A 56112-nucleotide genomic window follows, 5' to 3' on the forward strand; every position below is an offset into this window, starting at 1 on the left:
TTGACGGCGGCGATCACCAAGGTTCTTGCGGAAGCGGGCGGCGCGACGTTCACGGCCTATGACCAGATCGACAAGGCGCCGGAGGAGAAGGCGCGCGGCATCACGATTTCGACGGCGCATGTTGAATATGAGACGCCGAAGCGCCACTACGCGCATGTCGACTGCCCCGGCCACGCGGACTATGTGAAGAACATGATCACCGGCGCGGCGCAGATGGACGGCGCGATCCTGGTGGTTTCGGCGGCCGATGGCCCGATGCCGCAGACGCGCGAACACATCCTTCTGGCGCGCCAGGTCGGCGTTCCGGCTCTGGTGGTGTTCCTGAACAAGGTCGACATGGTCGACGATGCCGAGCTTCTGGAACTCGTCGAACTGGAAGTGCGCGAGCTTCTGTCGAAATACGACTTCCCCGGCGACGACATTCCGATCACCAAGGGCTCGGCTCTGTGTGCGCTCGAAAACCGCAATCCGGAAATCGGCCATGACGCGGTTCTGGCGCTGATGCAGACGGTGGATGATTACATTCCGCAGCCGGAACGTCCGGTCGATCTGCCGTTCCTGATGCCGGTTGAAGACGTGTTCTCGATCTCCGGCCGCGGTACGGTGGTGACGGGCCGCGTCGAGCGCGGCATCATCAAGGTCGGCGAGGAAATCGAAATCGTTGGCCTGAAGCCGACGGTGAAGACGACGGTGACGGGCGTCGAAATGTTCCGCAAGCTGCTCGATCAGGGCCAGGCGGGCGACAATATCGGCGCGCTGCTGCGCGGTACCAAGCGCGAGGATGTTGAGCGTGGCCAGGTCCTGTGCAAGCCCGGCTCGGTGAAGCCGCATACGAAGTTCAAGGCGGAAGCCTATATTCTGACCAAGGATGAAGGTGGCCGTCATACGCCGTTCTTCACCAATTACCGTCCGCAATTCTACTTCCGCACGACCGATGTGACGGGTGTGGTGACGCTGCCGGAAGGCACGGAAATGGTGATGCCGGGCGATAATGTGACGATGGACGTGGAACTGATCGTTCCGATCGCTATGGAAGAAAAGCTGCGCTTCGCTATCCGCGAAGGTGGTCGTACCGTCGGCGCCGGCGTCGTCGCTTCCATCACGGAATAAATATCAAAAATGGACCGGCCGGGCAGGGGCCCGGCCGTACCTCAAGCCGTTGTCGGCGGGCGTTGACGACGGAAAGGTCTTCAGTTTTGCTCGACGGTCTTCTGGAGCATAGGCTGAAGGAAAGATTTGAAACCGGCTGGGCCATAGGTGGTGAGCCAGGGATCAAAACGGTCGACAAGGACATAGAATTACAATGAACGGCCAGAATATCCGCATCCGTCTCAAGGCGTTCGACCATCGAATCCTTGATACCTCGACGAAAGAGATCGTTTCGACGGCGAAACGGACGGGCGCGCAGGTGCGTGGACCGATCCCCTTGCCGACGAAGATCGAGAAATTCACCGTGAACCGGTCGCCTCATGTCGACAAGAAGTCGCGTGAGCAGTTCGAAATCAGGACCCATAAAAGGGTGCTCGATATCGTTGATCCGACGCCACAGACTGTTGATGCTTTGATGAAACTCGATCTCGCCGCCGGCGTGGATGTGGAAATCAAGCTCTAGTCTTTGCTGAATTCGAGGATGAATCGGGCGGACTGCGACCCTGGTATGCGCGCCCTGAAGGATGAAACTATGCGGTCAGGTGTCATCGCACAAAAGCTCGGCATGACCCGCGTCTTCACCGACGCAGGTGAGCATATACCCGTCACCGTGCTCAAGCTCGACAATTGTCAGGTCGTTGGTCATCGGACCAAGGAACAGAATGGCTATGTAGCCCTGCAATTGGGTGCCGGACGCGCCAAGGTGAAGAACGTTTCGAAAGCCGAACGGAGCCGCTTTGCCGTGGCCAAGGTCGAGCCGAAGATGAAACTTGCAGAGTTTCGTGTCGATGATACGACATTGCTGCCGATCGGGGCTGAAATTACAGCTGATCATTTCGTCGTCGGGCAATTCGTCGACGTCACCGGGACGAGCACCGGTAAAGGTTTCGCCGGTGCGATGAAACGGTGGAACTTCGGCGGTCTGCGCGCCACGCACGGTGTGTCAATCTCGCATCGTTCGCATGGTTCGACCGGTGGTCGTCAGGATCCTGGTAAAACCTTCAAAAACAAGAAGATGGCTGGACATCTTGGCACCGAACGAGTGACGACGCTCAACCTGCGGGTGGTTCAGACGGATGTCGAACGCGGATTGATTCTGGTTGAAGGTGCTGTCCCGGGGACGGCAGGCGGCTGGATTTTCGTTCGTGATGCCGTGAAGAAGAATCTGCCGAAAGAGGCTCCGCTACCGGGCAAGTTCCGTCTTGCCAATGATGGTGAAGCCGCGCCGGCGACAGAATCGGTAGAGGGCTGAGCCGTGAAAATCGATATTACTTCCGTTGACGGCGAAGCCGCGGGATCGATCGATCTCGATGATGCCATTTTCGGGCTGGAGCCGCGGGTTGATCTGATCGCGCGCATGATCCGGTATCAATTGGCGAAACGGCGTGCCGGCACGCATCAATCGCTTGGACGCGCGGACATTCACCGCACGGGCAAGAAAATGTACAAGCAGAAGGGTACAGGTTCTGCTCGCCACGGTTCGGCGCGCGCGCCGCAGTTTCGCGGTGGCGGCAAGGCCTTCGGTCCGGTTGCCCGTTCGCATGCGCATGACCTTCCCAAGAAGGTGCGGGCGCTGGCGTTGAAACATGCCCTTTCTGCTAAGGCGAAAGATGGCGGCATCATCATTTGGAACAATGCCAGCCTGGCAGAAGCCAAGACGAAGGCATTGAAGTCCAATTTCGAGAAGATCGGCCTCACCAATGCGCTGATTATCGATGGCGCAGCGCCGGAAGCGAATTTCGCTCTAGCAGCGCGTAACATTCCGCAAATCGATGTGCTGCCAGTGCAGGGCATCAATGTCTATGACATCGTGCGTCGGGAGAAGCTGGTGCTCACCACGGCCGCCCTTAATGCCCTGGAGGCTCGCTTCAAATGAGTGCTTCGAAAATCGCTCAAGACGCGCGTCATTATGATGTGATCGTTGCGCCAGTCATTACTGAAAAAGCGACCATCGCGTCCGAAGAAAACAAGGTCGTGTTCAAGGTCGCGAAGACAGCCACGAAGGTGGAAATCAAAGCAGCGGTGGAACGGCTCTTCGATGTGAAGGTCGAAGCTGTCAATACACTGCTTCGCAAGGGTAAGAAGAAAGTTTTCAAAGGAACCCGTGGGGTTCAATCGGATGTCAAACGGGCGGTTGTGACCCTTGCCGAGGGTCACAAGATCGACGTGACGACCGGGCTTTGACGCGGATCTGGGATTAGGCAATGGCACTCAAGACATTCAAGCCGATCACGCCGAGCCTGCGACAGCTCGTTATCGTCGATCGCAGCAACCTCTATAAGGGCAAGCCGGTCAAAACCTTGACCGAGGGCAAGTCGTCTTCCGGCGGGCGCAACAATAATGGTCGCGTCACGGTGCGTTTCCGTGGCGGCGGTCATAAGCAGAGCTATCGCATCGTTGATTTCAAACGGCGTAAGCTCGATATTCCGGCGAAGGTCGAGCGGATCGAATATGACCCCAACCGTACGTCCTTCATCGCGCTGATCCGTTATGCGGATGATGAATTGTCCTACATCATTGCGCCGCAGAAACTCGCGGTGGGGGATGAGGTTATTTCGGGGCAGCAGGTCGACGTTAAGCCTGGCAATGCCATGGCCCTCGCCAACATGCCAGTCGGCACGATCGTTCATAATGTCGAGATGAAGATCGGCAAGGGCGCGGCGATGGTCCGCGCTGCCGGTACCTATGCACAGGTTGTCGGCCGCGATCAGGGTTATGTGATCATCCGTCTGAATTCGGGTGAACAACGTTTGATCCACGGACAGTGTTTCGCGACGGTCGGAGCGGTGTCCAATCCGGACCATATGAACGCATCGATCGGCAAGGCAGGTCGTTCGCGTTGGCTTGGTCGGCGGCCACATAATCGTGGTGTCACCATGAACCCGGTCGACCATCCGCACGGTGGTGGTGAAGGTCGCACCTCTGGCGGTCGTCATCCGGTGACGCCTTGGGGCAAGCCGACGAAGGGTAAGAAGACCCGCACCAATAAATCCACGGACAAGTTCATTGTGACCTCGCGTCATAAAAGCAAGAAGAAGGGTTGATCCATGGCGCGCTCGATCTGGAAGGGTCCGTTCGTCGACGGTTATCTGCTCAAGAAGGCTGAAGCCGCGCGTGCGTCTACCCGCGCGGAGGTCATCAAGATTTGGAGCCGTCGCTCGACGATCCTGCCGCAATTCGTCGGTCTTACGTTCGGTGTCTATAACGGCCACAAGCATGTGCCCGTGAATGTCACTGAAGATATGATCGGCCATAAATTCGGTGAATTTTCTCCGACCCGCACGTTCCATGGACATGCGGCGGATAAAAAAGCCAGAAGGGGCTAAGAAAGCCGATGTCGAAAGAGAAAACACCACGACGGCTTCCTGATAACGAGGCCAAGGCGGTTGCGCGCATGCTGCGTGTCAGCCCGCAGAAGCTGAACCTCGTTGCCCAGCTCATTCGCGGCAAGAAGGTCGACAAGGCTCTTGCCGATCTCGAATTTTCTCGCAAGCGCATTGCCTTCGACGTGAAGAAGACGTTGGAAAGCGCGATCGCTAATGCGGAAAATAATCACAGCCTAGATGTGGACGATCTGATCGTTGCCGAAGCTTATGTCGGCAAGGCGATGATCATGAAGCGGTTCAGCCCCCGTGCGCGCGGTCGCTCTGGCCGTATCGAGAAGCCCTTTGCGCATTTGACGATCGTCGTGCGCGAGATCACCGGCGTGCCGGCTGGAGCCTGAGGAGTAAACGATGGGACAGAAAGTCAATCCGATCGGCCTGAGGCTCGGAATCAACAGGACGTGGGATTCCCGCTGGTTCGCCGATAAAGGCGAATATGCGAAGCTTCTGCATGAGGACATGCAGATCCGCGAGGTTCTCTTGAAGAATCTCAAGCAGGCGGCCGTGTCGAAGATCATCATCGAACGTCCGCACAAAAAATGCCGCGTCACGATTCATTCGGCCCGGCCCGGCGTCGTCATCGGCAAGAAGGGTGCGGATATCGACAAGATCCGCAAACTCGTTTCGAAGCTGACGGATTCAGAAGTTGTCATCAATATTGTCGAAGTCCGCAAGCCGGAAATCGACGCGACCTTGGTGGCGGATTCGATCGCTCAGCAGCTGGAAAGGCGTGTTGCCTTCCGCCGTGCAATGAAGCGCGCGGTGCAGTCAGCGATCCGACTGGGTGCTGAAGGCATTCGTATCAATTGTTCGGGCCGTCTTGGCGGCGCTGAGATCGCCCGTCTCGAATGGTATCGTGAAGGCCGGGTGCCGCTGCATACGTTGCGCGCGGATGTCGATTATGGCGTCGCGACGGCACATACGGCCTACGGGACCTGCGGTATCAAGGTCTGGATCTTCAAAGGCGAGATCATGGAACATGATCCGATGGCCCAAGACCGCAAGATGGCCGAGCTTGATCATGCTGGTGGTGGTGGCGGCGGTGAACGCCGGCGTCGTGAACGGGACGCGGCCTGAGGCCCTTATCTGAGTTATTGCGAAAGTTTCCATTATGCTGCAACCAAAACGCACCAAATTCCGGAAGGCTTTCAAAGGCCGCATTCATGGCGCCGCTAAGGGCGGGTTCGAGCTGAATTTCGGTGAGTTCGGCTTGAAAGCAATGGAGCCTGAGCGTATCACAGCCCGTCAGATCGAAGCGGCGCGCCGCGCGATGACTCGTCATATGAAGCGTGCCGGCCGCGTCTGGATTCGAATTTTCCCGGATGTGCCGGTATCTTCGAAGCCCACCGAAGTCCGTATGGGTAAAGGTAAGGGCGCTCCCGATTATTGGGCCTGCCGTGTTGCGCCTGGTCGTATCATGTTCGAGCTCGATGGCGTGCCGGCCGATCTCGCGCGTGAGGCCCTGCGTCTTGCCGCGGCTAAGCTGCCGATCAAGACGCGCTTCATTCAGCGCATTGCAGAGTAAAGGGATCACACCCATGCAGAACAAACAACGTTTGTCCGATCTTCGGGTGATGACTGGCGATCAGCTCGATCAGGAATTGCTCAATTTAAAGAAAGAGCAGTTCAACCTGCGCTTTCAGAAGGCCACCGGCCAGCTCGAAAATACGGCGCGTGTTCGTGTCATCCGGCGCGATATTGCTCGGATCAAGACGATGGCCGCTCAGCAGCGCGTCTCCAAATAATTCAAGCTGCCAGCGCCTGAGGGCGGCTCGGCCAATGTGATAATGGATGTAAGAAAATATGCCGAAGCGAATTCTCCAAGGCGTCGTGGTGAGCGACAAGCAGGATAAGACCATCGTTGTGAAAGTTGAACGCCGGTTCACTCATCCGCTCTTGAAGAAGACGGTGCGGCGTTCAAAGAATTATCATGCTCATGACGAGGCAGGAACCTACAAGGTGGGCGATACTGTTTCGATCGAGGAGACGAAGCCGATCTCCCGACTGAAACGTTGGATCGTTCTTGAGGTAGCCTCGAAGGCTTGAGAACAATCATAAAGGAGACGGAAGTCTCCTTCAGGCGCAGTCCGGCCTCCACAATGCGGGAGGCCGGAAACCGTTCTGAATAGAAAGGTCAAGCAAGATGATACAGATGCAGACAAATCTCGACGTCGCCGATAATTCCGGCGCGCGTCGTGTGATGTGCATCAAGGTGCTCGGCGGTTCCAAACGCAAATATGCCGGCGTTGGCGACATTATCGTTGTCTCGGTTAAAGAGGCGATTCCGCGCGGCCGCGTGAAGAAGGGCGACGTCATGAAGGCGGTCGTCGTTCGCACCGCTAAGGACATCAAGCGGGCAGATGGTTCGGTGATCCGTTTCGACACCAACGCTGCAGTATTGATCAACAATCAATCGGAGCCGATCGGTACCCGTATTTTCGGGCCGGTTCCGCGTGAATTGCGCGCGAAAAACCATATGAAGATCATCTCGCTTGCGCCGGAGGTGCTGTAATGGCCGCCAAAATCAAGAAAGGCGACAAGGTCGTCGTTCTGTCCGGGCGCGACAAAGGCCGGTCCGGCGAAGTGCTGCAGGTTCTGCCCAAGGATGAGCGGGCGATCGTGCGCGGCATCAACCTCGTCAAGCGCCACCAGCGTCAGACCCAGAAGCAGGAAGCCGGCATCTATACGAAGGAAGCGACGATTCATCTGTCGAATCTTGCAATTGCCGATCCCAAAGACGGCAAGCAGACCCGCGTCGGCTTCAAGATACTTGAAGATGGCCGCAAGGTTCGGTTCGCTAAGCATTCCGGAGACGTGATCGATGGCTGATAACAAGAAGGGCGGCAAGGCTCCGGCCAAAGGTGTCAAAGCAGCACCGAAAACCACCGCCAAGGCACCCAAGAAAGCGGCCGGTCCCATTTCCTCGAGAGATGTAGCGTCGATTGCGACAGCCAGTGCCGAAGCGCTCGTGGCGCCGAAGGATTATACGCCGCGTCTGAAGGCCTATTACGAAGAGACGGTCAAGCCGAAGCTTATTGAGCAGTTTGGTTATAAGAACCCCTTCGAGATCCCGACAATCGAGAAGATCGTGCTCAATATGGGTGTTGGCGACGCCGTCAATGACACGAAGCGGGTTACGCTTGCGGCAGCCGATCTTTCGCTCATTGCCGGTCAGAAGCCGGTGATCACGCGCGCCCGCAAGGCGATCGCGACCTTCAAGGTGCGCGAGAATATGCCGATTGGCGCGAAGGTGACCCTGCGCAAGACCCGCATGTACGAATTCCTCGACCGTCTCGTGACGATCGCGCTGCCCCGCGTGCGTGACTTCCGCGGCCTCAATCCGAAGAGCTTCGATGGCCGTGGCAATTATGCTATGGGCATCAAGGAACATATCGTGTTCCCGGAAATCGATTACGACAAGGCGGAAAGCATCCTTGGCATGGACATTATTGTCTGTACCACGGCAAAAACCGACGATGAAGCACGCGCGCTGTTGCGCGCATTCAACTTCCCATTCCGGCAGTGAGCAACAGACTCAGACGCGGAATCAAGAGGTAGGACATGGCGAAGAAAAGCTCGGTCGAAAAGAACAAGCATCGCGCGAAGATGGTCAAGCAATATGCCGGCCGCCGCGCCCGCTTGAAAGCGATCGCGAACGACGACAATCTGAGCATGGAGGAGCGTTTTGAAGCGCGCCTCAAACTTGCCGAACTGCCGCGCAATTCGGCTGCCGTACGGCTGCGCAACCGCTGTGAGATCAGCGGGCGTCCACGCGCCTTCATCAGCAAAATGAAGATGTCGCGTATTGCGGTTCGTGAATTGGGCTCGCAGGGCCTGATCCCCGGCCTTGTGAAGTCGAGCTGGTAAGGAGAGCGGATCATGGCAGTGAACGATCCGTTGGGCGATATGCTCACACGCATTCGCAACGCGCAGATGCGGCGTAAGGGCAAGGTGCAGACGCCTGGCTCCAAACTGCGGGCCCATGTGCTCGATGTTTTGCAGGCCGAAGGCTATATCCGGGGTTATTCGACGACTGAATATGGCAATGGCCGTACGGAGTTTGAAATTGAACTGAAATATTTCGATGGCCTGCCGGTCATTCGGGAAATTCAGCGCGTATCGAAGCCAGGCCGTCGCGTTTACGCAGCTGTCAACGCCATGCCGCGTGTGGCGAATGGGCTCGGTATTTCGATCATTTCAACCCCGAAGGGCGTCATGGCCGATCATGCGGCGCGGGAAGCCAATGTCGGTGGCGAAGTCTTGTGCAAGGTCTTCTGACCGACGGCTGAGGAGCCCAGATCAATGTCTCGTATCGGAAAAAAGCCGGTCGTCATTCCTGCTGGTGTGACGGCCAAGGTCGAGGGCCAGGCCATCTCGATCAAGGGCGGCAAGGGTGAATTGCATTTTACGGCGCCGGACGATGTCGCCGTGAAACTCGAACAGCAAGAGCTCTCCGTCAGCCCGCGTTCGCAAGATAAAAAGGCGCGAGCCGCTTGGGGTATGACGCGGTCGATCGTCAACAATCTGGTGATTGGTGTCTCGAAGGGTTTTGAGCGCAAGCTTGAGATCACGGGTGTCGGTTACAAAGCTGCGGTTGCCGGAAAGAACCTTCAGCTGTCGCTTGGTTACAGCCACGATATCAACTTTCCGATTCCGGAAGGAATTTCGATTGTTGCGCCCAAGCCGACCGAAGTTTCGATTACTGGAATCGACAAGCAGCGTGTCGGACAGATCGCTGCGGAAATTCGCTCCCTGCGGCCACCGGAGCCCTATAAGGGCAAAGGTGTGAAATATGCTGGGGAATTCATCTTCCGTAAGGAAGGCAAGAAGAAATAAGATTTAGATCGAAGGGCCGGTACGATGGCAAAGGACATTCAGGCGACGGAGCGCCGCAAGGCGCGGGTACGCCGTTCGCTGCGCGCACGCGCCTACGGCAAGCCTCGGCTTTCCGTCTTCCGTTCGTCGAAACAGATTTATTGCCAGATCATCGATGATGGCGAAGGAAAGACGTTGGTGTCAGCGTCTTCTTTAGAAAAAGCCAATCGCGAAAGTCTCAAGACGGGCGCGACGGTTGAAGCCGCGAAGACGATCGGCAAGTTGCTCGCTGAGCGCGCAGTTGAAGCCGGGATCAAGGACGTCGTGTTTGACCGTGGGTCTTATATGTTCCATGGACGTGTCAAGGCACTCGCAGAAGGCGCGCGCGAAGGCGGTCTGAACTTCTGACGGCGATTGGTCTTACAAAACGCCTTGGAAAGCGGCACCAGTCGATCCTGTCACATCGTGTAATGATCGAAATTCAAGCTCTTTTCGAGACCTATTCGTCAGTAATGCTCTTGCAATTGGCGTAAATCCGGAGGATGGCACCTATGTCACTCCTTCGGCGGGGACAATCAGTGCTTGGGAGAGTTTCCTGGGCACTTTTCCCCTTAATCCTAGCGAGCGGGTCTGACCCTGAGGTCCCCGCGTAAGTAATGGACAGAAAAATGGCGCGTGAAGGTGAAGGCGGTCGTCGTGACCGCGAGGAACGCGATAGCGAATTTGTGGACCGTCTGGTTCATATCAATCGCGTCGCGAAGGTGGTGAAAGGCGGCCGGCGCTTTGGTTTCGCCGCGCTAGTGGTTGTTGGTGATCAAAAGGGCCGCGTCGGCTACGGGCATGGCAAGGCGCGCGAGGTTCCGGAAGCCATTCGCAAGGCGACCGAATCCGCGAAACGTGCGCTGATCCGCGTGCCGCTGCGGGAAGGCCGGACCCTGCATCACGATGTGAACGGGCGCCACGGAGCAGGCCGCGTCGTTCTGCGTTCCGCACCAGCGGGCACGGGCATCATCGCTGGTGGTCCGATGCGCGCTGTGTTCGAAACGCTCGGCATGCATGATGTCGTTGCCAAGTCGCAGGGCTCTTCCAACCCCTATAACATGATCCGTGCAACCTTCGACGCTTTGCAGCGCGAAGATTCCCCGCGGTCAGTCGCCGCGCGTCGCAGCCTGAAGGTCTCTGTCATTCAGAGCCGACGTCAGGGTGGTGACACTGAAGTCTTGGCTGAAGGCTGAGGAGCATAAGCCATGACGACTTCTGAAAAAAACATCACGATCGAGCAGATCAAGAGCCCCATTGGCCGGCCAGCGGCGCAAAGGGCGACGCTTATCGGTCTTGGACTCAATAAAATCGGCCGCCGTTCCTCGCTGGAGGACAGCCCGGCTATTCGCGGAATGATCGCCAAAGTGGCGCATCTGATCCGTATCATTGACGGGCAGTGAGGGCTTGGCGATGAAGCTTAACGATATTTCCGATAATCCGGGATCGTCCAAGCCGCGTATGCGTGTCGGGCGCGGTATTGGTTCCGGCAAAGGCAAGACCGGTGGTCGCGGTGTGAAGGGTCAAAAGGCCCGCACCGGCGTGTCGATCAAAGGGTTTGAAGGCGGTCAGATGCCGATTCATCGGCGCCTTCCGAAACGCGGTTTCTGGAATCCTTTCTCGACTGATTATAACGAAGTCAATCTCGGACGCATTCAAACTGCGGTCGAAGCCGGTAAGATCAACGCGTCGGTTCCGGTGACGATCGACGTTCTGGTCGAAGCTGGTCTTTGTTCCAAGCCCCGTGATGGCGTCAAAATTCTTGGCAATGGCGAGCTCAAGACGAAGCTTGTCTTCGAGGTCGCTGCAGCGTCCAAGTCTGCGATTGCGGCGATTGAGCAGATAGGCGGCTCTGTGACTTTGCTGAATGCTGCGCCGGTGGCTGAGGCCTGAGGCGGTTAGACCTGCGGCAAATGCGGCAATTCTGTTGGGTGGACAAAACCCTTATGATCTTCTAGGGCCTGTGTGGTGAGACGAACACCACACAGGCTTTTCTTGTTTGTCACGCACGCATTGAAATAGGAAAATGCGGCATTTTATAAAAGCGTCGAGGAACCCGAGGCCCCATTCTGGAACATTTTCACTTAGGACAGAATCGCTGCGCGGTTTGAAATCTTTGAAAATATTCTAGTTTTTCGGCAGAGCGCGATGGGAAACCGTCGAAAGAGCTCGCGAGTTTGATGCGATGTTTCCTATTTGCTCCGTTACGAGCAAAAATGTTTCGCATTGGCTCAATTTGGTGAAAGATGTGGGGAGTTGGAGGAGGTGAATGCGAAGCGATTCACCCTGAAGGCTTCCAGATTTTGCCTCTGGTCTTTGACGTCTCTGGACAACAGTTCACGGTATGATCGCGAATCTGAAGGATCGCTTTCATGCAAAAGCGGAGCTATCGATGGTCTCGGCGGCCGAACAACTTGCATCCAACGTCAATTGGGGGGCCTTTTCAAAAGCCACCGAACTAAAACAACGAATCTGGTTCACGCTGGGAGCGTTGATCATCTACCGGCTGGGGACCTATATCCCGCTGCCGGGGATCGATCCTGCGGCTTTTGAAGCGAATTTCACGGGTAACCGGCAAGGCGTTCTGGAGCTCTTCAACATGTTCGCCGGCGGTGCCGTGCAGCGCATGGCGATCTTCGCTCTGAACATTATGCCTTATATTTCGGCCTCGATTATCATCCAATTGCTTACCTCGGTCATCCCCTCGCTCGAAACGCTCAAGAAAGAGGGTGAGGCGGGCCGAAAGGTGATGAACCAATATACGCGCTATTTGACGGTCGTTCTCGCCGCCTTTCAGGCTTATGGCATTGCGGTCGGGCTCGAAAGTCAGGCTGGCGTTGTGACTGATCCGGGATTCTTCTTCCGCATCACGACAGTTCTGACTTTGATGGGCGGCACATTGTTCCTGATGTGGCTTGGTGAGCAGATTACGTCCCGTGGAATTGGTAATGGTTCATCGCTGATCATTTTTGCGGGTATTGTCGCCGCTTTCCCCTCGGCCATCGTCAATACGCTGGAACTTGGCCGGCAGGGCGCGATTTCGACTGGGGTAATCATTGCCGTGCTGGTCATGTCGATCAGTGTCATTGCCTTCATTGTTTTCATGGAAAGAGCGCAACGACGGGTTCTGATCACCTATCCAAAGCGCCAGCAAGGCAATCGTATCTATGAAGGACAGACGTCCTTTCTGCCGCTGAAGTTGAACACCTCGGGTGTGATTCCGCCGATCTTCGCTTCGTCGCTCCTTCTTCTTCCGACGACGATCGCCAATTTTTCACAAAATCAGAACGGGACGGGCATTATAGCGACCATTTCGGCCTATCTGGGCCATGGGCGGCCGCTCTATATGGCGGCCTATGTGGCGCTCATTATTTTCTTCGCCTTTTTTTATACAGCGATCGTTTTCAATCCGGTTGAAACAGCGGATAATCTAAAAAAGCATGGCGGGTTCATTCCCGGCATTCGGCCTGGAGAACGAACAGCGCAATATATCGACACGATTCTCATGCGCATTACGGTGCTCGGAGCGGCTTATTTGGCAGTGATCTGTCTTCTGCCTGAAGTTTTGATCTCTTATGCTGCCTTGCCCTTCTATTTCGGAGGAACATCGCTTTTGATCGTCGTTAGTGTGACCATGGATACGGTGGCGCAAATCCACGGCCATCTTCAGGCTCACCAGTATGAGAGCTTGATCAAGAAATCGAAATTGCGGGGGAAACGTAGATGAGATTGATTCTTCTTGGGCCGCCCGGCGCCGGAAAAGGCACGCAATCCGCACGCCTTCGGGAAAAATACAATATCCCGCAATTGGCGACAGGCGACATGCTGCGCGCTGCCGTCAAGGCAGGAACGCCCGTCGGGCTGAAGGCCAAAGCGATCATGGATGCAGGCGGTCTCGTCTCTGACGATATCGTGGTCGGAATCGTTGCCGATCGCATCGAGGAGGCTGATGCACACAATGGTTTCATCCTCGACGGGTTTCCGCGAACCGTGAAACAGGCGGAAGCTTTGACCGAGATGCTACACCAGAAGCAAATGGATCTTGATGCGGTCATAGAGCTTGTGGTTGATGAAAACGCCTTGCTCTCGCGGATCGAGAAACGCGCGCAGGAAACCATTGCCGCGGGTGGGACGGTGCGTGCGGACGATAATCCAGAGACATTCAAGAACCGCCTAGAGACCTATCGCGCTCAGACCGCGCCGGTATCCTCCTATTATCGCGGTGTGGAAGTTCTCAAGACTGTTGATGGAATGGCCGAGATTGACGACGTCACGGCGGCGATTGAGAACATTCTGCAGGTCAAGGTTTAGGGCTGCGGTCAAATGCGGTCATCGCGGCTTGAAGGAGTCGCGATGGTCCAGAGTTATTGCCGCAGACCATCCCCTTCCAGAAGGCGCTCACATTATTGATGAATGTTTTTGGAGAGGCTCGGTTTCAATCGAGGCTCGTGCGGAACATCCTTCGGGTTGCTTTACCCTACCGCACGGTTCAGGTAGCGGCACGCCAGGACGAGGACTGCCAGGTTCGCGACCATACAGCATCCGGTGATCACCAGGTTCGAGAGCAGATTGTCCCCGCCCAGTAACGAGAGGGCTGGGATCGACCATGGCATCGATAATAGGGTGGCAAATAAAGCGGAAAGCGGGTCTGGATCCATCCCGAATGCGCCAACGGCATTCAGGGGAATGAGAGCAAGCGAGGCGATACAGACAAGAAAATAGACGATGACGATCAGCCTGCAGATGCTCAAGGGTTTATTTGCCTCGCAAATCAAACTGGCGCATTGCGGCCGTTCCGCCAGCGTGGAATTTTTCTGTATGCAGAAACTCACGCCGAAAATCACTTTTCCGGTAATTGTTTTACCTTGGATCCACTCGACGGCTTGTCGGGTGCGGAGAGCCAATTGGCGTTACCTCCGCTTCCACCGACAATCAGGGTGATTGTTTTTAAATATAATACATGAGATTCGCGTCATCCATCTCGCCAAGGGCGCGCATTTCGGCAAGGCTCCGGTTGTCGAGCACAGTTGCCAGGGCATTGCGCGCCTCCAGCATGAGGAGCCGCACTGTGCATCGCTTCTCGTCGATACAATCATCGCACCGGCGGTAGGAAGAGTGGCTCGCGCATTGGATCGGTGCAAGGGGGCCATCCAGGACGCGTATGATGTGACCGACCATGATCTCGTGCGCTGGACGGGCAAGCGTATAACCGCCTCCCTTGCCCTTGCGGGAATTCACGAAACCCGCATTGCGCAGCTCCCCGAGAATCGTATCGAGAAATTTCTTTGGAATATCGTTGGCGACGGCAATATCGGTGACGAGTGTCGCTTCCCCCGGTGTACGGCCAGCAAGATGCACCATGGCCTTGAGACCGTATTTTCCTTTTTTTGTGAGCATCCGAACTCCAATCGGCACGTCTCGCCATGATTTACCACGTGGCAAGGGCTTTCAATCCTTGTCCAGGATAAACCTTCGCGAAGGATCGCGCAGAGACGTATTGGTAATCAACCGATAGAGTTCGGAAATGAAATTGTCCATGATTTTCGTAGAGTGTTGCTCTCCATCGATTGGAAAGGCTGGTCTTTCAGCCCTCTTGTTCAGAGCCGTGCGCTCTTGTTCATGGACGTCTTGTGTTAAGGCTGCGTCCGAAACTCAGTGCAATGTTTGCCGCGGCGAGGGTGTTTCCACGGCCGCGGATTGAGCATTTCCGAGAGTAAGTCCGCAGGATTGCAGGCATCGTGCTGTCGATCGGCTTGCCCGAACGAGTTCGTCGACCCGATGCGTTCCAAGTAGTTCGGAAGCAGCAAGAGTTTCAATGAATTCCTCTCCGTGCTGAGAAGCACGAATCAGCGCAAGCATCAGACTTTCATCATGGCAGGGGCATCTGCAGGGTTGCGGATGCCACGCGAGTTCACGCGCGGCCTGGTCACGGACCAGCCGTGTAAAAACGTGAAGATCGGTGAAGAGGCTTTTGGCTTGCTCCGGGTTGAGTGCGCGACTCAGAATGTCCCAGGCGCGATCCCAATAGCAAACCTTGCGTGTGGCATGTCCTGTCATCCAGTAGCGATATTGGACAAGAAGGAGATTTTCCGCGGAGACGTTTGCAGAAACGCTTTTTTGCGATGCCATGGTCTTTCCTCTCATCTTCGAACCAGATGATTTTCCGCATGATGTGGAGTGTTTGACTAGGGGGTACTCGAAAGTTGATCTGTTTTATTTATTCTAATTATTATTGATTTTTGTGTCTAATTTTATGTATGTCTGTGGCTTATTATGAAAAAATAAGGTGCGCAAGATCTATGTTATATAACAATTCTAATTCTATACTATGTATGTCATATTGATAAGCTTGGGTTGCTATAGCGTGATTGCGATGGAGGCATGGATGGAAGGGTGCTGCAAAGGGGAGGATGGCGCTCACAAGGGCCTTTAGTGCCTTTTCGGCCAGCAATGAGCAGGATACCTCCACATGACAGGGAAAAGGCAATAAATATGCGGTAAAATAATACCGTATTACTTAAATTATTGATTTTTATTGTATTGTTTATGAATTGGCGGCTTGACCTGATCGCGGTGCTTTTATAGAAGCAGCATGAGGGAACGCTTGGGCTATCGAGCCAGCGAGCGGACCTATTTCCAGGTTTCCGGCAGGACGCATATTTTCATGTTTGGAAAAACTTATTCGGCCAAGGCGGCTGATATCGAGAAGAAATGGATCGTGATCGATGCCACGGGCCTTGTGGTCGGACGGCTCGCTTCGATCGTCGCCTTGAGGCTGCGCGGCAAGCATAAGCCGACTTTCACGCCGCATATGGATGATGGCGACAACATCATCGTCATCAATGCCGAGAAGGTGGTGCTGACGGGCCGCAAGCGCGACCAGAAAGTCTATCATTATCACACCGGTTATCCGGGTGGTATCAAGGAGCGGTCCGCGAAATTCATCCTCGACGGACGTTTTCCCGAGCGTGTCGTCGAAAAGGCGGTGGAGCGCATGCTTCCGCGCGGTCCGCTAGGCCGCAAGCAGCTCGGTAATCTGCGGGTCTATAAGGGCACGACCCATCCGCACGAGGCGCAGCAGCCAGAAGTCCTCGATATCGCCAAGCTCAATTCCAAGAATGCCAGGACCGTCTGACCATGGCCGAGACACTTTCTTCGCTTCAGGACCTGAAGGCCGCCACCGCCGTTCCGACGGAAGAAGCGCCTGTCTATTCGCAAAAGCTCGATGCTTTCGGCCGGGCCTATGCCACCGGTAAACGTAAGGATGCCGTCGCCAGAGTCTGGATCAAGCCCGGTTCCGGCAAAGTCACTGTCAATGGCCGCCCGCTCGAAGTTTATTTCGCGCGTCCGGTTCTGCGCATGATACTCCAGCAACCGCTCGGTGTCGCCAAGCGCGTCGACCAATATGACCTGATGATCACTGTGGCCGGCGGCGGTCTCTCCGGACAGGCCGGTGCCGTGCGTCATGGTCTTGCAAAGGCTTTGGTCAATTATGAGCCGGAACTCCGTTCCGCACTCAAGAAGGAAGGTTTTCTCACGCGCGATTCGCGTACAGTCGAGCGTAAGAAATACGGCAAGAAGAAAGCTCGCCGCAGCTTCCAGTTCTCGAAACGCTGATCAGCGTCTTCCGGAATCTCTCAAAGGCGGCTCACGGGCCGCCTTTTTCATTTCAGGATTGATCTCATGCCGGCACGAATCTTTATCGATGGGGAAGCGGGAACCACGGGCCTTGGCATCAAGGAGCGACTTGCCGGGCGTGCCGATGTGGAGCTCGTCAGCCTTCCTGCGGGGGACCGCAAAACCGCTGAGGCAAAACAGACCGTCTACAAGGGTGTGGATCTCGTCATTCTTTGCCTGCCGGATGATGCCGCGAAGGAAGCAGTCGTTCTGGCCGGCGCCCTGGGCGATGCTGCGCCGCGCCTTCTCGACGCCTCGACGGCGCATCGCACGGCGCCCGGCTGGACCTATGGTTTTCCCGAATTGACTAAGGGTCAGGCCGAGGCGATCGCAAAGGCTCCGCGCGTCGGCAATCCCGGCTGTTATGCGACAGGTGCGATTGCCCTTTTACGGCCGCTGACAGAGGCGGGGCTTTTGCCCTCTACCGCTTCGGTCTCCATCCACGCGGTTTCCGGATATTCAGGCGGGGGCAAGACGATGATCGCCGCCTATGAGGCCGGCACGGCGCCGGCATTCGAGGCCTATGCCCTTGGGCTCGGCCATAAACATGTGCCCGAAATCATGGCCTATGGGCAATTGCAGAATCGTCCGATCTTCACCCCTTCCGTCGGCAATTTTCGTCAGGGAATGTTGGTCTTCATTCCGTTGTTCCTCGATTCCCTGCCGCAAAAGCCGGGCAGGAAGGATCTGGCTGCTGTGCTGCAGGCCCATTATGCGGGAAGCCGGCATGTGCATACGCGGATGGAGGAAGCCCCGGAGAGGCTGGAACCCCAGGCGCTCAATGATACCAATGAACTCGAGCTTTTTGTCTGCGGGCCGGAAGAAGGCCGTCAGGTGGTGCTTGCCGCCCGCCTGGACAATCTCGGTAAGGGTGCGTCGGGAGCGGCCTTGCAGAATACCGAATTGATGCTCGGGCTCTGTTCCTGAAACGAACTGAGACTTTGCAATCACCTTTGTTGGATGCGGGAAACCGCATCCTGTTCTTGAAGCGAGTGGCCGCCATCGCCCACTTATCTTGGGGAAACGCGTGGAGGCTCGCGACGGGCGTTTCCCAAATATGGGAACCAACGGAACCCGTGTGCTGCCATGGAACCAAACCTTGGCGCACTTATCTCTACAGGCGCCAAGAACGTCAGATTTGCAGACCGCATTCCAGGAAAAGGCCGATGCTCAAGCAGGTCTCATGGTGCTTGACTGCGAATGATGACCGGCTCACCTGATTGCATTGGCACAATCGGCAGTGACGTCCTAACGCCGAGAGCCTTTTTCGATAACATTGAATCGCGAGGCGATTCAATGACCATGAAATGTGCTGAGTTTTTGTCAGTGGAGCGTTTCTGGATATATCTGGAACGCCCTAGATAAAGCCAATTATCAGTCACTTCTTCCTCGCCGGCAACAACCGTTTGTGTCTCCATAGGGAGTCCAGCGCCCACATCATGGCGCGTATTATGCCAAACGATGATGCCGTCTCTTAAGCCTCGCCGATAAACCCGTTCACCCGTTCGAAGTTCGGACTTGTATGGACGGATGGCCATCCGGAATCCGGACGGATGTATGCAGCTCCGCTTTTGTTGTATTTCTATAAATCAATAAAAAACAATATCTTGTGAAAAATGTGATGGTGTCCTGACGCCTGGCATACTCCCTGCGCTAGTGGATAAGGCGGGTGTTCGAAATTGGACGGACATACGCCATCGGTCAGAAATCCGGGCCGAACTATAAACGCATGACCAGGAGAGGAAACATGGTTGAATCGGCGGTGATGGAAAAACCAACGAAAGGTTCCAGCACAATCTTGAAACTTGATGCGGCTGTCATCGGCGCGGGAGTGGCGGGTCTCTATCAACTGTACCGTCTGCGTAAACAGGGGTTGACGGTCAAGGCGTTCGATACAGCCTCGAATGTTGGTGGAACCTGGTACTGGAACCGTTATCCTGGCGCACGCTTCGATTCCGAAGCCTATATCTATCAATATTTCTTCTCCGAGGAGATCTACAAGGGTTGGAGCTGGAGCGAGCGCTTTCCCGCCCAGCCGGAAATCGAGCGCTGGATGAATTACGTCGCCGACCGTTGCGACCTGCGGAAAGATATCGAATTCAGCACGACCATCAAAAGTGCGCATTACAATGACGACACGGGCCGCTGGACCCTTGAAACCGACACTGGCCTGACGATCGATACGCAATTTTTGATCGCCTGCTGTGGCATGCTTTCGGCACCGCTCACTTCTAGCTTTCAGGGGCAGGATTCCTTCAAGGGAAAGATCTTCCACACGGCGCGCTGGCCGAAGGACAATATCGATCTTTCCGGAAAGCGGGTCGGGGTCATCGGCAACGGCGCGACAGGTATTCAGGTCATCCAGACGATTGCCGACAAGGTCGGGCATCTGAAAGTGTTTGTCCGCACCCCGCAATATGTCATCGCGATGCAGAATCCGAAGTATAATGATAATGATGTTGCGGCCTACAAGGCGCGGTTTGATGAGCTCAAGAAGACCTTGCCGCATACGTTCAGCGGGTTCGAATATGATTTCGTTGAGGACTCCTGGAAAGATCTCACGCCGGAAAAACGCCAGGAGATCCTCGAGGCCCTTTGGAACGATGGCTCGCTGAAACTCTGGCTCGCATCCTTCTCCGAACTCTTCTTCGATCCTGCCGTCAACGAAGTCGTCTCGGAATTCGTGCGTGGAAAAATGCGCGAGCGGTTGAAGGATCCGGCCTTATGCGACTTGTTGATCCCGACCGATTACGGCTTCGGCACGCATCGCGTGCCCTTGGAAACCAATTATCTTGAGGCTTATTTGCGGCCGAATGTGGAACTCGTCAGCGTCAAAAACAATCCGATTGAATGCATCACACCCGAGGGGATCAAGACGGCCGATGGTACCGTCCACGAACTCGATGTTATCATTCTGGCGACTGGCTTTGACGCTGGAACGGGTGCTCTGACCCGCATCGACATACGTGGCCGCGATGGACGCTCTCTCAAGGAGGATTGGGGCAACGATATCCGCACCAATATGGGATTGCAGGTGCATGGTTATCCCAACCTGTTTACGACCGGAGCACCGCTCGCGCCATCGGCTGCTCTCTGCAATATGACGACCTGTCTGCAACAGCAGGTGGACTGGATCAGCGACTGCATCCAATATTTGCGCGATAATAACCTTAATGTCATAGAAACGACAAAAGAAGCGGAAGATGCCTGGGTGGAGCATCATGATGCCATCGCCAATCAGACGCTCGTAACAAAGACGAATTCGTGGTATATGGGTTCGAACGTCAGCGGCAAGCCACGCCGGCTGTTGTCCTACATCGGCGGCGTTGGGGCCTACCGGCAGAAATGCGATGAGGCGACTGCAGACGCTTACAGTGGTTTCGACAAACGCTGATGATAGTGTTGATGCGATCATCAGGTAGACCGTTATAAAATGCCGCGCGGCGAAGACCGCGCGGCTTTCAAAATATGAAAAGGGAGAAATGCTCATGGATTTCAAGGCATCGGCTGACGCTATTCTCGATCATGCCGTGACGGCGGAACCACGCGTCCCTGGCGTCGTCGCGATGGTGACCGATCGTCATCACACTATCTATGAAGGTGCGGCCGGCAAGCGCCGGCTTGATCAAACCGACGATATGACGACGGATAGCGTCTTCGCTATCTTCTCGACGACCAAGGCGATCACGGCGACCGCCGCCCTGCAGCTCGTCGAAGATGGCAAGCTCGATCTCGACGCGCCCGCAAAAACATATGCTCCCGATATCGGCAAATTACAGGTGATCGAAGGGTTCGACGATAAGGGCGAGCCGGTTCTGCGGGCTCCCAAGCGCGACATCACCACGCGCATGCTGCTGCTTCATACCGGCGGCTTCGGCTATGATTTCTTCAACGAGACCTATAAGCGTCTTGCCACGGAGAAGGATCAGCCGAGCGTCGTGAGTGCAACAAAGGCAGCCCTTATGACGCCTCTGCTCTTTGATCCTGGCGATCAGTGGGAATATGGCACCAATCTCGACTGGTGCGGGCAGGTCGTCGAGGGCATCACCGGCAAACGGCTGGGGGAAGTGTTCGATGAGCGCATTTTCAAGCCGCTCGGCATGGAGGATTCCGGTTTCGAACTCAATGATGCGATGCGTCAAAGGCTAGCCGGTATGCATATGCGTGGGAGCGACGGGAGCCTGACGCCGACGGATTTCGAACATCCGGCGCCGCCCGAAGTCCATATGGGCGGTCATGGTCTCTATAGTACTGTTGGGGATTACATGCGTTTCATCCGCATGTGGCTCAATGACGGTGCTGGTGAATTCGGCCGTGTATTGAAACCCGAAACCGTGCAGATGGCTGAAAAGAATCATCTGGGTGACAAGAAGATCAGCGGTTTCACCGGTGTCATTCCGGCCCTTTCCAATGATGCCGAATTCTTTCCCGGCATGTCGAAATCCTGGGCCTTCAGTTTCATGATCAATGACGAGGAAGCGCCGACGGGGCGGCCCGCGGGTGCCCTTGGGTGGGCGGGCCTTGCGAATCTGTTTTACTGGATCGATCGCAAGAACGGTTTTGGCGGTTTTTGGGCGACACAAATCCTGCCGTTTGGCGATCCGGCTTCATTTACCGCCTATCTCCAGTTTGAAAGCGCGTTTTATGCAGCTCTCAAGCAAAGCGTCGCCGCATGATGGGAATGGCTGGGAGCCTATATTAAGGGTGACAGGCATACTTGTATAAGATCACAATGAGTATCACGCATTGTGATTTGGTCCAGTGATTGTGCAGCAGTTGTTTCCTGCTGGATCTCACTGATCCCGACAGGTTGGGATCAGTGAGACTTCGCATGAGACCTTCAGACTCAAGAAACCATCAGGCTCCAGAAATCCGCATATCCTCTACGACCGTCTTGAGCTGGAAACGGTTCAGTTTCACGTAAAGTGTGCTTTTGGCAATTCCGAGTTCGCGCGCGACAGCGGCCAGATTGCCTTTATGTTCACGAAGCATACGGACAATCGCTTCGCGCTCCGCCGCCTCGATGGGTGTCAATCCCGAGGGAGAGACAAGGGCTGTGACTGTATCCGCCGGTTCAGCCATGAGCGGTGAGGACACAGACAAGGCGAAAAAATCAGGTGGCAGATCGGCTGTCGTCAGTGTCTCACCCGTGGTCGTGAGCAGCATTCCTTCGATGACATTGCGTAATTCCCGGACATTTCCCGGCCATTCATGACGAAGCAAAAGATCGACGACATCATTCGAGAGACGACGGGGCGTCAGGCCATAATGATGTGTGAATAGCGTCATGAAATGATCGACGAGAAGCGGAATATCCTCGGCGCGGTCACGCAAGGCCGGAATTGAGATGCTGACGACCGAGAGCCGGTAATAGAGATCCAGGCGGAAACGTCCGGCTTGTGCCTCCATCCGGAGGTCACGATTGGTCGCTGCGACCAGCCGGAAATTGACTTTTCTCGGCCGTGTTTCCCCGATGCGGCAGACTTCCCGCTCTTCGAGAACGCGCAGAAAAAGCGGTTGCAGGTCGAGTGGCAGTTCGCCGATCTCGTCGAGAAACAGCGTGCCGCCATTGGCGGCCTCGATCTTTCCCATCATGCCGCCGCGGCGGGCACCGGTGAAGGACCCTTCCGCGTAGCCAAACAATTCGCTGGTTAGCAAATCACGAGAAAGACCACCGCAATTGAGCGCCACGAAGGGTCCGTTTTTGACGGATGAAGCTTCGTGCAGCCCATGCGCGAAGACCTCTTTGCCAACACCTGTTTCTCCCAGCAGGAGCACAGGGACAGGGCTTGGCGCAATCTGCCGGGCGCGGCCAGCGGCTTGCAGCAGTGCCGGAGATGTGCCGATGAGCTTGGGTAAAATCGGGCTCTCGGCCTTACGCAGATGCGATGCCGTGGCTGGTTGTATCGCTGAAGACCGCGAGGCCGAGGGTTTATGCGGGCTGGGTATCGTTAAAATCGCACCGAGACGCTCGCCGTCGGCACTGAGCGGTGTGAGCCATTCCCGCTTGAGCCATGGCGGCAGCTGATCGGGGAGATCCTTGCCCCATTTCCAATCAAGCGTCAGCGAGAAGAGATCGTTACCGGCCGAGGCGTGAGAAAGGCTAAGGTCCGGTATCATCGCCGGAACACGGGCATTGGCTTTGATGGCGCGGCCATGGCGATCGAAGACGATGACGCCGTCCGCCGAACTCGATGACAGGCGGTCCATGCAATGTTCGAGGAGACGATAACGAATATCCATCTCCATCTGCGCGATACGAGCTTCGATACGGCCAGCCGTCGCCACGACGAGCGCAAGGCTATGGCGGCTATAGGATTGGCTGAGGCCGGAGACGTCGATCACGCCGAGAATGGTGCCGTTGCAGGGATTTCTGATGACGCTGGCGGAGCAGGACCAACGCTTGATCCCGGAGCAATAATGTTCATTGGAATGAATCTGGACTGGCTCGCCGATCTCGATCGCCGTGCCAATCGCGTTGGTGCCGCAAGTGAATTCGCTCCAATTGGCCCCCGGCATGAGGTGAACATTCTCCGTTGCCCCACGCAGCGACCTGTCGCCCTCCAGGCTAAGCACGGTGCCTTTCGCATTGGTCAGCACCATCACGGTTGAGGTTTCGCACAGAAAATCGCGCGCGGAGGCCATAACGGGGACGCTGGCCTCGACGAGTTCGGCGCATTCGTCGCGCAAGGCATGCAGGGCATCGTGCTGGATCGGCGGCGGGGCTTGCTCTCGCCGGTGGTCGATATCCGCGCTCTGGCAGCGCCGCCAGGATTGATCGACCAGATCCCGCAATGCCGGAGTTGCGGAGACGTCTCCGCTCATGAAGCGTTCCCAGGATGCCAAGATATCGGCATCCTTTTCAGGCGCGGAGAAACTCTGTCTCGCCGCAGTTCCTCTCATGCAATCCTCCCTTGCAGAGGGCCATGGCCCTCTCCCATCTGCCGCCCACGAGGCTCTTTGGCCTCTTCAATGTCCGGGCGACCAGATTGATAGCAAAATTTCCGCAAAAACAGCTAGTGGTATATCTCGCGGCAACAGCCTATCAACCACTATGCCCATGGCTCGGAGAATCGCCAGCCATGAGCCTCAGTGCCGTTGGCGGGCTCCCACTTCGGGAACCCCGCGGACAGAGATCTGCCTTAGGAGCGGACCTTGACATATTCCCCTGGTGCGTCCCCGAGCGCAGCCAGGCCTCCTTCGCCGGGAATGCGCGGCGCCACCATTTCGGAATTTTGCGAAAGCAGCCAATCGAGCCAGTCCGGCCACCAGCTTCCGGGATGTTCTTCCGCATTGGCGAACCATGCGTCGAAATTGCCTTCCGGACGCGGCCCGGTCCAATATTGATATTTCGGCTTGCCTGGCGGGTTGACCACGCCGGCGATATGACCAGAGCCCGCCACGACGAAACGGATATCGCCGCCGAAAAATTTGGCGCCGAGGAAAACCGAGCGGGCAGGGGCTATGTGATCTTCGCGTGTGGAAAGGTGATAGATCGGGATCTTAATGCGGGCGAGATTGAGTGGATGTCCGTCGAATACGATTTCGCCCTTGGTCAAACGATTGTTGAGATAGAGCTCCCGCAGATAGAACAGATAATTGGCGGCGCCCATTCGGGTCGGATCCGAATTCCAGGCGAGAAGGTCGAAAGGTTTCGGGGCCTGACCCTTCAGATAATTATTGATGACATAGGACCAGATGAGATCGGTCGGGCGCAGGCTGTTGAAGGCATGCGCCATCTTGTCGGCTTCGAGATAGCCGTTGAGCGCCAGTTTCTGTTCGAGCATCTGGATTTGCTCGGGATCGACCAAAAGCCGCAGATCGCCGGCTTCGCTGAAATCGGTCTGTGTCGTGAAAAAGGCGGCGCTATCGATACGATTGTCGTTTGTTGCCGCCATATAGGCGAGCGTCATGGAGAGCAGCGTCCCGCCGATACAATAGCCGATTGCCGCGACATGCTCCTCTCCGCAGGCCTGCTTGATGGCATCGAGGGCCGCGAAAATTCCACGGTGCATATAGGCTTCAAAGCCCAAATTGCGGTGCCGCTCGTCCGGATTGACCCAGGAGACCATAAAGACCGTGAGGCCCTGCGACACCGCCCAGCGGACGAAGCTTTTCTCCGAATTAAGATCGAGAATGTAGAATTTATTGATCCAGGGCGGGATGATCAGCAGCGGGCGCTTGTAGACTTCCTCCGTGGAGGGAGAATATTGGATCAGTTCGATAAGCTCGTTCCGGTAAACGACTTTGCCGGGTGTCGTCGCTATATTCACGCCGAGCGTGAATTTCGACATATCGGTCTGGCTGATCTTCAGCTTGCCTTTGCCGGCTTCGAGATCCTGCGTGAAGAAATTGATACCCCGCAGGAGATTCTCGCCGCTTGACGCCAGCGTCTCGCGCAAGAGTTCCGGATTGGTGGCGAGAAAGTTCGAAGGCGCGAGAGCGCTGTTGATCTGGCGTATGTAATATTTCGCCTTGTCCTTGGCGAATTGATCGACGCCCTCGGCGCGATCGATGAGATCGTCCAGCCATTCCGAGACGATTGCATGAAGCTGGCGCAGAAAGTCGAAGAAGGGGCTCTCGCGCCATTCCGGAGCCGAGAACCTCTTGTCCGCCGGATTGACCGGGATGATCGGATCTTTCGCTTCCCCGGCGAAACGGAACAGGGTCTGCGTCCAGAGCATGAGCAATGGGGTCAGAAGCTTCGTTTGCGCTTCGAGCCTGCGGGAGGGATCCTTCAGCCAATGTTCGGCGATCCGTCCGAGGCTGCGCACGGCATTGCCGATCTCATTGGAGATTTCGTTGCGAATCTCCTCCTGCTCCATCGGTTTGAAATAGGTGGAGAGAACCTTACTCCCCTGTTCGGCGAGTTTGGCGAGATTCCGCGATAGCCGGTCGAAATCCGGGGCAGGGGCTTTCTCTCCATTGGCCTTATCGGAGGATGCGGCTCTTTGCTGGACGAATGTTTTCAGCGCGGCATTTTGAGCCCAAGTCCGGGCCATGGCTTCGAGGCCTGGCAGCGCAACCGAAACGTTCGGCGGGAATTTGGTCGGAATCGCCAGGGGAAGCGAGAGAGGCAGGGAAAGCGAGCCGGGATAAGGGCTGGCGGCAGGCCCCGTCGGCCCATTCGGCGCCGGAGCCTTTGTGCTTTGTGCCGGCGTTTCGCTGCCGTCGGTTCGCGGTGGCAAGCTCTGAGATAGAAGGGCCGGCGCCGGGTTGGAAGAGGAGGCGCCGCCATCGTGTCCGGCCTGCCCCGTAAGGTCCCCATAAGGCGTCGCGGCGGCCGAGAGGGACCGGGCACCGATCAATGTCGTGCGTGGAAATTCCAGATTCTTCCTGCGTTGCCGGGCGGTAACGCTGGAACGACGGCGAGTTTTCCTGCCCATAAATGTTGTCCTGATTTCTTGGCTGTCCTGACGATGCCCCACGCCTTATATTGCCAGGGGTTGTTGCGGCCTTTCCGATTGGATCCATTGGACCTATATCGGTGGCGAAGGTCAATTCTCATCGGCGGTTATCAAGCTAATGACAGAGGTGGGATTTTTGCGTGTCGGTTTCCAGCGTAAGCTGTGGAAACAGGGTGTTTCCAGGTTCGCTTTGCTAGGGGCTGTGCTGTTGGTGGCGGTCGCGGGCATGGGCGCGAAAGCGGAACCGGCGAATCCTGTCGGCGATTCGCCTCTCGACACGCTGATGAAGACCAAGCTGCACCCTGACGTTCCGGAGGCCAAGGACTTCGTCCGAAACCATCGGCCCGATCCCGAAAGCCTCGAATACATTCCCCTCGATGCAAAATCGCCGAAGCGTCCGCGAATCAAAAATGCCGACGAGCTCAAGGCATTGGAAGCGGACCTCGACCGTGCGGCAGCGCGTAACCGGGCGCGAGCGGGCGTGAGACAGACACCAAGCGTGTCGAATGCCGCAGGAAAGCCGCAAGGACGGGCCAAAAAAGAGGCCCAAGGGAAAACGAAGACATCCCGATCCAAATAGGGAGCTGACAAATCCGACATCCAGCATGATGGATGTGATGCTCTCGGATGGGCGGATGGCGATGCAATGATGCGGTCGCTGACTGACACATGATTAACGTGCGCGAAATTGTGCGATTCACTGATTTCCGGCCAGGCGTCGTGGCGAAATCGGAACGAATTATGCTTTTTCGTCACGTAATCGTCATTCTTCCCAAGCTTGGGGAATACCGGCTTTGATCTGTGCGAAACGGGTCATCGGGAAATTTCAGAGACTGCCAAGATCGTTCGTGAGAATCGTCTCGAATATGCGTTGGTCCATGGATGGAATTTTTGCCACTTATCCAGCCCCGCGCGATTCAAGGGCTTGAGCAGGCTTGATGCTCTGACTTTTTCAGGCGGAGCCGTTCGGAAACATCCGAACATGCTCTCGATGCGCTTCCAGCATGTGGGGGCCGGCTGCGGCATTGGGAACGGTCCCCAGGGCAAAACATTTCGATCTGGGGCTGAATCGAAAAAGCGGTCCATTTCTGGAATTATTCTTGAACGGGCCTAGTATTATTGATGCCAGATGCGATGGGAATGTTTTATATCGAGACGCGATGAACGCCCTCACAATCCGAACCTTTACTCAACCTTTGAGGCGGAGTGAGGATCGCTCCCGTGTCCACTCTGGCTGCGGTTCAGAGTTTCCGCCTTTTTCAAAGGCATATCGGGAAGTTCGGATGCGTTCCGGCAGTACCAGCAATGGTTTCGGCTGGCGAAAGTTTCCGCAAGCGGGCGGGGCATCTCATGAGACTTGCTCATCGCATTAGCTCATGGGAGTTGCTCTTAGGGCTTGGTATTTGTGACGTACAAACGTGTGTCTGCCGGTATTGTTTACCGGGTGACTGGCGGTTGATGGCCTTTGTGAGGACTAGATGCGTGTTTTGGTGATCGGAGATGGCGCGAGCGAACATGCCCTGTGCTGGAAGCTTGTGGAATCTCCTCTGGTTGATGAACTTGCCTGCGCTCCAGGCGGAGCCGGTGTCGCCAATCTTGCGGAATGTGTCCCGATTTCCATGACCGCGCGCGATACGATCCTCACCCATTGCGATGATAACGAGGTCGAATTCGTGATCGTCGATTCGCTTGCAGCGATCGGCATCGGCCTCGTCGACATGCTCAATCGTAACGGTTATCCATCCTTCGGCCCGGATCTCGGCGGCTACAAGCTCGAGGCGTCGAAACTTTACGCAAAGGAATTCTGCAAACGCAATAATATCCCCACGGCGAAATGGGCGGTTTATAAGGATGCAGCTTCGGCCAAGGCCGCTCTTGCGGAGACCGCTCTGCCGGTTGTCATCAAAAGCGACAGAAGGATCGATGGAGCAAAGGTCAATATTTGCCAGATGAAGGAAGAGGCTGAAAAGGCAATCGACGCCCGTTTTGTCGGCGCCGATGAAGATGATGCCTATGTCATCCTCGAAGAATTTCTGACCGGCCCGGAAATGACCTATGGGTGTATTACCGATGGCAATGTCGTCCTCCCGCTGACCACGACGACTCCGCAATGGAGCGGCGAGGACGTACCGCAAATCCAGGGCGTGCTTTCCCCGGCCCCTTGGGCGACTCCGGAGCTCGAAAGCGAACTCGTCGATCTGTTTCTTCTGCCTACCGTCCAGCAGATGAAGGAAGAGCGCCATCAATTTCGCGGCTATTTGCAGATCAATATCAAATTGACCGAGGATGGCCCGAAGCTCCTGGACTACAAGACCCATTTCTCCGATCCGGAATGGCAAGTGATCATGCTGCGCATGAAGGGGGATCTGATGCCGGCCCTGGTCTCGTCCTATGACGAGATGCTTTATCGCTTCAATCCGTTTCGCTGGCATGAGGAATCGGCGATGGCGGTTGTCGTCCGTACCGACGGGCAGCGTGATCCCGAGCAGGTTTGCGCGGCGGTCGATGCCGCGGAGGAGCCGGATGGGGATATCGTCGTGTTCCAGTCCTATCAGGACCGGGAATTGGGGATTACCGCGACCGGCAAGGATCTCGATGACATTCGTAAAAGGCTGATGGCAGCGACAGAACGTTTGAACCACGTCATGAGCTTTTAGTAACGCGACCGACAATCAATGATCTGAGTTTGATAATCCGAACCTCATTGAACCCAAGGGGGAATGGGGTTGCGGGGTTGGGTTGAGAATAGCGGTCCCTTGCCGGGCTTCGTGGCGGAGTGAATTGCTGCGTGTCTCTTTCATTGTGTCAGGCCGCAGCAATGACGTCGTCATTGACTGCCGGTTATGCATGGGATGTCCCGATCGTCTCAAGAAAATGGCGGCCCAAAGGGCCGCCATTTTCTTTTCTCAGGAACCAAACTGAAGGTGCAACAAGATCAGCTGCCGGTTGCCCATTCCTCGACGAAGTCTGGCATCATCTTGTTCAAAGTACGCAAAATGCTGGCCGAACCTTTGCTCATCGCTTCGAAACAACCGTCGGCTTCTTCCGCAGTGTCGAAACCATCATGTTCGAAAACGACATGGGTGGTTCCATCGGCATTCGGCGTCAGCGTCCAGGTGGCGATCGTGTCGATGAAATGACCGAAGCCCTTGAGTTCCTCGTGGCCACCCTTCCAGGTGTAGGAAATCTTTTGATTGTCCTCCACATCGAGAACCTGGCACGAAAATTCGCCGTCCCAGCGCTCGATCGGCCGGCTGCGGAAGGTGAATTTATGTCCGAATTCGGGTTTTAGGTCGTTCTTCATGAACCAAAGAGCGATATATTCCGAATCGGTGATCGCGCGCCACACTTGCTCGACGGGGTAGGGAACATCCGTCTCCGCCACAATCTTACGTGTCGGCTTATCCTCCGCCATAGTCCACTCCTCGCTATCGGACCCAGCCAGTCTACACCGCCAACGCCTCATTCAAGCGGCGTCCTTGGTTTGCCCTTCATATGACCCCGGCGATTTCGATGTCGTTGAATCGACTGAACTCGACCGAAACTTTGCCGGGGACGAATTGCCTGATTTTCCAGCGTGCTGGCCCATGAAAACCCCATCCTGATTGAGGCAGTATCCATGCCAGTCAGGAGAGGAAATGCTGAAAATCGCAGCGGGGATCAGAGCGAGACGTAGATGAATTTATCCTTTTTTAACGTCGGATAATTCTCACGCAGGGCTTTCGCCAGCTTTCCGACGAGATCCTTGTCGCCTGCGGCGCCCGGCCCGACGAAATCCGTTCCCTGCATCCAGGTTTCGAAATAGCCGTGCAATGTCTCGTCATAATCCGCGCCGGTCGGATTGGCGGTTTTGTCCTGCAGGGTGGCGATCCCGTCGGCGCTGATTTCCAGCCGCCAGTCGCGATCGTCATTGACGGAGGCAATCAGCTTGGCGAGATCGGCGTCGGTCCAATCTCCCTTGAGGTCTAGCTGCATGTTTTCAATCCTTGAAACCGCCTTGCGGCGTCGTTGACGTTGTCAATTAAGAACGCACACCTGTTGCAATGCAATGACTTCGCCAGCCGGGAATGCTTAAGCGGCGGCGCTCGCAAGGTGCTCTCCGGCCGTGCCGGCGCGCAATTCGCTCAAAAATTCATCTGCGCTCGCTGGCAGCGAGAACATCGGATAATTCTTCTCAACGGTGAAATTTTGCTCTTCGAGGCTGAGCGTTGCCGTGCAGTCTTTCAATGTCACCACGCGATAGCCTTTTTCATAAGCCGTTCGGGCGGTCGCTTCGACACAGCAATTGGTCAGAAACCCCGCGAGGGCGATATTGGTGATGCCGCGGCTGCGCAGGATGAAGTCGAGATTGGTGCTGGCGAAGCCGCACAGTCCGCGTTTGCCTTCGATGAGGAGATCCTGCGGCTGCGGTTTCAGACAATCGACGATTTCCGCGCCCCAGCTTCCCTTGCGGAAGGACCGCGTATCGACGACGCCTTTCAAGATGCCATAGGGCGTGGCGGTGAGCTCTTGATAATCATCCGTGAAGGTGATCGGCAGGAAAGCCACCTGCACGCCCAAGGCGCGCGCCGCCTCGACCAGGCGGATGGTATTCTCCAGCATGCCGGTGGCTTGCATCACGGTCTTTACGCCCGCATGCAGGCTGCCGCCTTCCGAGGTGAAATCATTCTGGAATTCGATCAGAACGAGAGCGGTCGATTTCGGGTCCATCATTCTTGATCCTTGTATCGTTGATCCTGGTGATAATCAGTGCACGCCGAGCGAAAGTGCCTGTTTGAGAGCGCGGCGGCAATGTTTCTCCGCAGCGGCAATGGGTATTCCGTTCCGGAGGTTGCGTTTTCTTGATCATGGCTTGAAAATAGGGCAAAAGTCGCCCGCCGGTCTTGCGCTGGCGGCAGGCGCGGATCCACCGCAAGCCTGTCGGCGCGGGGTTCTGCGCCAATAGCCCCCTCCACCGTGAAGGCCTGGCGCTTTCACGGGGTCATTGAGTATCGGAATCATACTCCCATGCAGCGACCCCTGCGTGTCGGCATTGCGGGTCTCGGGACCGTCGGCACTTCCGTGATAAAACTTCTCGACCGACAGGCCGAGGCTCTGGCGAATCGAACCGGCCGCGAGCTGGTGGTGACTGCGGTCAGCGCCCGCACCAGGGCGAAGGAAAGGGGTATCGACCTTTCCCGTTTCACTTGGTTCGATGATCCGCTGGAGCTCGCGCGTTCCGACTCGATCGATGTTTTTGTGGAATTGATCGGTGGGGCCGAGGGCGCCGCGCTTGCCACGGTGGAACAGGCACTTGCAGCAAGCAAATCAGTGGTGACGGCCAATAAGGCTTTGTTGGCGCGCCACGGCATGCGGCTCGCCGCTCTGGCCGAGGAGAAAAATCTCGCGCTTGCTTTCGAGGCTTCCGTCGCTGGCGGCATCCCCATCGTCAAAACCCTGCGGGAAGGCCTTGCCGGCAATTCGATCGAGCGCGTCTATGGCATTTTGAATGGCACCTGCAATTACATCCTCAGCCGGATGGAACTGGAGGGGCTATCCTTTGAAACCTGTCTGAGCGAGGCGCAGAAGCTCGGCTATGCCGAGGCCGATCCCACCTTCGACATCGGCGGTTTCGACACGGCCCACAAGCTCGCGATTCTCGCGACGCTTGCCTTTGGAACGGCGATCGACCCGGAGAGTGTCAGTGTCGAGGGGATCGAATCGATCAGCCTGGATGATCTGCGGGCGGCGGAAGAACTTGGCTATCGGGTCAAGCTGCTCGGCGTCACCCAGCGTTCGGCGGAAGGAATCGAACAAAGGGTGCATCCGAGCATGGTGCCCAAAACCTCGGCCATTGCCCAGATCATGGGTGTGACCAACGCGGTCACGATCGACGCCGATGCCGTGCACGAATTGACTCTTGCGGGACCTGGGGCCGGCGGGGAGGCGACTGCTTCGGCTATTGTCGCCGATATTGCCGATATTGCGCGGGGTGTCCGTTCGGCGCCGTTTGGCCTTCCTGTGGCGAGTCTCGCCAATCCGCCGCGTCCGCCGCTGCGGCTGCATCAGGGCGGCTATTATATCCGCCTTTCCGTACAGGATCGGCCTGGCGCCGTGGCAGCGATTGCCAAGCGCATGGCGGAACGCGAGATTTCTCTGGAAAGCATCGTACAGCGCCAGCGGCCCGGCATGCAGCCAAGTGGTGCGGTGCCGGTTATTCTCGTCACCTATGCCACCCATGAACAAACGGTGCGTGAGGTGCTTGAGGCGGTCATCAAGGATGGATTTCTCGCCGACAAGCCGCAACTGATCCGCATCGAGAGAGAATGAAAGGCCCTTCTCGCATTCGACAGCCTGCGAATCATCCCTCATGTCGGGGCGCTCCAAACACCTTTCTTCGAGAGCGCAAGCCCGACGCATTCCCTAAAACGCCTGTAACCAACAGGGAATGTCTGACGAGACTTTATTGTTAAGCTGAAAATACTCTAATATAATTCTTCGAATGGATCATTCGGCAGCCGTATCCTTCTCGAATTTTCCATTTTTCCCGCCTATACGCTCAATCCAATCAGAGAATCGCCCGCCAATCCGGTTCATTTTGCGTTTCTCTATATGACGGTTGAACCACAGAGCTGAACAAGGGTTCACCGTCGCCGCCCCGATGCAGGCGGTCGCGCCGCTTCCCGTTTTCGCTTTACCCACGAGGACCCTTAATGCCTGATCTCCTCATCAAGAGCCCGGACATCAGCGATCGCATTTTTTCGCTCGAATTCGCGCGTGTCACGGAACGGGCGGCGGTGGCTGCCGCGCGCCTGCGCGGACGTGGCGACGAGAAGGCCGCCGACAAGGCCGCCGTGGACGCCATGCGCAAGGAGCTGAATCGCCTGCCTATCGATGGCCGTATCGTCATCGGTGAAGGTGAGCGCGATGAAGCGCCGATGCTTTATATCGGCGAGGAAGTGGGCCTGAAGGGCGGACCGAAGATCGATATTGCCGTCGATCCGCTGGAAGGCACGACGCTTTGCGCCAAGGACATGCCGGGTTCGATCGCGGTTCTGTCCATGGCGCCGACCGGCACGCTGCTCAATGCGGCGGATGTCTATATGCAGAAAATCGCGATCGGTCCGGGCTATCCGGAAGGCGTGGTCGACCTCGACGCGAGCGCCACCGACAATATCCATGCTCTCGCCAAGGCGAAGGGTGTCAAGCCGAGCGAGATTTCGGTAATGATCATGGACCGCGAGCGGCACAAGGATCTGATCGCCGAATGCCGCAAGGTCGGTGTCGCCATCCGTCTGATCACCGATGGTGACGTGGTCGGCGTCATCCATACGACCGAGCCGGAGCAAACCGGGATCGATCTCTATCTCGGCATCGGCGGCGCGCCGGAAGGCGTCCTCGCGGCGGGCGCGCTGCGCTGCGTCGGCGGCCAGATGCAGGGACGGCTGATCTTCGACACGCCAGCCAAGATCGAACGTGCACACAAGATGGGGATCGCCGATCCGAACCGGAAATATAAGCTCAACGAGCTGGCGTCTGGCGATACGATTGTCTGCGCGACGGGCGTGACGGACGGTGCCCTGCTGCGCGGAGTCCGGTTCGAAAAGAACATCATTCGGACCGAGACGATCATTTTCCGCTCGGCTACCGGTACGGTCAGAAAAATTCAGGCCGAACATCGCAAGCTGGATAAATTTGACGATTGATATCGCAAGGCGATGAACCTGGATCATCGCCTTTTCGCCCCCTGACTGCAGGGCGATGGTTTGCGCCGAACAAGAAGGATCACAGCAGCTTGTGATCCCAGCATTCTGATATTGAGCTAAAAAAGCACGGAATGCTGTCCAAGCAATCCGTGCTTTTCAAGGGGTTTCGGCAGGTTGTGCCTATTCGGTGGTGTGTGGCGGTTCGCCGTCCTGCCATTCGAGAAGGACGACCTTGCCCTTTTCGACTGTCAGGGCGAGGTTTCCGGCTTTCAGTTCCAGCGCCCGCGCGCCGAACAGCTCCCTCCGCCAGCCGCGTAATGCCGGAACATTGGCCGCGTCATCGGCGGCGATCGCCTCGAGATCATCGACGGTCGCGATGAGCTTGCTTGCGACACCATGGCTCTCGCTGACCTGGCGCAGGAGAACCTTAAGAAGCTCTACTGTCGCGCCATTGCCTCCAGCCCGCCTGTCGCGCTCAATCCTCGGCAAGGATTTCGGGTCGCGCGCGAGACCGCGTTCAATCGCGGCCAGAATGTCCGTACCGGCTTTGGTGCGTTCCATCCCGCGCGGAAACGCACGCAGATTGGCGAGATGATCGGCCGATCGTGGGGCGGCAAGCGCGAGCTCGACCAGAATATCATCCTTGAGCACACGCGAACGGGGAACATCGCGTCCTTGTGCTTCCGCCTCCCGCCAGGCCGCGACCTCCATCAGCACGCCGAGATCGCGTGGTTTGCGCACCCTGTTGCGCAACCGTTCCCAGGCTGTCTCCGGCGGTTGATCATAGGTCGACGGCGAGCTCAGAAGCGCCATTTCATCCGCCAGCCAGGAGAGGCGCTGGCTTTTCTCCAGCTTCCGGCGCATGAACAGATAGACATCCCGCAGATAAGTGACGTCGGCGATGGCGTAATCGACCTGCGCGGGAGAAAGCGGGCGGCGGGACCAATCGGTGAAGCGCGAAGATTTATCGAGCGAGACCTTGGTGACGGTCTGCACGAGGTCCCCGTAAGAAATCTGGTCGCCGAAACCGCAGACCATGGCAGCGACCTGGGTATCGAAGAGGGGGGCGGGAATGATCTTGGAGAGATTCCAGATGATTTCTATATCCTGGCGCGCCGCGTGAAAGACCTTGACGGTCTCCTTATGCGCCATCAATTCGAAAAAGGGCGAAAGATCGAGGTCTTCTGCCAGCGCATCGACGGCGACGACTTCCTCTGGAGAAGCAATCTGCACGACGCAGAGCTTTGGCCAGAAGGTCGTTTCCCGCAAAAATTCGGTGTCGACCGTGACGAAGGGTTGGCGGGTGAGCCGGCGACAGACATCCGCCAGTTCTTGGGTCGAGGCAATCAGCGTCATGACTTATGAATAAGGGAATGCATTTGCGTCGCAAAGCGGATTTGTAAAGGATGCACCGTGACGAATGTCACGGTCCGATGAAATGGTTTTCTTGACCCACATCCTGTTCTACAGGCTCGAAGAGGAGAAGCTGGTCGCGGGAGCGGTTTTTTTGAGCCGTCCGTGGGGCCTGATTTCTCCCGTTGATCCAACGGTTCTCTAATGCAGGTCCCCATGTCCAAGATCTCTGTCCCGATCGCCCTCGTCTTCGTGCTGTTGGCAGCAGGCGTTTGTTTCGCGCAGAAGGGTAAGCCCGCGAGCGCCGAACCAAAAGTGGCCGAACCGAAAGTAAGTGTCACCAATTATGGGGATTGGGCGCTGCGTTGCCAAGGTGACAGCAACAAGGATGCCAAGAACTGTGAAGTGGCGCTGACGATACAACTCAAGGACCAGTCTGCTCCAATCGCCAAGATCGCTCTCGGGCGGCCCATGCCGGAGGCGCCGTTGCAGGCGATCGTCCTCTTGCCGACGAATGTCAGCTTTCCAAGTACGGTCAAGCTTTTCGCGAGCGATAAGGATCCCTGGGGTCTCGATTTTACCTGGCGCCGCTGTGTGCAGGGGGGATGTTTCGCTGAAGGAATTCCAAGCGCGGAGGATTTGAAGAATTGGCGCGAGGCCAAGGGGGATGGCCGGCTGCTCTTCAAGGACGCGACTGGCCAGGATCTGACCATACCGGTTTCCTTCCACGGTATTGGCGACGCACTCGATGCCTTAGGAAAATGATTTGGCGAAATGAGCGGGTGTGACCTTCACGGACGGGGAGCGAAATGCGACCCGCTCTGCTCTTAAAGCCACGCAACGTCGACATAAGGCCATTTCAACAGCGTGTATCTCGTTTCAAATCAGCTTCCCATTGCCTCGTGAGAGATGAGCACCTTACGGCTGCTGTATTTTATAAAGACGAAGATATGGTCAGGGTGACGCCTGTCCAAAAATTAATCCCCGTTCATATGATTAGTTTTCTTCGCATATTGCTTATGGCCGAGCTGTCGAATTAGATGCGATCATTCTGTGATGGGGAGCGCCAGCAGTGAGCTTGAGTCGCAACGGTCTGATAGCAAAGCTCCGATTTTCATATTTTATGCCTTTGTCGGTCATTTGCGCTTTGCCGCTTGCCGCTTGCCGTGAAGAGGCACCGGTACAGGAGGCCGCGCCCCGGCCGGTGCGTACCACGATCATCGAGAAAAGCGACATCAACGAGCTGGTCTCTCTGACGGGAGATATCCAGGCAGAAAACGAAGCGATTCTTTCGTTTCGAATCGCCGGCCGGATCATTGAGCGATCGGTTAATGTTGGTGACCGTGTCGTGCCTGATCAGGTTCTGGCCAAGCTCGACCCCGATAACGAGTTAAATAGTCTGCGTTCGGCCCAAGCCGCGCTCACGGGTGCACAGGGACGTTTGAACGAGGCGCGCAATAATTTCGAGCGCCAGCAATCCCTTCTTCAGCGTGGATTTACCACCAGAGTTCTGTTCGATCAGGCGAAGCAGGTTCTGACATCGAGCCAGTCGGCCGTCGATGATGCCAGGGCGCAACTGCGGACCGCGGAGGATCGCGTCAGCTATACGCAGCTCAAGGCCGATGCAGCCGGTAGCGTCGTCGCGCGCGGTGCGGAAACCGGAGAAGTCGTTCAGGCCGGACAGATGATCTTCCGGATCGCGCGGGACGGCGGTCTCGATGCCGTGTTCAATGTGCCTGCGCAAGTTCTGCGGGCTGCACCACCGGATCCAAAGATCACCATCGCATTGACCGATGATCCGAGCGTCACGGCGAGCGGGCGCGTGCGTCAGGTCGATCCGCAGGCTGATCCCGTCACGCGCACATTCCAGGTCAAGGTCTCCTTGATCGATCCGCCTCCGGCCATGCGTCTTGGGGCGACCGTCGTCGGGCGGATGAATATTGATTCGTCCGCCGGTATTTCCATTCCGGCGTCGGCTCTGACGGAATCGGAGGGAAAGCCGAGCGTTTGGGTCGTGGATCCGGCCGCTTCAACGGTGTCCATGCGGTCTGTTGAAATCATCCGTTTCGATCCCGGTACGGTCCGTCTTGGCGAAGGCCTTGAGCCGGGTGATATCGTGGTGACGGCCGGTGTGCAGGCTCTGCACCCTGGCCAGCGTGTCCGCATTCTCGGGTCTTCGTCATGAGCGGTCTCAATCTCTCCGAATGGGCGCTCAAACACCGCTCTTTCATGATCTATTGCATGATTGCGGTGACGATTGCCGGCCTTGGCGCCTATTTTCAGCTTGGCCGCAACGAAGATCCCGAATTCACCTTCAGAACGATGGTGGTCCAGGCGGCTTGGCCCGGCGCGACGCTGGACGAAACGCTTCAGCAGGTGACCGAGCGGCTTGAGCGCAAGCTTCAGGAAACCAGGGATCTCGACTTTCTGAGGAGCTATACGAGCGCCGGTCAGACCACGATTTTCGTCAATCTGAAAGGGGCCACGCGTCCCGCAGACGTTCCGGATCGATGGTATCAAGTCCGCAAAAATATCGCCGACATTCGTCACACCTTGCCGGCAGGAGTCATCGGGCCTGGCTTCAACGATGATTTTGGCGATGTTTACGGCTTGATCTATGGCTTTACGACGGATGGGTTCAGCCAGCGGGAATTGCGTGACCATGTCGAGACGATCCGTTCACGTCTTCTGAACGTGAAAGACGTCACGAAAATCGAGCTTCTTGGTACACAGGATGAGCGGATTTTCGTTGAGTTTTCGACCAAACAGCTCGCCGGTCTTGGTATCGATCGCGCTGCTGTTATCGCGGCTCTAAGGGCGCAGAATGCCGTCAGTCCGGCTGGCGTCCTGCAGACGGGTGACGAGCGCCTTCAACTGCGTGTGTCCGGTGAGTTTCAGTCCGAACATGATATTCTGGATGTCAATGTCCTGTCGAATGGCCGGCTGATTCGTCTGCGCGACATTGCCGAAGTCCGCCGTGCGGATGCGGATCCGCCACAGCCGATCTTCCGCGTCAATGGCAAGCAGGCCATAGGACTCGCGATCGCTATGCGGCCAGGTGGCGATATTCTCGCGCTTGGTCAGAACGTGAAGAAGGCGCTCGATGAGGCGAAGGCTGATTTGCCCTTGGGCATTGATGTGAGCCTCGTGGCCGATCAGCCGAGCACGGTGAACACTGCCATCAGCGATTTCACGTCCTCCCTTTGGCAGGCCATTGCCATCATCATGGTTGTGAGCCTGATCAGTCTTGGTTTCCGGGCCGGCGCCGTCGTTGCTCTGTCGATTCCGCTGACGATGGCGCTTATCTTTCCGATCATGCAGGCTTGGGGGATCGACCTGCAGCGTATTTCGCTCGGCGCTTTGATCATTGCGCTCGGCCTTCTGGTCGATGACGCCATGACCACGGTTGACGTCATGACGGCGCGTCTGGCTGCTGGCGACGACAAGGAAGCGGCGGCGACTTATGCCTATAAATCGCTCGCCTTTCCCATGTTGACGGGTTCGTTTGTGTCCGCGGCCGGGTTCGTGCCGATTGGCCTCGCGCGCAGTTCCGCGGGTGAATATACATTTTCAATCTTTGCGGTCGTGTCGATTGCCTTGATTGTGTCCTGGTTCGTTGCGGTTCTGTTCGCACCCTTGCTGGGCGTCGCAATTCTCGCAAAGCCGAAAACCGTCCAGGAGGCCGGCGCCGAGAACCGGCTCATCCGGATGTTTCGCGGTCTTCTGACCGGCGCAATGCGTGCGCGCTGGCTGACGATCGGGATCAGCATCGCCTGTCTGGTTGCGGCCTTTCTGGCGCTTCCGCTTGTCCCCAGGCAGTTCTTCCCGGCATCCGATCGTCCGGAATTGCTGGTCGATCTCACGCTTCCGCAAAATGCATCCATTTATGCCAGCGAAACGCTCACGCATGATGTGGATGCGATCCTTAAGGAGGATCCGGATGTCGCGAGCTGGAGCACCTATGTCGGTCGTGGTGCCATCCGCTTCTACCTGCCGCTGAACGTGCAATTGGCGAATGATTTCTTTTCGCAAATCGTCATCATAGCCAAGGATGTCGCGGCCCGGGACCGGCTTCAGGCCCGGTTGGAAAAGACGCTCGCTGAAAAATTTCCCAGCGTCGTTGCGAATGTATCGCCTCTGGAGCTGGGACCGCCCGTCGGCTGGCCTGTGCAATATAGAGTCAGTGGTCCCGACCTGACCAAGGTGCGTGAAATTGCGTTGAACCTTGCGAGCGTCATGGGGACGAATGGTTCGGTCCGTAAGATCAATTTCGACTGGATGGAACCCGGGCGGACGGTCAAGATCAGGATCGATCAGGATCAGGCGCGCCTCCTCGGTTTGAGCTCGCAAGTGTTGGCGGGTGTCCTCAACACTGTGATGACCGGAGAACCAGTCACACAAGTGCGCGACGATATCTATCTCGTCAATGTCGTCGTGCGGGCGCTTGATGAGCAGCGTGTCTCGCTGTCCACCTTGCGCGCGCTTGAAATCCCCCTGCCGAATGGCAGGACTGTGCCACTTGGCCAGATCGCTAGCTTCGAATTCGATCAGGAATTCCCGATCGTTTGGCGCAGGCAGCGTGTGCCGACTTTGACGGTCCAGGCCGACACGGCTCCGGGCTTCATGCCGCAGGCTGCGGTCGCCTCTCTTGAACCGGACATCGATAAATTGCGCGCGTCGCTTCCGGCTGGATATGCGATCGATGTTGGCGGTACTGTTGAGGATAGCGCGGAATCGCTTGGCTCGGTCTTTGAACGCGTTCCGTTGATGCTGTTTCTGATGATCACTTTTCTGATGATCCAGCTGCAGAGTTTCAGCCGGTTGTTTCTCGTTCTCAGCATCGTGCCAATGGGACTCATTGGTGTCATTGGATCCCTTCTCCTCTTCCGCCAGCCGCTTGGATTCGTCGCAATCCTGGGAATCCTGTCATTGCTTGGCATGATTGCGCGTAATGCTGTCATTCTGATCGAGCAGATAGAGACTGAACGGAAACAGAGAACGAATGTCTGGGACGCCGTTATCGAGGCAACGGTTTCTCGCTTCCGGCCGATCATGCTGACGGCAGTGTCTACCGTACTCGGTCTCATTCCGATCGCGCCGACGGTTTTTTGGGGTCCGATGGCATTCGCGGTAATGGGTGGTCTTCTTGTCGCTACCCTGCTTACACTGATCGTCCTGCCGGCTCTTTATGTGGCCTTTTTCAGAGTGAAGGCGCCGTCAGCTTCTGCTTCCGCGGCGTAAAAGGATCAGGCTGACGGACCGTAATCATTGGCTGATGTCAAGGAATCGTGTTGCAATGATGCGAGGCGTTATCCAAGTTGGACACTGCTAAACTCGCTGGAGCATGTTCGGATGTTTCCGAACTGCTCCACTTGAAAATGCTCTAGAAGGCGGAAACCATCCGAAGAGACACAGATGGATGATTCTCCTGTCGTGCATGAATCGAAGCCGCGCCTGCAGAAACTCGCGGAGCGTCTGCTCTTCTCGTCGCGCTGGTTGCTCATACCCTTTTATCTTGGACTTGGGCTGAGCCTGATCGTACTTCTTCTGAAATTCATTCAGAAGATAAGCGATATCCTCCTTAATGGTATGCTTGCCGATCTAAGCGATGTCATCACCAAGATTCTGTCACTCGTTGATCTCTCTCTGATCGCAAATCTTCTGCTTATGGTCATGTTCACGGGATACGAAAATTTCGTGTCTCGTTTTGAAATTGAAGGAAATGTCTACCGCCCGAGTTGGATGGGTCACGTTGATTTCGGCGACATCAAGGCCAAACTTTTGACCTCGATCATTGCCATCGCTTCCATCCATGTTCTCGAAAATTTCATGAATATCGACAATACGACGGATCGGGAATTAGGATGGAGCCTGGGTATTCTCGGTGTCTTCGTCGGCGCCGGATTGCTCCTTGTTCTCATGCAGCGTATGTCGCCACCCGACCACCATTAGAGATTGTATTATCGTGGCGGATTGGTTGGTTACATATTTGCCATGACGTCGTTGCATACAATCATCTGCCGCCATCATGACATCAGGAAAATACGTTTGACGAGAATTGCGTAGGTTATACGCACCATGAAGGCTGTGCAGAACAATGGGCCGATGAGATTGACAATGGGAATCCCGAGCAGGAGAGCCATGATGAGACCGGCAACGAAGAGTTTTGGAGCCTCTGCCCTGCGTAACCGGTGAACTTCTGCCAAAGGTAGATAGCGCGTCGCAGCCATTTCGAAATAGCCGCGTCCGAGCAAATAAGCATTGGCGCCAATAAAGACCACCGCGTTGATCCCTGGCACGAGAAAAAGCAGCAGCGCAACGAGGTTCACCAGCAAAGAGATGCCGGCGAAGCGTATTCCAAGCCATATGGCTTCGCCGTAAGGCAGGGATTTGCCTTGACCGCTCGCAGGTGCGATATCGCGCTCCACCGTCGCCGCTAATTCATCGAAGAAGAAACTCGCGACGAGAAATGAGATTGACGGCACAAGAAAAGTGAGACCGACCATAAGACCGGCGCCGCTTAGCCAGATGAAAAGTGTTTGCATCCAGCCTGAAGGAAACACGATCCATCTCGTCAGAAAATGATCGAGCAGTAATCCAGCAATAGCCAAAAGCACGACGGTAAGCCCAAGTGTCTTGTAAAAGACGTTTCTGAAGGGCTTGCTGAACATTTCATTGAGTGCGGCGATAGCGGCATCCAATAGCATCTGAAGGCTGCCTGTTCAAAGAGAGAGATGGATAATCGGTTTGTGCAAGAATGGAGCGCCTGGCAGACGAAGGTGCTTTGAAATTCCCGGAGAAGAACGGGTTTGAGGAGACATCGCGTTCGGGTTTTTCTTGAGTTTCAATTCAAGCGGATCGCCGAATGAGCAGATGGATTTCGGCCGGAGAATCCTCAAGGCGTAGTTCGTTCATCGACAGTTGATATTGGAACACGCAGGATATTTCCACATTCCTTGCCTTAATATCGGAAAGTTGCCCCGATATCCGGTTGATCTAGCGAATGGAACCTCGTGATCCCCATGTGCCATGCTGCATTGGGGGGCAGTTAAGGGAAAATTAACGATCGGTGCGCAGTTTTTGTCTCAACGATCGATATTTAGGTGCATGCTTGGCTTCGATAGGGAAAGATATAATGCGCGTGAGTCACTTGAACGACTCTTTCAAATTCGCCATCGGCACGGCCATCGTTCTTGGCGTGGCTGCGGCGACGCCCGCGCCCGCAAAGGCTGGGGATGGTGGAGCTATTGCGGCGGGCGTGATTGGCGGATTAGCGCTCGGGGCTCTTGCCGGTAGCGCGGCTGCTGGTGCTTACGCTCCGCCGCCCTCCTACGCCTATGCTCCGCCTCCGCCACCCCCTGTCCGTTGCTGGCGTGAACCTCGCGAGGTTTGGGATCCTCGCTTTGATGCTTATGTGGTTCACCGCGTGCGCGTCTGCGAATAGGCTTCGGCACTTTACGGATTGGCTGCTCGGATTGATCCCGCAGCCCCGGCTTTAAAACCGCGTCACGATTTCAGCGAGAGTCGGGCGCGGTCTATCTTCACGCGGGCTTGGTGCCTGGCCGATATGAATGAAGCCGGCAATCCTTTCGTGTTCCGCAAGTCCCATACGGTTTAAGACATCGCGATCGTAAGAATACCATTCCGATAGCCAAATGGATGCAAATCCAAGAGCATTCGCGGCGATGATGAGATTCATGCAGACCGCGCCGGCTGTCAGGACCTGTTCCCATTCCGGGATTTTCGGATGCGGTTTGGCTGTGGAAACGACGCCGACCACGAGAGGCGCATAGGAAAAGCGTTTGAGTTCCGTCTCGATTCGGCTCGCCTCTGCATCGGGATGTGCTTTGGCGTAAACTTCGGCAACGATCGTCCCTGCTTTATCCCGCCCTTCACCTTCAAACAGAATGAATCGCCATGGCGCGAGCTTGCCGTGGTCGGGCACGCGCGAGGCAATCTCTAACATCACCTGAAGATCGGCGGCCGTGGGGCCGGGGCTCGTCAGGGTGACTGCGGGGGCCGAACGTCTGGCTTTGAGCAAGGTGATCGTGTCATTCATCGTGGGTTCACAGGCTAGGGAAAGAATATGATTAGGTGGAGGCCCGCTTTCAGTCACTTCCGGCTCATGTGATGCGGAAAGATTGCAAATGGCACTGAAGCGGTGTCTTTGCTGGGAGATTATGGGGTGTTCCGCCAAAGTTCCCTGATGGGATTTATGGTTAGACCAGTACCCGAGCCATTGGGCGCTTTGCTATTGGTCCGTCAAGCAGGAATTTTACCCTATGCTCTTTGTGGGAAGAATTTCATAGGATTGCGCAACGGGTCCGCGAATTTACCATGGCGCATGAAATGCCCTAAGGACGGTCGCAAATCCGCAAGCTTCGTGTTGTTTTCTGTTCCAGCATCATCAAATCCAGGCAGACCTTGTTTGTAGTCAACCGCATCGATTATAGAGTCTCTGCGCAAAGTCTGAAGCAAGATTTAAAGAATATCAAAGCGGAACGGGCTATTCTGATGCATGTTCTAGCTTCCTGCCTCAAGGTTTCGTGAAGCTTTTGCCAAATCCGGCCCCGTGATTACGGGCAGCGGTTTCTCATGGATCGTGCCGGTCCTGGGAAGCAACAAGGCCGAGACTCTCTTCTATCCGCGTCACGTTTCGTCTCATTCTGGATTCTTTCATGTCGCTTCCGGATATCGCTGTTCCTCCGTCTCACGGTTTGGGTTTTAGCATTCGGCATGCCGTTTCCGGAAAAGAGGCAGAGGAACTGGCCGTACCAGCCTGGACACACCGGCAGACGCTTTTTGCCTTGGCGGCCCTTCTGCTCTTCAGCCTGTTGGCTCTGGGCTGCTGGGCTTGGAGTGGTTCGGTCGTTCCCTGGGATTCCAAGAACCATTTCTATCCGATGTTCCGCTTTCTGGCGGATACCCTGCGCCAGGGCCGGATTCCCTTGTGGAATCCCTATCATTTCGCGGGCCATCCATCGGTTGCCGATCCGCAGTCGCTGCTCTTTACCCCCAGCATGGTCTTGTTCGCGTTGATCGCGCCCGACGCATCAATGCGCCTGTTCGATGCCGTCATTTTCGCCCATCTGCTCTTTGGCGGGGTCTCGACGGTGGGATTATGCCGTTTCTATCGGTGGCATCCGGCGGGCGCGGTCCTGACAGCGATAATCTTCATGCTTGGCGGCGCCGCATCGTCGCGGCTGCAACATACCGGCATGATCCTGTCCTATGCATTTTTCCCTGCCGCTTTATGGGCGTTGGAAGCCATGCTAGCGCGTTGCTCCTATCGCGCGGCCATGGCTTTCGGCTTTATGACTGCGCTCCTGTCGGTGGGACGCGATCAGGTCGCCTTCCTGTTTGATCTCGCTCTTGTCGGCCGCCTGCTGTTTTTAACCGTCGCGTCTGGCCAGCCTGTCGCTTATCTCCGCCAGCGCCTTGGCGTTCTCGGCGTCGGCGCCGGGATCATTCTCCTTCTGCTCGCGGTACCCATCCTTCTCACACTGCAATTTCTCGGCACCTCCAACCGGCCGGGAATTTCCTTCGGCATTGCCGCGGCGGGATCGCTCGATCCAGCCAATTTCGTCACCATGCTCGTCCCCAATTTCTTCGGCTCCCTGGATGCCTCCTACGATTATTGGGGACCAAATTACGCCACCGCGAGCGTTGCCGATTGGACCGACCGCTCCGTCGATTACCTCTTCATCGGCACCGTGCCGTGCCTTTTGCTGGTATGGCATGGTTGTTTCGCGGGCAGGCTCTTCGAGCGCCGGGTCCTCTTCTTCACGCTCACGCTCGGGACGGCTTTGGCCTATGCGCTCGGCCGCTATACGCCATTCTTCGGTCTTGTCTTCGATTGGCTGCCAGGTGTCTCGCTCTACCGACGGCCAGCGGATGCGACCTTTCTCGCCAATGTCGCTTTGGCCTTTTGCTCTGGCTATCTGCTGCATTGTTTCATTCTGCGCGGGCTTCCGCGCCTCGATTTCAAAGGCTCCAGAGTTCAGGCGTTTCTGCTCTTTGGGTTGAGCGCGCTGATCCTGTGCGTCTTCCTCTATCAAGGCCTCGAATTTTCCTTGAAGGAAGGGCATTTCCTTCGCTCGATCGGTCAATTGGCTCTCGCATTATCCTTCGGTCTTGCAGCAACCTTCCTTTTCGCCCGTTTCCAATCGTCGGAGCAGAGAGCCATGGTGGCCTGTCTGCTGGTGGCCTTGACGGGCGGAGAGATTCTCTGGCGCAATGCGGCATCGGCGCTCAATGCGGAACCGATCGACCGCTACAGCATCTATGCGACCATGTCCCCGGGCGAGGCCGCCGGCGTCGATAAACTGCGCCAGGAATTGTCTCTACGGCGCGGGGCAGGGGAAAAGCCGCGCGTCGAGGTTCTGGGGATGAGCGGGCCCTGGCAAAATGCCTCGATGATGCTCAAGCTTGAGGATACGATCGGCTATAATCCGCTGCGGATTGCTGAATATGAGCGGGCCGTCGGACCCGGCGAGAATGCCAGCGACGCCAATCTGCGCCATTATCCCGGCACGTTCCGGGGCTATACATGCAAGCTTGCTTCGCTTCTCGGCCTTGAATATCTGGTTCTCGATCGTCCGCTGGATAAAATGCCCAAACACATGCCGCGGCCGCGCGATGCGCGTCTCCTTTACGGCGGCGATCATATGTATGTATACAAACTGGCTGCGGCCGCGCCGCGTGCCTATTTTGCCACGACGGTTCGGCCGGTCGATGGCGATGATGCGATCGACGAAGCCGTCTGGCCCGGCTTCGATCGTGCGCATGAGGTTTTGATCGACAAATCGAGCATGGGGGATCTCGATGGTGAGGTCCTGAACCGCGAACCGCAAAGCCTGCCGGCTCAGGCAAAGGTTGCTATCACCCATTATGAGGAAAACAGGGTGTCACTCTCGGTCGAAACCGACAAGACGGGCATCCTTGTCCTGCATGATCCCTTTTATGCCGGGTGGGAAGCAAGGGTTGATGGCGAGCAGGTTCCGCTCCTGCACGCGAATATTCTCTTCCGTGGTGTCGAAGTGCCGGAAGGCAGCCATGAGGTGGAATTCGTGTTCAGACCATTCTCTTTGTCCAATCTCGCTGCGGCCGCGACGAGTCTCCTTCATCGCCATGCCGAAGATTGATAGAATGCGTTTTGGAAGTCGGGCTTGTGCCCTTTTGGTTCCGATATCCCTGGCGGCGGCCATTGCTCCGGCCTGCGGTCAATCCCTGCTGGAATCCGGCCCGCCACCTTTGCGTCCGCAAAATCACAGCGGCGCGGTGCCGGTCCCGCACTCGGCCCTCTCGCTTTCCGCTTATTATACGCAGGGCGACAATCACCCTGTTGCGGGTGGCGTGATCTGGCGTGTTTTCGAGGAAAATACGCAGTCCAATGGCTCACGCAAAATGATTGCGGAAGCCAATAATGCGTTGCCGTCCCTTTCCCTTCCGAATGGCACCTATATGGTCCATGCGACCTATGGTCTTGCTGGCGCGACGAAGAAGATTGTTTTATCCGGCTTGCCGCTGAACGAAAAAGTCGTCCTCAACGCCGGCGCCTTGAGGATCGTGGGCATGCTCGGTGAGACACCGATTGCTCCGGCCAAGCTACGCATTTCGATTTATGTGCCCGAGCGCGGTAATTCCGAAGCCAAGCTCGTCCTCGCGGATGGCAAGGCGGATGAGATCATCGGCCTGCCGGAAGGCAATTATCACGTCGTCTCGACCCTTCTCGATACAGTGTCGGGCGGGGCGGTCAGCGCGACCAATTCGGTCATCAATGCGGATTTGAAAGTCCAGGCAGGCAAGATCACCGATACGACGCTCAGGCACAGCGCGGCGCAGATCACCCTGAAACTGGTGAATAATCCGGGTGGCGAAGCGCTCGCCAACACAAGCTTCACCATCCTGACGCCCGGCGGTGACGTGATCCGCGAAATGATCGGCGCCTTTCCCTCGCTTGTGCTTGCAGCAGGCGAATATATCGCCATCGCCCGCCACGACAACAAAACCTATCAGGCGACTTTCAAGGTCACCTCGACGATGGATCGGGACGTCGAGGTGCTGGCGAGGTAAGAGGAGCACCCACACTTTATAATAAAGTCAGGCTTGCAAAAGCCTGCTACGAACAAAACGTTCTATAAACAACCCACCAAAAAGGCTGAGTACTCCCCAAGTGAGAACATAACCCTTATCTAAAACAAGCGTCCCGTATCCATCATAATATGCTGAACGCATCCACTCTACTGATTGTAATACAGGGTTGAAGCTAAGATAATAACGTAGAATTTCAGGCAAGGAATCGGGTACGAACAAAATACCGGATGATGCATAAAGAGCTATAACAATTAATGTATAGCCTGTCGCCCACATAGGAAACGCCATCGCAATCATCGCATTAACAACGCCTAATCCAAGACCCAATAAGATACAGGAGCCAAAGGCAAATGAGGCTTGAACAATGTCATGCGGGACAAAATCAATATCACAAAACCATAGTATTATTAATAATGCAATTGTCATAATAATGGCGCCCAAGCACTCCAATATTGACCGGGCGAATAAGACATCTGTTATTTTTACAATTGGAAAGCCTAGCAGAGGACGATTCATAATCAGTGAGTACATAATAAACCGCGACATATAACTAAATGTTATAAATGGGACAAGCCCAGTTGAAAAAAACAGAACTAAACTATCTCCGTAAGGAGTTGTTCGACCAGAGGCAGTATACATCAGCAGTAAAATAATAATATGCACAAGCGGCCATGCAACGGCAACAGCGAAACCTAATCCGTTGCCGAAGAATCGTGAGCGCATATCCCTAAGCATTAGAGCATATATTATTTGTGTCTGGGCACGTAAAGGTTCCATAACGATCCCATCTTGTCAGAAGTATTTCTGTGTCTCCTGTTACTTCAAGTAAAATATAAACTAATAATAAAGGCCGGTAGGTTACTTGAGTGTGATTAGCCCCAAGAATTCACATGAAAGATATCTCTGTGACCTTCAATCTCCCATGCTTTTAATATGATATCCAATTTGCGTCTACCGTTACTATCCAGTTTTGATATCTTTTGTTTGTTTGCTGTGAACCAAATATCAACTTCTACAATATCTCCATCAAAATGGTTTACAGGAACAATCTTCCGGGGGCTTAACTCAAATAAATATAGGAGATCAACTAGATCATTTAAAAGCTTTTGATCATGATATATGGGCAAGAGGTGTGCTTCGAGTTGAATGCCTAGGCAGTTTTCTAACAGACCTCCGAAGCCTAACAACACTTGATATTCAAAGCCTTGAACGTCGATCTTGATTGCATCGGGCTGAGGAACTAAATCTTGTGAGAAGAGGCTATCATATCGCACACAATCGACGGGGATCGTTTTTTCAACTTGAAAGGCGCCGCTTATAGAATATCGATTCAGCAAGTTATCGTTTGGCTTCAGCAAGGATGTGCAACCTAAACTTTTTGTTATGTTTAAATCCATAGTGCATTCGGCATGCGCGAGAGCGAACTCCATCACTTTTCCGCCGTTAATCGCCTCAATAGCTGGACGAATTAACGCTGCTTGTTCCGTGTTGGGTTCAAATACGATTGGACAAATATCCGCAATGAAAGGCTTCCAATGCTCTTGAAGGCCACCCAATCCACCAACATCAATTAAAGTAAGTTTTTCGTTAGCAAAAGACATGCTGCCCCAACTTTGCATTATAAAAGATAAACTCTTGATCAAAGACCAAGATTTTTCTTGATCATACTAATGAAAAACCTTCTGCATTCAAGGGGAAACTTCTAGTATTAGTTTTTCCAGCCCAAATATCTGCTACAGCACCGACATCGATGACAATAGCTCCGCGACGCTTTAGGATGGACGCATAAATTTTACCGAGTAAGCCAGCAGCAACCAAGAAAAGTTCACCTTCAACATTAGAATCTTCCAACTCACGGCATAACTCTAAATAACGCGTAGGCCAATGGCTCCCGCGTGTGGCAGCAAGTCCTAAAATCTCCGAGTGAATTTGCTCACCAGGAATTTTATAAAAATCAATTTGTTTAAAGCCGTACTTTTTAACCAACGCGTCTGGTAGTTCTGGATGACAGCAAATAAGCCCAAGTTTATCGCATCGGCGCAAAATTCGATCGAGGGCACCGCTAAATAGAAGGTCGTAGTGAACCGTTAAGCCGGAAATCCGTACTTGCTTTGACCATTCTGGTCGTTGTTCCGACAGGATGCACATTTTGCGCATGATGTTTACGATGTAGGGTATTCCTCGCTTGCTCCCAATGCGATATTCGTGCGCAATTAAGTCTTTGTTGATAGCGCCAATGCAATCGCTCAAGCTTATCATTTCATTAAAACGAGCTATCGCAGTATCGAATAAATTATTTTCGATAATACTTTGATCTTTAAACCATATGTCTAGAAATTCCTTTCTATTCTCACGGTATAACATGTAGTACTTGGATTCATCTTCAAGGTTTATGCGAATATGGGAGCCCTCTCCATCGCCCATTCGCAAGAGTAGGTACGGTTTTTTTTCTTTCAGTGCTTGAATGATGTCGGACTCTATTACATCTATATTAGACAGAGCGAAATTTTCTTCAATTGTTTCAAGCAAATTAAGGGCTCGAGCTTCTGGCCAATCATTGACGAAGAGGCAAAACTGGAATGTCGTTACTGCCTCCTTGTATAAACCTGGATCCTCTTCGTTTGCTTTCTTAGACCAATAAATCGCCTCTTGGTGCAAGCCTAATCTTGCGTACTGCATCGCTAAAACTATCATTTGTTGGGGTGTCAGCCCAAATTCAACTGATAATTGCTTTAGTAGGAAAATTGCGTTCCCAATATTGGATTGTAGTATATTTGAGAAAGCAAGCTCATATAAAGCATATTTCCTCATGTTGTCATAATTTAAGGCATAGTTGAATATATGATCTGCTAAGTTGAATTTATCATTCTTACGTAAAACAAGCCCAATTCTTATTGGATAGAGAAAATCGTCATTTTCTATTGATTTTTTAAAAATTAATGGGACATATTGAAGTGCATCTGTTATTCCAAGCGATAATATTATGCTTGTTTCCTTATTTATTTCATCTTCCGTTGCATGTCCCATTTATCGCCCCCGAACTTCAGACACTTAACTCATTTTTTGTTATTTTTTTATAAATTGCAGCTACTTCATACCCTTGCCTATGTGATGATCTATTATAGTTGTTATCATATCGTATTTTTTCTTTATAGTGTGAAGTGCATGAATCTAAGTTACGTAATATAGTGACAAGCTCGACTGCATTAGTGACATCAATCACGAATCCGTTTTCGCCTTGACGAATATCCTCTCCCATGGCTCCGCGATCCGACGCGATGACCCACAAACCATGAGAATGCGCCTCGCGCGCGACAAGACCAAAGCTTTCCGGCCAGATTGATGGTGCAAGGAGGACATCGAGGCGAGCATAGAGTTTATCAATTTCATTCTGGGGGTAAGGTCCACAGAGCGTCACTGGTGTCGTCCCCCAAACGGTCTCACAGGTTTGACCCGGCTCCATCGTCATGTCGACCATTGTCAAATGGAGATGGTCGAATTGGGTCGTGCGTAAGACGGCTTCGATCAGTGTCGCTCCTTTATGGGAAGACCGGCCTCCGATATGGCCGAGCGAAAGCCGAGTCTCGCTCAATCTCGCTTTGGAGCTAAAAGGCGTGTGTGGCGGAAGTCCATTGGGCACGGAAATGACATTACTGACACCCGCGCGACGGTAAATCTCGGCAAAAGAGTTTGACACAGCGAGAACATGCGCGGCACCAGCCATTAATGCGGCAAGCTTTGTTCTTCGCGCAATCGACTGGGCAGCGGTAACGCCATTGGGTAACTTGACAGGTAATACGCTTGTTGTGGGCAAATGCAATTGATCATCTTCGTCCACAAAAAACTGATAATCGGAAATCCACCAGCCGTCATGGGCGGTGATGAGATAAGGAATCTTATGCCGTTGTGCGACTTCGACAATTGTTGCGGTGAGGCGTTGGATGCAATGAAAATGAATCAGATCCGGTTGAATTGCATCGAGAATACGTTCAAATGCGGATGCATTTTCTGGATTGAAGGGCCGCCAATCCATATTGGCTTCGACAGGTGTTGACAGGCGATAGACGGGAACGCCTTTGTATTGATCAAGCCGAAATTGTCCAGGTGTTTCGACACCCTCATCGGTTGCAAAAATGCTGAGTTCTATATCAGGGCAGTTTTCGAGAATATAATCGACATTATTCTCGACGACGCGCGTTGCGCCTCCATAACTTTGCGGTGCGAAAAAGACATTGCAGATAAGGACTTTGATCTTTCCGTCGGGACGTGCGTCGAGGCGGCGCTCTGCACTTCCTGCTTTGGGCGATGGTGTTTGCGGCGGACCTAGCCGGTCGCGCCAAAGTGCAGCCATTGCGTCGAGAGAGTAGGATGACAAAGCTTTTTGCCGCGCCGCTGCACCTATCGCCAGTCGGCGATCCCGGCTCGATATCAATGTCTCGAACGCGTCGATCCAACCTTGCACATTATCGGCAAAGAGGACGTCCTCACCTTCAGTCAGAACGTCCTCATAGGTTGCCGTTCTGCTGACGATTGAGGGGACTTGCAGAACCGCGGCTTCGAGCCATTTGATTTCACTTTTGCAATCTGCCATGACACCGGGCGCAAGGACCGCTATATTGATGTCGCATGCAGACAGAATGGACCAATAATCGTCGAGATTGCTAACGAATTCGATCTGTGTGATGCGCGATGAAAATTGTTCGAACTCCGGCCGCAGCCTCAAATGACCGACGATAACAAGACGAATTTCAGCCCTGCGGTGAAACAGGTTGAGCAGGGCGGCTCCCGCGAGCTCATTGAAATCGCTGTTATGGGCCTTTGTCCCCGAGCCATAGAAAACCGTGATCATTTCACGGGCAGGAAGGGGATTACCGCCGAGCGCGATGGCTTTGTCGTTACGCTCATCAAGCCCGTTGCGAAGGATGAAGCAATCATTGCTTTTAACGAGTGGTTGTATTTGGCGCGCGAGCGGCAAGGTGGAAGCGATACCGTGGTCGCATTGCTTCATCGCGTAACGGTATAAGGGAACTCCATAGAGCAGGCCATTGTATTCGTCGCGATTGATCTGGCCTTCATAGGACGCAAAGGTGTCGGGGAAGTATTCCGCATTGAAGACGAGGTCGTCAATGTCGTAAAAGAGAGGAATTCCCGTTGCCTTGGCCGTCAATATGGCGCGAAGAACATTTGGGAAGGCAGGTACACGGTAGAAAATTGCCGCCCGCGCGCCAACCAGGCCTTTGATGAACGAAATTGGATCATTCTGATCATAGATCTCGACGCGATATCCGGCATGTTCAAGCTGACGCCGCTTCTGTTCGACGCGATAATATTTGCATTGGGCGAGATCCTGATTGGCGAGGATCACCACATGCCCATCATTTGAATGTTTGAGTGCGGGAGGAAAATCCTCCAGCGCGAGCATCTGCGCCTTGATCGTATCAAGCGTCTCTATAATGACCGTGTCGGCACGCGCGCGTTCCCCCGCCGCATAAAGCGCGAAAGCCGCATTCGTTCTGGCTGTGAAGAGTTGATCGATTACATATTTGATGGTCTCACGAAAATGGATGTTCTTGATCCAGAGAGGCCGCGCCTTTGCTAGGGTTGAGAAAGCCTGATCGAATGCTTCATTTTTAACGGCCATTCTGGCCGCGTGAACATGCGACCAAACCGAGGCTTGAGGATTGGTCGCAGCCTTTTCGAAATCAACGAAAGCGGCGGCACTATTTCCGAGTGCCGCATTGGCGTCACCCCGCCGATGGAGAGTGCCGCACCTCCGGTCGCCGTGTGCGATGGCGAGATCATAAGCCGCGCGTGCTAACCGGAAATGTTGCTTGACCAGATGATAATCACCAATGGCGGCAAAGAGCGTTGTCGCTTGGTCGCCCTTCACAAATTTCAAGGCGGCCTTCTCAAACCCATGGTCGAAATAATGCTTCAGCAGATCGACCCGGTTGCTGCACGAGCCAGCCGTTTTTTCCGGCAAAGAGGTTTTGTAGGCTATCCAATCAAAGGCTTCGGGGAATTGTCCGTCGTTTACGAGATTGCGAAGCGCTCTTTGTTCGTTGGGGAAACGCCCTCGCGCCAGACCTTCATACAGCCAATCACGATAAAGCTCCGCGTCCGATAGAGACGTGTCGGGCACATAAGTTGCGCGGTAATATGCTGGGTCAAAAATATAACCGAGATTGATGGGCGTGAGACGCGCGATGCCTTGGCGCACAAATAGGTTTATCCCTGCCTCGCGCGTAGCGGGAACGTCCTCAAGCCAATCGTGTGCACATGTAATAAAGTCATATAAACGAAAAATATTATGCCATGGTTCGTTGTCGCCAGTTTCATTCGCGGCTTTATAAGGACGGCCTTCCTTGCGCCCGTGTTCGAGGTAATGAAAAGCAAATTGCCAATCATGACTAAAGACACGAGCGAGATCTTCATTCCGCTGACGATAGAAGGTTGGATTGAAATCTTGCGGAAGGGGACCGTACTCATGATTGTAGTAGGCCTTAGCGGCCTCCAGATTCTTGAAGCGACCTTCTTTTGCACCATGAAGAATGTAATGACGCAGTAAATCCTTCTCGCGCTTTAAATGAAAAAGGTCGGGGTAATTCTGCCTGTAGAAGTCAGGGTCAAAATTTGCGATATCAATATTCAAGGATTTCGGATGAAGGAAACGTGCTGAGATACTTGGAAGAAATCTCGGTCGAAAATGCATTAATGCTACGCTTTCTGGAGAGAACCGAACTATTGCGCAAGCCGATTATTTCACGACATAAAGGTACGCATCGGTATTGATATTGATCGTTTTCGATTCATTTTCTGAATATAAGCTTAAAATTGAATAACTAATGTGTCATCCGTGATCCCGATGGATTGTGATCCACGCCCAAGCAAGGCACCTTTCGAAGTCCGGCAGCCATTGCGCATCCTCCGGGTGATCGGCGATACCAGTCTCCAGCCTCACCGCGCACCATGGTGAAGGGGGCACACGGTCCCGATTGGTGGCGACTTTTACCTCCTCATGCAGAATTTGCCAGAGCTTTTCGGCGCCGACCGTCTGGTTGGCGACGCCGATGGTGCAAATACGGTTTTCGGCGTGGACCGTGGCGAGAAGGAGGCGGCCTGAGCGGGTGATTTTCAGGCGCCGGTTTTCGATCAGCGGGAGGTCGTAATCGCCATCGGCCTGCAGGAGCGGGCGGAGCAGGGCGATGGTCGAATCCTCGACGTCCTCGCGATAGGAACGGCGGGATTGGCCTGTTTGCAAGGTGATGTGGAGGATCGAAGGGCGGCGATCGACGATATCGAGCATGGTCTTTCCAATCGGGCCATAACCACGAAAGCGGGGCCTTTTATCCGAGCAGCCGGCGCTTTTTCTTCCGGGTTTCGCGTTCGAAGAGGCCGACAAGCTCCACATGGGGAGAAAAGCGGAACTGGTCGATCGGCGTCACTTCGCGCAGATGATAGCCACCGGCACGGAGAATGGCGGCATCACGGGCGAAAGTCTGCGGATTGCAGGAAACACCGGCCACGATCGGGACTTCTGACGCGGCAAGCGCGTGTGCTTGCTGCTCGGCCCCGGCCCGTGGCGGATCGAAGACGATGGCATCGAATTGCGCAAGTTCCTCCGTGAGAGGGCGGCGAAACAGGTCGCGCGCCTCAATCTCGACAGGATGCAGCCCCGGTGCGTGAGAGGCTTTCATGAGGGCGGTGAGTGGCGCTTTTTCAAGATCGAAGGCGTGAACTCGCGCAGTCTTGGCGAGAGGCAGCGAGAATGTGCCGAGGCCGGCAAAAAGATCGGCGATTTTGCGCCGCCCTGCCAGCGCCTGTGTCACCTTTTTCGCCAATTCCCTTTCCCCGGCTTCAGTCGCTTGCAGAAAGGAACCCGGCGGCAGGGCAACCCGGCAATCGCCTATTCGGATCGCGGGCGTTTCTTTCTCCAGAATGATGATCCCGTGATTGGACAGACGCGCCAGGGGGAGTGCGAGCACCCGCGCGATAAGACCTTCGGTTTGGGCTTTCGTAAGCGGCCCGAGCCCGCGCAGATCAATGTCGAGTCCTGAGAGCGTCGCGGTGGCGACGAGATCGAAAGGTTTGGCTTTGCCTTGAAAGATCTCTCCGATAGCCCGTGCGAGGATTTCAGCGATCGGCAAAGCTTTCGATAGAGCGGGCGCAAAGAGCGGACAGGCGGCGATCGGCACCAGAGCATGGCTGCGCGCTTCCATGAAGCCGATCTGCATCCTGCCTTCATCGTCGATGCGCGCATGGAGGCTTGCCCGGCGCCGTCCCTCTCCGTGTGCATCGATCAAGGGTAGAACGGGCGTCTCCGGAAAAGTATGACGCAAGGTGTCGACGACGAGTGACCGCTTCCAGGCGGCATAGGCTTCTGGCGCCAAACATTGGACGGCGCAGCCGCCGCATCGCGCAAACAAAGAACAGACGGGATCGACGCGGTCGGGAGAGGGTTGCAGAATATCGGCAAGACGGCCGCGATCCCCATCGACCTCGGCGATG

General features: G+C 55.2%; 58 protein-coding genes (1 of these 58 only partly in view). 40 read left to right on the forward strand and 18 right to left on the reverse strand.

Features of this window, described 5'->3' with window-relative positions; translation table 11 throughout:
• From tuf to DL88_RS13970, 24 genes are all read left to right on the forward strand, one after another.
• Window positions 1-1110, forward strand: a 1110-nt coding sequence (gene tuf / locus DL88_RS13855; protein ID WP_034997158.1) for an elongation factor Tu, incomplete at its 5' end; no start/stop codon positions are given.
• Between the two features lie 193 nt (window positions 1111-1303).
• Window positions 1304-1612 carry a 30S ribosomal protein S10 gene (gene rpsJ, locus DL88_RS13860; RefSeq protein WP_012384350.1) on the forward strand — a complete coding sequence of 103 codons (309 nt, stop codon included), beginning with the start codon at window positions 1304-1306 and terminating at the stop codon, window positions 1610-1612.
• Between the two features lie 69 nt (window positions 1613-1681).
• On the forward strand, window positions 1682-2401 hold the full coding sequence (gene rplC / locus DL88_RS13865) for a 50S ribosomal protein L3 (protein WP_034997270.1): 720 nt from the start codon (window positions 1682-1684) through the stop codon (window positions 2399-2401).
• A 3-nt stretch (window positions 2402-2404) separates the two neighbouring features.
• Window positions 2405-3025, forward strand: a complete 621-nt coding sequence (gene rplD / locus DL88_RS13870; protein WP_034997161.1) for a 50S ribosomal protein L4 — start codon at window positions 2405-2407, stop codon at window positions 3023-3025.
• 11 nt (window positions 3026-3036) lie between these two features.
• Window positions 3037-3333: a 50S ribosomal protein L23 gene (locus DL88_RS13875; protein WP_156971116.1), complete on the forward strand. Its 297-nt coding sequence runs from the start codon at window positions 3037-3039 to the stop codon at window positions 3331-3333.
• A gap of 20 nt (window positions 3334-3353) precedes the next feature.
• Complete coding sequence (gene rplB, locus DL88_RS13880; RefSeq protein ID WP_034997165.1) at window positions 3354-4193, forward strand: 50S ribosomal protein L2; 840 nt, start codon at window positions 3354-3356, stop codon at window positions 4191-4193.
• A gap of 3 nt (window positions 4194-4196) precedes the next feature.
• Window positions 4197-4475 carry a 30S ribosomal protein S19 gene (rpsS, locus tag DL88_RS13885; protein WP_034997167.1) on the forward strand — a complete coding sequence of 93 codons (279 nt, stop codon included), beginning with the start codon at window positions 4197-4199 and terminating at the stop codon, window positions 4473-4475.
• A gap of 8 nt (window positions 4476-4483) precedes the next feature.
• Complete coding sequence (rplV, locus tag DL88_RS13890; protein ID WP_034997169.1) at window positions 4484-4873, forward strand: 50S ribosomal protein L22; 390 nt, start codon at window positions 4484-4486, stop codon at window positions 4871-4873.
• A gap of 10 nt (window positions 4874-4883) precedes the next feature.
• Window positions 4884-5609 (forward strand): 30S ribosomal protein S3, encoded by a 726-nt coding sequence (gene rpsC / locus DL88_RS13895; RefSeq protein ID WP_034997170.1) that lies wholly within the window; start codon window positions 4884-4886, stop codon window positions 5607-5609.
• Window positions 5610-5643: 34 nt separating this feature from the next.
• On the forward strand, window positions 5644-6057 hold the full coding sequence (gene rplP / locus DL88_RS13900) for a 50S ribosomal protein L16 (protein WP_034997171.1): 414 nt from the start codon (window positions 5644-5646) through the stop codon (window positions 6055-6057).
• A gap of 13 nt (window positions 6058-6070) precedes the next feature.
• Window positions 6071-6277, forward strand: coding sequence for a 50S ribosomal protein L29 (gene rpmC / locus DL88_RS13905; protein ID WP_034997172.1), 207 nt, complete (start codon window positions 6071-6073; stop codon window positions 6275-6277).
• 58 nt (window positions 6278-6335) lie between these two features.
• A complete protein-coding gene (rpsQ, locus tag DL88_RS13910; RefSeq protein ID WP_034997173.1) occupies window positions 6336-6578 on the forward strand; it encodes a 30S ribosomal protein S17 in 243 nt (80 codons plus the stop codon).
• 97 nt (window positions 6579-6675) lie between these two features.
• On the forward strand, window positions 6676-7044 hold the full coding sequence (gene rplN, locus DL88_RS13915; RefSeq protein ID WP_034997174.1) for a 50S ribosomal protein L14: 369 nt from the start codon (window positions 6676-6678) through the stop codon (window positions 7042-7044).
• Window positions 7044-7361 (forward strand): 50S ribosomal protein L24, encoded by a 318-nt coding sequence (rplX, locus tag DL88_RS13920; RefSeq protein WP_034997175.1) that lies wholly within the window; start codon window positions 7044-7046, stop codon window positions 7359-7361. The genes rplN and rplX overlap by 1 nt, the downstream gene beginning before the upstream one ends.
• Window positions 7354-8058, forward strand: a complete 705-nt coding sequence (gene rplE / locus DL88_RS13925; RefSeq protein WP_084705193.1) for a 50S ribosomal protein L5 — start codon at window positions 7354-7356, stop codon at window positions 8056-8058. The genes rplX and rplE overlap by 8 nt, the downstream gene beginning before the upstream one ends.
• A gap of 35 nt (window positions 8059-8093) precedes the next feature.
• Entirely contained in the window at window positions 8094-8399 is a 306-nt protein-coding gene (rpsN, locus tag DL88_RS13930) for a 30S ribosomal protein S14 (protein WP_034997182.1), read from the forward strand.
• A 12-nt stretch (window positions 8400-8411) separates the two neighbouring features.
• Window positions 8412-8810: a 30S ribosomal protein S8 gene (gene rpsH, locus DL88_RS13935; RefSeq protein ID WP_034997188.1), complete on the forward strand. Its 399-nt coding sequence runs from the start codon at window positions 8412-8414 to the stop codon at window positions 8808-8810.
• Between the two features lie 24 nt (window positions 8811-8834).
• On the forward strand, window positions 8835-9368 hold the full coding sequence (gene rplF, locus DL88_RS13940) for a 50S ribosomal protein L6 (RefSeq protein ID WP_034997190.1): 534 nt from the start codon (window positions 8835-8837) through the stop codon (window positions 9366-9368).
• 24 nt (window positions 9369-9392) lie between these two features.
• Window positions 9393-9755, forward strand: a complete 363-nt coding sequence (rplR, locus tag DL88_RS13945; protein WP_034997192.1) for a 50S ribosomal protein L18 — start codon at window positions 9393-9395, stop codon at window positions 9753-9755.
• Between the two features lie 260 nt (window positions 9756-10015).
• Entirely contained in the window at window positions 10016-10582 is a 567-nt protein-coding gene (gene rpsE, locus DL88_RS13950; RefSeq protein WP_034997194.1) for a 30S ribosomal protein S5, read from the forward strand.
• A gap of 12 nt (window positions 10583-10594) precedes the next feature.
• On the forward strand, window positions 10595-10789 hold the full coding sequence (gene rpmD / locus DL88_RS13955; protein WP_034997195.1) for a 50S ribosomal protein L30: 195 nt from the start codon (window positions 10595-10597) through the stop codon (window positions 10787-10789).
• 10 nt (window positions 10790-10799) lie between these two features.
• A complete protein-coding gene (rplO, locus tag DL88_RS13960) occupies window positions 10800-11279 on the forward strand; it encodes a 50S ribosomal protein L15 (protein ID WP_034997274.1) in 480 nt (159 codons plus the stop codon).
• A gap of 499 nt (window positions 11280-11778) precedes the next feature.
• Window positions 11779-13113 (forward strand): preprotein translocase subunit SecY, encoded by a 1335-nt coding sequence (secY, locus tag DL88_RS13965; RefSeq protein ID WP_034997276.1) that lies wholly within the window; start codon window positions 11779-11781, stop codon window positions 13111-13113.
• Entirely contained in the window at window positions 13110-13697 is a 588-nt protein-coding gene (locus tag DL88_RS13970; protein ID WP_034997197.1) for an adenylate kinase, read from the forward strand. Before secY ends, DL88_RS13970 begins: the two co-directional genes overlap by 4 nt.
• Window positions 13698-13858: 161 nt before the next feature.
• On the opposite strand, the gene DL88_RS13975 is transcribed toward DL88_RS13970, so the two are convergent.
• The 3 genes from DL88_RS13975 to DL88_RS13985 all read right to left on the reverse strand — a co-directional run bounded on the left by DL88_RS13975 (window position 13859) and on the right by DL88_RS13985 (window position 15515).
• The gene (locus DL88_RS13975; protein WP_034997199.1) at window positions 13859-14290 is read right to left on the reverse strand and encodes a hypothetical protein; all 432 of its coding nucleotides are present in this window, start codon (window positions 14288-14290) and stop codon (window positions 13859-13861) included.
• A 43-nt stretch (window positions 14291-14333) separates the two neighbouring features.
• Complete coding sequence (locus tag DL88_RS13980; protein ID WP_034997201.1) at window positions 14334-14783, reverse strand: RrF2 family transcriptional regulator; 450 nt, start codon at window positions 14781-14783, stop codon at window positions 14334-14336.
• A 255-nt stretch (window positions 14784-15038) separates the two neighbouring features.
• Window positions 15039-15515, reverse strand: a complete 477-nt coding sequence (locus tag DL88_RS13985; RefSeq protein ID WP_034997203.1) for a hypothetical protein — start codon at window positions 15513-15515, stop codon at window positions 15039-15041.
• A 535-nt stretch (window positions 15516-16050) separates the two neighbouring features.
• Between DL88_RS13985 and rplM the strand changes: the two genes are divergently transcribed.
• The 3 genes from rplM (at window position 16051) to argC (ending at window position 17990) form a co-directional block, all read left to right on the forward strand.
• Entirely contained in the window at window positions 16051-16521 is a 471-nt protein-coding gene (gene rplM / locus DL88_RS13990) for a 50S ribosomal protein L13 (protein ID WP_034997278.1), read from the forward strand.
• Window positions 16522-16523: 2 nt separating this feature from the next.
• Window positions 16524-17003 (forward strand): 30S ribosomal protein S9, encoded by a 480-nt coding sequence (rpsI, locus tag DL88_RS13995; RefSeq protein WP_034997205.1) that lies wholly within the window; start codon window positions 16524-16526, stop codon window positions 17001-17003.
• Between the two features lie 66 nt (window positions 17004-17069).
• Complete coding sequence (gene argC / locus DL88_RS14000; protein WP_034997207.1) at window positions 17070-17990, forward strand: N-acetyl-gamma-glutamyl-phosphate reductase; 921 nt, start codon at window positions 17070-17072, stop codon at window positions 17988-17990.
• A 254-nt stretch (window positions 17991-18244) separates the two neighbouring features.
• Here the strand turns inward: argC and DL88_RS20385 are convergent, their stop codons facing one another.
• Complete coding sequence (locus DL88_RS20385) at window positions 18245-18601, reverse strand: hypothetical protein (RefSeq protein ID WP_156971112.1); 357 nt, start codon at window positions 18599-18601, stop codon at window positions 18245-18247.
• A 209-nt stretch (window positions 18602-18810) separates the two neighbouring features.
• Here DL88_RS20385 and DL88_RS14005 point away from each other — a divergent pair, with 209 nt between their 5' ends.
• Together DL88_RS14005 and acmB are read left to right on the forward strand one after the other, a co-directional pair.
• Window positions 18811-20457, forward strand: a complete 1647-nt coding sequence (locus tag DL88_RS14005) for a flavin-containing monooxygenase (RefSeq protein WP_034997210.1) — start codon at window positions 18811-18813, stop codon at window positions 20455-20457.
• A gap of 88 nt (window positions 20458-20545) precedes the next feature.
• Entirely contained in the window at window positions 20546-21739 is a 1194-nt protein-coding gene (gene acmB / locus DL88_RS14010; protein WP_034997212.1) for a methyl acetate hydrolase AcmB, read from the forward strand.
• A gap of 181 nt (window positions 21740-21920) precedes the next feature.
• On the opposite strand, the gene DL88_RS14015 is transcribed toward acmB, so the two are convergent.
• Together DL88_RS14015 and DL88_RS14020 are read right to left on the reverse strand one after the other, a co-directional pair.
• Window positions 21921-23966 carry a sigma-54-dependent Fis family transcriptional regulator gene (locus DL88_RS14015; RefSeq protein ID WP_051955985.1) on the reverse strand — a complete coding sequence of 682 codons (2046 nt, stop codon included), beginning with the start codon at window positions 23964-23966 and terminating at the stop codon, window positions 21921-21923.
• A 239-nt stretch (window positions 23967-24205) separates the two neighbouring features.
• Window positions 24206-26449, reverse strand: a complete 2244-nt coding sequence (locus DL88_RS14020; RefSeq protein WP_034997214.1) for a PHA/PHB synthase family protein — start codon at window positions 26447-26449, stop codon at window positions 24206-24208.
• 139 nt (window positions 26450-26588) lie between these two features.
• Between DL88_RS14020 and DL88_RS14025 the strand changes: the two genes are divergently transcribed.
• Both DL88_RS14025 and DL88_RS14030 read left to right on the forward strand, forming a co-directional pair.
• Window positions 26589-27050 (forward strand): hypothetical protein, encoded by a 462-nt coding sequence (locus tag DL88_RS14025; RefSeq protein ID WP_034997216.1) that lies wholly within the window; start codon window positions 26589-26591, stop codon window positions 27048-27050.
• Between the two features lie 898 nt (window positions 27051-27948).
• A complete protein-coding gene (locus DL88_RS14030; protein WP_034997218.1) occupies window positions 27949-29127 on the forward strand; it encodes a phosphoribosylamine--glycine ligase in 1179 nt (392 codons plus the stop codon).
• Between the two features lie 278 nt (window positions 29128-29405).
• Here DL88_RS14030 and DL88_RS14035 read toward each other — a convergent pair whose 3' ends face one another.
• The 3 genes from DL88_RS14035 to DL88_RS14045 all read right to left on the reverse strand — a co-directional run bounded on the left by DL88_RS14035 (window position 29406) and on the right by DL88_RS14045 (window position 31183).
• Entirely contained in the window at window positions 29406-29885 is a 480-nt protein-coding gene (locus DL88_RS14035) for an SRPBCC family protein (protein WP_034997219.1), read from the reverse strand.
• Window positions 29886-30130: 245 nt separating this feature from the next.
• Entirely contained in the window at window positions 30131-30445 is a 315-nt protein-coding gene (locus DL88_RS14040; RefSeq protein WP_034997220.1) for a hypothetical protein, read from the reverse strand.
• A gap of 96 nt (window positions 30446-30541) precedes the next feature.
• The gene (locus DL88_RS14045) at window positions 30542-31183 is read right to left on the reverse strand and encodes a cysteine hydrolase family protein (protein ID WP_210165318.1); all 642 of its coding nucleotides are present in this window, start codon (window positions 31181-31183) and stop codon (window positions 30542-30544) included.
• A 294-nt stretch (window positions 31184-31477) separates the two neighbouring features.
• Here DL88_RS14045 and DL88_RS14050 point away from each other — a divergent pair, with 294 nt between their 5' ends.
• The gene (locus DL88_RS14050) at window positions 31478-32779 is read left to right on the forward strand and encodes a homoserine dehydrogenase (RefSeq protein WP_034997222.1); all 1302 of its coding nucleotides are present in this window, start codon (window positions 31478-31480) and stop codon (window positions 32777-32779) included.
• A gap of 383 nt (window positions 32780-33162) precedes the next feature.
• Window positions 33163-34155 (forward strand): class II fructose-bisphosphatase, encoded by a 993-nt coding sequence (gene glpX / locus DL88_RS14055; protein ID WP_034997224.1) that lies wholly within the window; start codon window positions 33163-33165, stop codon window positions 34153-34155.
• Between the two features lie 180 nt (window positions 34156-34335).
• On the opposite strand, the gene rnd is transcribed toward glpX, so the two are convergent.
• Window positions 34336-35511, reverse strand: a complete 1176-nt coding sequence (rnd, locus tag DL88_RS14060; RefSeq protein WP_034997226.1) for a ribonuclease D — start codon at window positions 35509-35511, stop codon at window positions 34336-34338.
• Between the two features lie 213 nt (window positions 35512-35724).
• Here rnd and DL88_RS14065 point away from each other — a divergent pair, with 213 nt between their 5' ends.
• From DL88_RS14065 to DL88_RS14080, 4 genes are all read left to right on the forward strand, one after another.
• Window positions 35725-36273 carry an invasion associated locus B family protein gene (locus DL88_RS14065; protein WP_169741585.1) on the forward strand — a complete coding sequence of 183 codons (549 nt, stop codon included), beginning with the start codon at window positions 35725-35727 and terminating at the stop codon, window positions 36271-36273.
• 358 nt (window positions 36274-36631) lie between these two features.
• Window positions 36632-37693, forward strand: coding sequence for an efflux RND transporter periplasmic adaptor subunit (locus DL88_RS14070; protein WP_034997231.1), 1062 nt, complete (start codon window positions 36632-36634; stop codon window positions 37691-37693).
• Window positions 37690-40749, forward strand: a complete 3060-nt coding sequence (locus tag DL88_RS14075; protein WP_034997233.1) for an efflux RND transporter permease subunit — start codon at window positions 37690-37692, stop codon at window positions 40747-40749. Before DL88_RS14070 ends, DL88_RS14075 begins: the two co-directional genes overlap by 4 nt.
• Before the next feature lie 174 nt (window positions 40750-40923).
• Complete coding sequence (locus DL88_RS14080; protein WP_034997235.1) at window positions 40924-41460, forward strand: TIGR00645 family protein; 537 nt, start codon at window positions 40924-40926, stop codon at window positions 41458-41460.
• 74 nt (window positions 41461-41534) lie between these two features.
• Here the strand turns inward: DL88_RS14080 and DL88_RS14085 are convergent, their stop codons facing one another.
• Complete coding sequence (locus DL88_RS14085; RefSeq protein ID WP_034997236.1) at window positions 41535-42215, reverse strand: sulfate transporter family protein; 681 nt, start codon at window positions 42213-42215, stop codon at window positions 41535-41537.
• Window positions 42216-42643: 428 nt separating this feature from the next.
• On the opposite strand from DL88_RS14085, the gene DL88_RS14090 reads away from it, so the two are divergent.
• A complete protein-coding gene (locus tag DL88_RS14090) occupies window positions 42644-42952 on the forward strand; it encodes a hypothetical protein (protein ID WP_051955986.1) in 309 nt (102 codons plus the stop codon).
• 51 nt (window positions 42953-43003) lie between these two features.
• Here the strand turns inward: DL88_RS14090 and DL88_RS14095 are convergent, their stop codons facing one another.
• A complete protein-coding gene (locus DL88_RS14095; RefSeq protein ID WP_034997237.1) occupies window positions 43004-43567 on the reverse strand; it encodes a nitroreductase family protein in 564 nt (187 codons plus the stop codon).
• Between the two features lie 619 nt (window positions 43568-44186).
• On the opposite strand from DL88_RS14095, the gene DL88_RS14100 reads away from it, so the two are divergent.
• Together DL88_RS14100 and DL88_RS14105 are read left to right on the forward strand one after the other, a co-directional pair.
• Window positions 44187-46652: a YfhO family protein gene (locus DL88_RS14100; protein WP_156971113.1), complete on the forward strand. Its 2466-nt coding sequence runs from the start codon at window positions 44187-44189 to the stop codon at window positions 46650-46652.
• A gap of 4 nt (window positions 46653-46656) precedes the next feature.
• Complete coding sequence (locus DL88_RS14105) at window positions 46657-47583, forward strand: RgsD C-terminal domain-containing protein (protein WP_245270847.1); 927 nt, start codon at window positions 46657-46659, stop codon at window positions 47581-47583.
• Between the two features lie 27 nt (window positions 47584-47610).
• Here the strand turns inward: DL88_RS14105 and DL88_RS14110 are convergent, their stop codons facing one another.
• The 6 genes from DL88_RS14110 to DL88_RS14135 form a co-directional block, all read right to left on the reverse strand.
• Window positions 47611-48381, reverse strand: coding sequence for an ABC transporter permease (locus DL88_RS14110; protein ID WP_034997242.1), 771 nt, complete (start codon window positions 48379-48381; stop codon window positions 47611-47613).
• Window positions 48382-48476: 95 nt separating this feature from the next.
• Complete coding sequence (locus DL88_RS14115; protein WP_034997245.1) at window positions 48477-49205, reverse strand: FkbM family methyltransferase; 729 nt, start codon at window positions 49203-49205, stop codon at window positions 48477-48479.
• 61 nt (window positions 49206-49266) lie between these two features.
• Window positions 49267-50631, reverse strand: coding sequence for a hypothetical protein (locus DL88_RS14120; protein WP_034997247.1), 1365 nt, complete (start codon window positions 50629-50631; stop codon window positions 49267-49269).
• Between the two features lie 16 nt (window positions 50632-50647).
• Window positions 50648-54256, reverse strand: coding sequence for a glycosyltransferase (locus DL88_RS14125; protein WP_169741586.1), 3609 nt, complete (start codon window positions 54254-54256; stop codon window positions 50648-50650).
• A 198-nt stretch (window positions 54257-54454) separates the two neighbouring features.
• The gene (locus DL88_RS14130; protein ID WP_034997248.1) at window positions 54455-54910 is read right to left on the reverse strand and encodes a hypothetical protein; all 456 of its coding nucleotides are present in this window, start codon (window positions 54908-54910) and stop codon (window positions 54455-54457) included.
• A gap of 40 nt (window positions 54911-54950) precedes the next feature.
• On the reverse strand, window positions 54951-56112 hold the 3' portion of the coding sequence (locus tag DL88_RS14135; RefSeq protein ID WP_034997249.1) for a class I SAM-dependent RNA methyltransferase. The gene runs 116 nt beyond the window's last position; only the last 1162 of its 1278 coding nucleotides appear in the window; its start codon lies beyond the right edge, outside the window — the gene reads right to left on this strand; the stop codon is at window positions 54951-54953.

Origin of the sequence: Beijerinckia mobilis (assembly GCF_000745425.1) — a bacterium.
Classification (GTDB): domain Bacteria; phylum Pseudomonadota; class Alphaproteobacteria; order Rhizobiales; family Beijerinckiaceae; genus Beijerinckia; species Beijerinckia mobilis.

Excerpts from the sequence above, each read along its gene's own strand:
- rpsJ (WP_012384350.1), top strand. The coding sequence starts at position 1,304 with ATGAACGGCCAGAATATCCGCATCCGTCTCAAGGCGTTCGACCATCGA.
- rplC (WP_034997270.1), top strand. The coding sequence starts at position 1,682 with ATGCGGTCAGGTGTCATCGCACAAAAGCTCGGCATGACCCGCGTCTTC.
- rplB (WP_034997165.1), top strand. The coding sequence starts at position 3,354 with ATGGCACTCAAGACATTCAAGCCGATCACGCCGAGCCTGCGACAGCTC.
- rpsS (WP_034997167.1), top strand. The coding sequence starts at position 4,197 with ATGGCGCGCTCGATCTGGAAGGGTCCGTTCGTCGACGGTTATCTGCTC.
- rplV (WP_034997169.1), top strand. The coding sequence starts at position 4,484 with ATGTCGAAAGAGAAAACACCACGACGGCTTCCTGATAACGAGGCCAAG.
- rpsC (WP_034997170.1), top strand. The coding sequence starts at position 4,884 with ATGGGACAGAAAGTCAATCCGATCGGCCTGAGGCTCGGAATCAACAGG.
- rplP (WP_034997171.1), top strand. The coding sequence starts at position 5,644 with ATGCTGCAACCAAAACGCACCAAATTCCGGAAGGCTTTCAAAGGCCGC.
- rpmC (WP_034997172.1), top strand. The coding sequence starts at position 6,071 with ATGCAGAACAAACAACGTTTGTCCGATCTTCGGGTGATGACTGGCGAT.
- rpsQ (WP_034997173.1), top strand. The coding sequence starts at position 6,336 with ATGCCGAAGCGAATTCTCCAAGGCGTCGTGGTGAGCGACAAGCAGGAT.
- rplN (WP_034997174.1), top strand. The coding sequence starts at position 6,676 with ATGATACAGATGCAGACAAATCTCGACGTCGCCGATAATTCCGGCGCG.
- rplX (WP_034997175.1), top strand. The coding sequence starts at position 7,044 with ATGGCCGCCAAAATCAAGAAAGGCGACAAGGTCGTCGTTCTGTCCGGG.
- rplE (WP_084705193.1), top strand. The coding sequence starts at position 7,354 with ATGGCTGATAACAAGAAGGGCGGCAAGGCTCCGGCCAAAGGTGTCAAA.
- rpsN (WP_034997182.1), top strand. The coding sequence starts at position 8,094 with ATGGCGAAGAAAAGCTCGGTCGAAAAGAACAAGCATCGCGCGAAGATG.
- rpsH (WP_034997188.1), top strand. The coding sequence starts at position 8,412 with ATGGCAGTGAACGATCCGTTGGGCGATATGCTCACACGCATTCGCAAC.
- rplF (WP_034997190.1), top strand. The coding sequence starts at position 8,835 with ATGTCTCGTATCGGAAAAAAGCCGGTCGTCATTCCTGCTGGTGTGACG.
- rplR (WP_034997192.1), top strand. The coding sequence starts at position 9,393 with ATGGCAAAGGACATTCAGGCGACGGAGCGCCGCAAGGCGCGGGTACGC.
- rpsE (WP_034997194.1), top strand. The coding sequence starts at position 10,016 with ATGGCGCGTGAAGGTGAAGGCGGTCGTCGTGACCGCGAGGAACGCGAT.
- rpmD (WP_034997195.1), top strand. The coding sequence starts at position 10,595 with ATGACGACTTCTGAAAAAAACATCACGATCGAGCAGATCAAGAGCCCC.
- rplO (WP_034997274.1), top strand. The coding sequence starts at position 10,800 with ATGAAGCTTAACGATATTTCCGATAATCCGGGATCGTCCAAGCCGCGT.
- secY (WP_034997276.1), top strand. The coding sequence starts at position 11,779 with ATGGTCTCGGCGGCCGAACAACTTGCATCCAACGTCAATTGGGGGGCC.
- DL88_RS13970 (WP_034997197.1), top strand. The coding sequence starts at position 13,110 with ATGAGATTGATTCTTCTTGGGCCGCCCGGCGCCGGAAAAGGCACGCAA.
- DL88_RS13980 (WP_034997201.1), bottom strand. The coding sequence starts at position 14,783 with ATGCTCACAAAAAAAGGAAAATACGGTCTCAAGGCCATGGTGCATCTT.
- DL88_RS13985 (WP_034997203.1), bottom strand. The coding sequence starts at position 15,515 with ATGGCATCGCAAAAAAGCGTTTCTGCAAACGTCTCCGCGGAAAATCTC.
- rplM (WP_034997278.1), top strand. The coding sequence starts at position 16,051 with ATGTTTGGAAAAACTTATTCGGCCAAGGCGGCTGATATCGAGAAGAAA.
- rpsI (WP_034997205.1), top strand. The coding sequence starts at position 16,524 with ATGGCCGAGACACTTTCTTCGCTTCAGGACCTGAAGGCCGCCACCGCC.
- argC (WP_034997207.1), top strand. The coding sequence starts at position 17,070 with ATGCCGGCACGAATCTTTATCGATGGGGAAGCGGGAACCACGGGCCTT.
- DL88_RS20385 (WP_156971112.1), bottom strand. The coding sequence starts at position 18,601 with ATGGCCATCCGTCCATACAAGTCCGAACTTCGAACGGGTGAACGGGTT.
- DL88_RS14005 (WP_034997210.1), top strand. The coding sequence starts at position 18,811 with ATGGTTGAATCGGCGGTGATGGAAAAACCAACGAAAGGTTCCAGCACA.
- acmB (WP_034997212.1), top strand. The coding sequence starts at position 20,546 with ATGCTCATGGATTTCAAGGCATCGGCTGACGCTATTCTCGATCATGCC.
- DL88_RS14015 (WP_051955985.1), bottom strand. The coding sequence starts at position 23,966 with ATGAGAGGAACTGCGGCGAGACAGAGTTTCTCCGCGCCTGAAAAGGAT.
- DL88_RS14020 (WP_034997214.1), bottom strand. The coding sequence starts at position 26,449 with ATGGGCAGGAAAACTCGCCGTCGTTCCAGCGTTACCGCCCGGCAACGC.
- DL88_RS14025 (WP_034997216.1), top strand. The coding sequence starts at position 26,589 with ATGACAGAGGTGGGATTTTTGCGTGTCGGTTTCCAGCGTAAGCTGTGG.
- DL88_RS14030 (WP_034997218.1), top strand. The coding sequence starts at position 27,949 with ATGCGTGTTTTGGTGATCGGAGATGGCGCGAGCGAACATGCCCTGTGC.
- DL88_RS14035 (WP_034997219.1), bottom strand. The coding sequence starts at position 29,885 with ATGGCGGAGGATAAGCCGACACGTAAGATTGTGGCGGAGACGGATGTT.
- DL88_RS14040 (WP_034997220.1), bottom strand. The coding sequence starts at position 30,445 with ATGCAGCTAGACCTCAAGGGAGATTGGACCGACGCCGATCTCGCCAAG.
- DL88_RS14045 (WP_210165318.1), bottom strand. The coding sequence starts at position 31,183 with ATGATGGACCCGAAATCGACCGCTCTCGTTCTGATCGAATTCCAGAAT.
- DL88_RS14050 (WP_034997222.1), top strand. The coding sequence starts at position 31,478 with ATGCAGCGACCCCTGCGTGTCGGCATTGCGGGTCTCGGGACCGTCGGC.
- glpX (WP_034997224.1), top strand. The coding sequence starts at position 33,163 with ATGCCTGATCTCCTCATCAAGAGCCCGGACATCAGCGATCGCATTTTT.
- rnd (WP_034997226.1), bottom strand. The coding sequence starts at position 35,511 with ATGACGCTGATTGCCTCGACCCAAGAACTGGCGGATGTCTGTCGCCGG.
- DL88_RS14065 (WP_169741585.1), top strand. The coding sequence starts at position 35,725 with ATGTCCAAGATCTCTGTCCCGATCGCCCTCGTCTTCGTGCTGTTGGCA.
- DL88_RS14070 (WP_034997231.1), top strand. The coding sequence starts at position 36,632 with ATGCCTTTGTCGGTCATTTGCGCTTTGCCGCTTGCCGCTTGCCGTGAA.
- DL88_RS14075 (WP_034997233.1), top strand. The coding sequence starts at position 37,690 with ATGAGCGGTCTCAATCTCTCCGAATGGGCGCTCAAACACCGCTCTTTC.
- DL88_RS14080 (WP_034997235.1), top strand. The coding sequence starts at position 40,924 with ATGGATGATTCTCCTGTCGTGCATGAATCGAAGCCGCGCCTGCAGAAA.
- DL88_RS14085 (WP_034997236.1), bottom strand. The coding sequence starts at position 42,215 with ATGCTATTGGATGCCGCTATCGCCGCACTCAATGAAATGTTCAGCAAG.
- DL88_RS14090 (WP_051955986.1), top strand. The coding sequence starts at position 42,644 with ATGCGCGTGAGTCACTTGAACGACTCTTTCAAATTCGCCATCGGCACG.
- DL88_RS14095 (WP_034997237.1), bottom strand. The coding sequence starts at position 43,567 with ATGAATGACACGATCACCTTGCTCAAAGCCAGACGTTCGGCCCCCGCA.
- DL88_RS14100 (WP_156971113.1), top strand. The coding sequence starts at position 44,187 with ATGTCGCTTCCGGATATCGCTGTTCCTCCGTCTCACGGTTTGGGTTTT.
- DL88_RS14105 (WP_245270847.1), top strand. The coding sequence starts at position 46,657 with ATGCGTTTTGGAAGTCGGGCTTGTGCCCTTTTGGTTCCGATATCCCTG.
- DL88_RS14110 (WP_034997242.1), bottom strand. The coding sequence starts at position 48,381 with ATGGAACCTTTACGTGCCCAGACACAAATAATATATGCTCTAATGCTT.
- DL88_RS14115 (WP_034997245.1), bottom strand. The coding sequence starts at position 49,205 with ATGTCTTTTGCTAACGAAAAACTTACTTTAATTGATGTTGGTGGATTG.
- DL88_RS14120 (WP_034997247.1), bottom strand. The coding sequence starts at position 50,631 with ATGGGACATGCAACGGAAGATGAAATAAATAAGGAAACAAGCATAATA.
- DL88_RS14130 (WP_034997248.1), bottom strand. The coding sequence starts at position 54,910 with ATGCTCGATATCGTCGATCGCCGCCCTTCGATCCTCCACATCACCTTG.